43 protein-coding genes, 2 tRNA genes and 3 rRNA genes are annotated in these 57,671 nt (G+C 43.8%); 30 read left to right on the forward strand and 18 right to left on the reverse strand.

Annotation, left to right across the window (positions count from 1 at the left end; translation table 11 throughout):
* The 5 genes from dnaA to AC4MCC_RS00025 all read left to right on the forward strand — a co-directional run bounded on the left by dnaA (window position 1) and on the right by AC4MCC_RS00025 (window position 6,809).
* Window positions 1–1,383 carry a chromosomal replication initiator protein DnaA gene (gene dnaA, locus AC4MCC_RS00005; RefSeq protein ID WP_419365832.1) on the forward strand — a complete coding sequence of 461 codons (1,383 nt, stop codon included), beginning with the start codon at window positions 1–3 and terminating at the stop codon, window positions 1,381–1,383.
* Between the two features lie 109 nt (window positions 1,384–1,492).
* Window positions 1,493–2,641: a DNA polymerase III subunit beta gene (dnaN, locus tag AC4MCC_RS00010; protein WP_340834916.1), complete on the forward strand. Its 1,149-nt coding sequence runs from the start codon at window positions 1,493–1,495 to the stop codon at window positions 2,639–2,641.
* Window positions 2,642–2,666: 25 nt separating this feature from the next.
* On the forward strand, window positions 2,667–3,749 hold the full coding sequence (gene recF / locus AC4MCC_RS00015) for a DNA replication/repair protein RecF (protein ID WP_419375192.1): 1,083 nt from the start codon (window positions 2,667–2,669) through the stop codon (window positions 3,747–3,749).
* A 54-nt stretch (window positions 3,750–3,803) separates the two neighbouring features.
* Entirely contained in the window at window positions 3,804–6,269 is a 2,466-nt protein-coding gene (gene gyrB, locus AC4MCC_RS00020) for a DNA topoisomerase (ATP-hydrolyzing) subunit B (protein ID WP_419365830.1), read from the forward strand.
* Between the two features lie 192 nt (window positions 6,270–6,461).
* Window positions 6,462–6,809, forward strand: a complete 348-nt coding sequence (locus AC4MCC_RS00025; RefSeq protein ID WP_419365829.1) for a hypothetical protein — start codon at window positions 6,462–6,464, stop codon at window positions 6,807–6,809.
* A 693-nt stretch (window positions 6,810–7,502) separates the two neighbouring features.
* Here AC4MCC_RS00025 and AC4MCC_RS00030 read toward each other — a convergent pair.
* Complete coding sequence (locus AC4MCC_RS00030) at window positions 7,503–8,666, reverse strand: zinc-dependent alcohol dehydrogenase (RefSeq protein ID WP_491885481.1); 1,164 nt, start codon at window positions 8,664–8,666, stop codon at window positions 7,503–7,505.
* Window positions 8,667–8,970: 304 nt separating this feature from the next.
* Window positions 8,971–10,914 carry an ATP-binding cassette domain-containing protein gene (locus tag AC4MCC_RS00035; protein WP_491885482.1) on the reverse strand — a complete coding sequence of 648 codons (1,944 nt, stop codon included), beginning with the start codon at window positions 10,912–10,914 and terminating at the stop codon, window positions 8,971–8,973.
* Between the two features lie 211 nt (window positions 10,915–11,125).
* Here AC4MCC_RS00035 and AC4MCC_RS00040 point away from each other — a divergent pair, with 211 nt between their 5' ends.
* From AC4MCC_RS00040 to erpA, 4 genes are all read left to right on the forward strand, one after another.
* A complete protein-coding gene (locus AC4MCC_RS00040) occupies window positions 11,126–12,130 on the forward strand; it encodes a putative solute-binding protein (protein WP_180004174.1) in 1,005 nt (334 codons plus the stop codon).
* A gap of 254 nt (window positions 12,131–12,384) precedes the next feature.
* Window positions 12,385–13,395 (forward strand): putative solute-binding protein, encoded by a 1,011-nt coding sequence (locus tag AC4MCC_RS00045; RefSeq protein ID WP_004780360.1) that lies wholly within the window; start codon window positions 12,385–12,387, stop codon window positions 13,393–13,395.
* Between the two features lie 194 nt (window positions 13,396–13,589).
* Window positions 13,590–14,603 carry a putative solute-binding protein gene (locus AC4MCC_RS00050; RefSeq protein ID WP_419365843.1) on the forward strand — a complete coding sequence of 338 codons (1,014 nt, stop codon included), beginning with the start codon at window positions 13,590–13,592 and terminating at the stop codon, window positions 14,601–14,603.
* 116 nt (window positions 14,604–14,719) lie between these two features.
* Entirely contained in the window at window positions 14,720–15,055 is a 336-nt protein-coding gene (gene erpA, locus AC4MCC_RS00055; protein WP_004780362.1) for an iron-sulfur cluster insertion protein ErpA, read from the forward strand.
* 60 nt (window positions 15,056–15,115) lie between these two features.
* Here erpA and AC4MCC_RS00060 read toward each other — a convergent pair whose 3' ends face one another.
* The 6 genes from AC4MCC_RS00060 to AC4MCC_RS00085 form a co-directional block, all read right to left on the reverse strand.
* Window positions 15,116–15,493, reverse strand: coding sequence for a hypothetical protein (locus tag AC4MCC_RS00060; protein WP_162835342.1), 378 nt, complete (start codon window positions 15,491–15,493; stop codon window positions 15,116–15,118).
* A gap of 111 nt (window positions 15,494–15,604) precedes the next feature.
* Window positions 15,605–16,510 (reverse strand): matrixin family metalloprotease, encoded by a 906-nt coding sequence (locus AC4MCC_RS00065; RefSeq protein WP_491885483.1) that lies wholly within the window; start codon window positions 16,508–16,510, stop codon window positions 15,605–15,607.
* 119 nt (window positions 16,511–16,629) lie between these two features.
* The gene (locus AC4MCC_RS00070) at window positions 16,630–17,073 is read right to left on the reverse strand and encodes a hypothetical protein (RefSeq protein ID WP_004780368.1); all 444 of its coding nucleotides are present in this window, start codon (window positions 17,071–17,073) and stop codon (window positions 16,630–16,632) included.
* A 118-nt stretch (window positions 17,074–17,191) separates the two neighbouring features.
* On the reverse strand, window positions 17,192–19,132 hold the full coding sequence (gene dnaK, locus AC4MCC_RS00075; RefSeq protein ID WP_104426786.1) for a molecular chaperone DnaK: 1,941 nt from the start codon (window positions 19,130–19,132) through the stop codon (window positions 17,192–17,194).
* A 118-nt stretch (window positions 19,133–19,250) separates the two neighbouring features.
* Window positions 19,251–19,799, reverse strand: a complete 549-nt coding sequence (gene grpE, locus AC4MCC_RS00080; RefSeq protein WP_491885862.1) for a nucleotide exchange factor GrpE — start codon at window positions 19,797–19,799, stop codon at window positions 19,251–19,253.
* Window positions 19,800–20,526: 727 nt separating this feature from the next.
* The gene (locus tag AC4MCC_RS00085) at window positions 20,527–21,021 is read right to left on the reverse strand and encodes a hypothetical protein (RefSeq protein ID WP_180025579.1); all 495 of its coding nucleotides are present in this window, start codon (window positions 21,019–21,021) and stop codon (window positions 20,527–20,529) included.
* A gap of 213 nt (window positions 21,022–21,234) precedes the next feature.
* Here AC4MCC_RS00085 and AC4MCC_RS00090 point away from each other — a divergent pair, with 213 nt between their 5' ends.
* Window positions 21,235–22,305, forward strand: coding sequence for an alpha/beta hydrolase (locus tag AC4MCC_RS00090; protein ID WP_491885484.1), 1,071 nt, complete (start codon window positions 21,235–21,237; stop codon window positions 22,303–22,305).
* Between the two features lie 45 nt (window positions 22,306–22,350).
* Here the strand turns inward: AC4MCC_RS00090 and AC4MCC_RS00095 are convergent, their stop codons facing one another.
* Window positions 22,351–23,022, reverse strand: a complete 672-nt coding sequence (locus AC4MCC_RS00095) for an acetoacetate decarboxylase family protein (RefSeq protein ID WP_419365823.1) — start codon at window positions 23,020–23,022, stop codon at window positions 22,351–22,353.
* 103 nt (window positions 23,023–23,125) lie between these two features.
* Between AC4MCC_RS00095 and AC4MCC_RS00100 the strand changes: the two genes are divergently transcribed.
* The 10 genes from AC4MCC_RS00100 to AC4MCC_RS00145 all read left to right on the forward strand — a co-directional run bounded on the left by AC4MCC_RS00100 (window position 23,126) and on the right by AC4MCC_RS00145 (window position 34,407).
* A complete protein-coding gene (locus AC4MCC_RS00100) occupies window positions 23,126–23,698 on the forward strand; it encodes a peptidylprolyl isomerase (protein WP_302700185.1) in 573 nt (190 codons plus the stop codon).
* Between the two features lie 433 nt (window positions 23,699–24,131).
* Window positions 24,132–25,669: ribosomal RNA gene (locus AC4MCC_RS00105) — 16S ribosomal RNA — on the forward strand.
* Window positions 25,670–25,730: 61 nt separating this feature from the next.
* A tRNA-Ile gene (locus AC4MCC_RS00110) sits at window positions 25,731–25,807 on the forward strand.
* Window positions 25,808–25,864: 57 nt separating this feature from the next.
* Window positions 25,865–25,940: transfer RNA gene (locus AC4MCC_RS00115), tRNA-Ala, on the forward strand.
* A 398-nt stretch (window positions 25,941–26,338) separates the two neighbouring features.
* Window positions 26,339–29,230 (forward strand): 23S ribosomal RNA (locus tag AC4MCC_RS00120).
* A gap of 202 nt (window positions 29,231–29,432) precedes the next feature.
* A 5S ribosomal RNA gene (rrf, locus tag AC4MCC_RS00125) occupies window positions 29,433–29,547 on the forward strand.
* Together the 16S, 23S and 5S rRNA genes with 2 tRNA genes alongside form the textbook arrangement of a ribosomal RNA operon.
* A 329-nt stretch (window positions 29,548–29,876) precedes the next feature.
* Window positions 29,877–31,241: an MFS transporter gene (locus AC4MCC_RS00130; protein ID WP_034171560.1), complete on the forward strand. Its 1,365-nt coding sequence runs from the start codon at window positions 29,877–29,879 to the stop codon at window positions 31,239–31,241.
* A 366-nt stretch (window positions 31,242–31,607) separates the two neighbouring features.
* On the forward strand, window positions 31,608–32,957 hold the full coding sequence (locus tag AC4MCC_RS00135; RefSeq protein ID WP_312319670.1) for an aromatic acid/H+ symport family MFS transporter: 1,350 nt from the start codon (window positions 31,608–31,610) through the stop codon (window positions 32,955–32,957).
* A 196-nt stretch (window positions 32,958–33,153) separates the two neighbouring features.
* Window positions 33,154–33,996: a DUF2971 domain-containing protein gene (locus AC4MCC_RS00140; RefSeq protein ID WP_491885485.1), complete on the forward strand. Its 843-nt coding sequence runs from the start codon at window positions 33,154–33,156 to the stop codon at window positions 33,994–33,996.
* An 87-nt stretch (window positions 33,997–34,083) separates the two neighbouring features.
* Window positions 34,084–34,407, forward strand: a complete 324-nt coding sequence (locus AC4MCC_RS00145; protein WP_491885486.1) for an ankyrin repeat domain-containing protein — start codon at window positions 34,084–34,086, stop codon at window positions 34,405–34,407.
* 58 nt (window positions 34,408–34,465) lie between these two features.
* On the opposite strand, the gene AC4MCC_RS00150 is transcribed toward AC4MCC_RS00145, so the two are convergent.
* Window positions 34,466–35,017, reverse strand: a complete 552-nt coding sequence (locus AC4MCC_RS00150; protein ID WP_312317738.1) for a type 1 glutamine amidotransferase domain-containing protein — start codon at window positions 35,015–35,017, stop codon at window positions 34,466–34,468.
* A gap of 350 nt (window positions 35,018–35,367) precedes the next feature.
* Window positions 35,368–36,060 (reverse strand): TIGR04219 family outer membrane beta-barrel protein, encoded by a 693-nt coding sequence (locus AC4MCC_RS00155; protein ID WP_491885487.1) that lies wholly within the window; start codon window positions 36,058–36,060, stop codon window positions 35,368–35,370.
* 130 nt (window positions 36,061–36,190) lie between these two features.
* Here AC4MCC_RS00155 and AC4MCC_RS00160 point away from each other — a divergent pair, with 130 nt between their 5' ends.
* From AC4MCC_RS00160 to zupT, 4 genes are all read left to right on the forward strand, one after another.
* Window positions 36,191–37,639, forward strand: coding sequence for an aldehyde dehydrogenase family protein (locus AC4MCC_RS00160; RefSeq protein ID WP_491885488.1), 1,449 nt, complete (start codon window positions 36,191–36,193; stop codon window positions 37,637–37,639).
* Window positions 37,640–38,232: 593 nt separating this feature from the next.
* Window positions 38,233–39,708, forward strand: a complete 1,476-nt coding sequence (locus AC4MCC_RS00165) for a sodium-dependent transporter (RefSeq protein ID WP_491885489.1) — start codon at window positions 38,233–38,235, stop codon at window positions 39,706–39,708.
* A gap of 10 nt (window positions 39,709–39,718) precedes the next feature.
* Complete coding sequence (locus AC4MCC_RS00170) at window positions 39,719–39,829, forward strand: methionine/alanine import family NSS transporter small subunit (RefSeq protein WP_004780392.1); 111 nt, start codon at window positions 39,719–39,721, stop codon at window positions 39,827–39,829.
* An 83-nt stretch (window positions 39,830–39,912) separates the two neighbouring features.
* On the forward strand, window positions 39,913–40,728 hold the full coding sequence (gene zupT / locus AC4MCC_RS00175) for a zinc transporter ZupT (RefSeq protein ID WP_491885490.1): 816 nt from the start codon (window positions 39,913–39,915) through the stop codon (window positions 40,726–40,728).
* Window positions 40,729–40,787: 59 nt separating this feature from the next.
* On the opposite strand, the gene AC4MCC_RS00180 is transcribed toward zupT, so the two are convergent.
* The 3 genes from AC4MCC_RS00180 to fmt all read right to left on the reverse strand — a co-directional run bounded on the left by AC4MCC_RS00180 (window position 40,788) and on the right by fmt (window position 44,332).
* A complete protein-coding gene (locus AC4MCC_RS00180; protein ID WP_194088144.1) occupies window positions 40,788–41,939 on the reverse strand; it encodes an IS4-like element ISAbe18 family transposase in 1,152 nt (383 codons plus the stop codon).
* 129 nt (window positions 41,940–42,068) lie between these two features.
* On the reverse strand, window positions 42,069–43,373 hold the full coding sequence (rsmB, locus tag AC4MCC_RS00185) for a 16S rRNA (cytosine(967)-C(5))-methyltransferase RsmB (protein WP_312317749.1): 1,305 nt from the start codon (window positions 43,371–43,373) through the stop codon (window positions 42,069–42,071).
* Window positions 43,370–44,332, reverse strand: coding sequence for a methionyl-tRNA formyltransferase (fmt, locus tag AC4MCC_RS00190; protein WP_312317752.1), 963 nt, complete (start codon window positions 44,330–44,332; stop codon window positions 43,370–43,372). Before fmt ends, rsmB begins: the two co-directional genes overlap by 4 nt.
* A 407-nt stretch (window positions 44,333–44,739) precedes the next feature.
* On the opposite strand from fmt, the gene ilvD (AC4MCC_RS00195) reads away from it, so the two are divergent.
* The 6 genes from ilvD (AC4MCC_RS00195) (at window position 44,740) to AC4MCC_RS00220 (ending at window position 51,587) form a co-directional block, all read left to right on the forward strand.
* Window positions 44,740–46,569 carry a dihydroxy-acid dehydratase gene (gene ilvD, locus AC4MCC_RS00195; RefSeq protein WP_160232191.1) on the forward strand — a complete coding sequence of 610 codons (1,830 nt, stop codon included), beginning with the start codon at window positions 44,740–44,742 and terminating at the stop codon, window positions 46,567–46,569.
* A 199-nt stretch (window positions 46,570–46,768) separates the two neighbouring features.
* A complete protein-coding gene (locus tag AC4MCC_RS00200) occupies window positions 46,769–46,972 on the forward strand; it encodes a hypothetical protein (RefSeq protein WP_067731511.1) in 204 nt (67 codons plus the stop codon).
* Window positions 46,973–47,265: 293 nt separating this feature from the next.
* Complete coding sequence (gene ilvD / locus AC4MCC_RS00205) at window positions 47,266–48,951, forward strand: dihydroxy-acid dehydratase (protein WP_491885491.1); 1,686 nt, start codon at window positions 47,266–47,268, stop codon at window positions 48,949–48,951.
* Window positions 48,952–49,103: 152 nt separating this feature from the next.
* On the forward strand, window positions 49,104–50,384 hold the full coding sequence (locus tag AC4MCC_RS00210; RefSeq protein WP_179992899.1) for a hypothetical protein: 1,281 nt from the start codon (window positions 49,104–49,106) through the stop codon (window positions 50,382–50,384).
* Between the two features lie 21 nt (window positions 50,385–50,405).
* A complete protein-coding gene (locus tag AC4MCC_RS00215) occupies window positions 50,406–50,693 on the forward strand; it encodes a chorismate mutase (RefSeq protein WP_491876336.1) in 288 nt (95 codons plus the stop codon).
* A 156-nt stretch (window positions 50,694–50,849) separates the two neighbouring features.
* Window positions 50,850–51,587: a sulfite exporter TauE/SafE family protein gene (locus AC4MCC_RS00220; protein WP_180053063.1), complete on the forward strand. Its 738-nt coding sequence runs from the start codon at window positions 50,850–50,852 to the stop codon at window positions 51,585–51,587.
* Here AC4MCC_RS00220 and AC4MCC_RS00225 read toward each other — a convergent pair.
* The 4 genes from AC4MCC_RS00225 to AC4MCC_RS00240 form a co-directional block, all read right to left on the reverse strand.
* Window positions 51,584–52,489 carry a LysR family transcriptional regulator gene (locus tag AC4MCC_RS00225; protein WP_180131547.1) on the reverse strand — a complete coding sequence of 302 codons (906 nt, stop codon included), beginning with the start codon at window positions 52,487–52,489 and terminating at the stop codon, window positions 51,584–51,586. The genes AC4MCC_RS00220 and AC4MCC_RS00225 overlap by 4 nt on opposite strands.
* Window positions 52,490–52,586: 97 nt before the next feature.
* Window positions 52,587–53,882: a solute carrier family 23 protein gene (locus AC4MCC_RS00230; protein WP_005233183.1), complete on the reverse strand. Its 1,296-nt coding sequence runs from the start codon at window positions 53,880–53,882 to the stop codon at window positions 52,587–52,589.
* A 297-nt stretch (window positions 53,883–54,179) separates the two neighbouring features.
* Window positions 54,180–56,864, reverse strand: coding sequence for a phosphoenolpyruvate carboxylase (gene ppc / locus AC4MCC_RS00235; protein ID WP_491885492.1), 2,685 nt, complete (start codon window positions 56,862–56,864; stop codon window positions 54,180–54,182).
* 150 nt (window positions 56,865–57,014) lie between these two features.
* Window positions 57,015–57,638, reverse strand: coding sequence for a TetR/AcrR family transcriptional regulator (locus AC4MCC_RS00240; RefSeq protein WP_419375213.1), 624 nt, complete (start codon window positions 57,636–57,638; stop codon window positions 57,015–57,017).
* Window positions 57,639–57,671 lie beyond the last annotated feature (33 nt).

Below are 57,671 nucleotides of genomic sequence, written 5' to 3' on the forward strand. Positions count from 1 at the left end.
ATGCTTTGGACAGACTGCTTAAATCGCTTGCGACAAGAGCTCTCTGGAAATGTCTTTACAATGTGGATTCGCCCATTGGTTGCGGAAGAGCTGGACGATACTCTGCGTCTTTATGCACCTAATCCGTATTGGACGCGCTACATTCAAGAGCATCATCTGGAACTGATTTCGATTTTGGCCGAACAGCTGTCTGAAGGTCGCGTACGTAAAGTTGAAATTCTAGTGGATTCGCGTCCAGGTGCAATTTTATCTGCCAGTGAACAGCCAGCGACGACAACAGCGGCTTTGGAATCTGCACCTGTGGTTGCGCCTGCGCCGCGTCCTAAGAAAGAAAAAGAAGATTCAGGCAAAAATAGCCGTAAACGTCAGTTGAACCCTTTATTTACCTTCTCGTTATTTGTTGAAGGCCGTTCTAACCAAATGGCAGCTGAAACCTGTCGTAAGGTGTTAACCCAACTTGGGGCTTCACAGCATAACCCGCTATTTTTATATGGTCCGACTGGTCTGGGTAAAACCCACTTGATGCAGGCCGTCGGGAATGCATTATTACAGGCAAAACCCAATGCCCGCGTGATGTATATGACTGCGGAAAGCTTTGTGCAGGATTTTGTCAGTTCCCTACAACAGGGCAAGGTTGAAGAGTTTAAGAAAAACTGCCGTTCACTGGATCTTTTGCTAGTCGATGATATTCATTTGCTGGCAGGTAAAGAAGCCAGTCTGGTTGAGTTTTTCTATACCTTTAACGCGCTATTGGATGAATCGAAGCAAATTATCCTGACCTCGGATCGTTATCCTAAAGAATTGACCGAACTGGATCCACGTCTGGTTTCACGTTTTTCCTGGGGCCTTTCTGTGGGTGTGGAACCACCGGATATCGAAACCCGAATTGAAATCTTGCTGAAAAAAGCCGAAAACACCGGAGTAGATTTACCACGTAACTGTGCGCTATTTATCGCCCAACAAGTGGTAGCGAACGTCCGTGAACTTGAAGGTGCGCTAAACAAAGTGGTAGCGATCTCGCGTTTTAAAGGAACGCCGATTGATCTGGAGGTGGTGCGTGAGTCTTTGAAAGATGTCCTCGCAATTCGTGCCCGTACCATCAGCACTGAAAATATCCAGCGTGTCGTGAGTGAATATTTCCGCATTCCGCTTAAAGAGCTGGTGGGTCCAAAACGTACCCGTATTTATGCTCGTCCACGTCAGCTTGCAATGGGTCTGGCACGTGAACTGACTGGAGATAGTTTCCCGGAAATTGGTATGGCTTTTGGTGGTCGAGATCACAGTACGGTCATGCATGCCTGCGAAAAAGTGCAGAGCTTGCGTGAAGAAGATCCGATCTTCAATGAGGACTATAAAAACCTGCAACGCCTGTTGCAGAGTTGACCTAAAACGCTCAAATTCTGTTCTTGCTATGCGGCCTGTTTTGCCGCATAGTTAACTGCTAAAAATTCAACTTTTATCTTATTAATCTTCAGCTTTAGAGGAATGTACCGTGCGTTTAAAAATCGCGAAAGAAAGCTTACTGAATGTTCTCTCACATGTCGTAGGAGCGGTTGAACGTCGCCATACCTTAAATATTCTTTCAAACCTGAAAATCCAGGTGACTGCTGAAGCTTTGACCGTCACTGGTTCCGACTTGGAAGTAGAACTGGTTGCCAGCACACAGTTGGCTGAAGGTGCATGTCTGCAAGCCGGTGAAACCACAGTTCCAGCACGTAAGCTGATTGATATCTGTAAATCTTTGCCATCAGCAGCCCTGATCGACCTGCAAATTACTGATGACCAGCGTTGTATCTTGAAATCTGGAAATAGTCGTTTTGTGCTCGGTACTTTGCCTGCGGATGACTATCCATTACTGAATACTGAAAATACCCAAGGCACGCAAGTAACTGTGACTCAGCGCGAATTAAAGCGTCTGTTTGAAAAAACGGCTTTCGCAATGGCTGTGCAGGACGTGCGTTTCTATCTGACCGGTACTTTACTTGAAATTGACGCCAGTCAGCTTCGTGCGGTAACAACAGATGGTCACCGTCTGGCACTGTGTGAAACAGCAGCCCAATCGACAGCAACTCAACCGATTCAAGCCATTGTTCCACGTAAGGCGGTCGCTGAATTGCAACGTTTATTAAGCGTTGAAGATGAGCAGCTTTCTCTGCTGATTGGTCGTGAATTATTGAATGTAACCATTCGTATGGCCAGCCGTGATAAAGAACAGGCTGATATTACGGTTCGTTTCACCACGAAACTGATTGACGGTAAATTCCCTGACTACCGCCGTGTGATTCCACGTGGTGGCGACAAGAATGTGATTATTGCGCATGACGTGTTCAAGCAATCTTTACAACGCGTGGCTATTTTGAGTAATGAAAAACTGCGTGGCGTATTCCTGAACTTTAATGCCGGTTCATTACAACTTCGTGCCAATAACCCAGAACAGGATGAGGCGATTGAGGATCTAGCCATCCAATATGCAGATGCACCACTGGAAATGTCATTCAATGCGCAATACCTGATTGAAGTGCTAGGTGTACTAGATGGTGAAGATGTATCAATGACCATGACTGAAGCGAATCAGTCTGTACTGGTTCAGGATCCATCTCATACCGATCAGACCTATGTCGTGATGCCAATGCGTGTCTAAGCGACAGCTGAGCTAAGCCAACGCTATGCATATTACGCGTCTTTATATTGAACGTGTACGAAATTTAGAAACGGTTGCACTCAAGGGATTGCAACCGTTTAATGTTTTTTATGGCCAGAATGGTTCAGGCAAGACTTCAGTACTGGAAGCTATTCATTTACTGGCCGCAGGACGTTCCTTTCGTACCCATATCCCGAAAAATTACATTCAGCATGGCGCCTCGGATGCGATTGTGTTCGCCCAATCGGAAACTGAAAAAGTCGGCATGCAAAAAATGGCCAGCGGGGAACAGTTGATCAAGGTGAATGGTGATGCCATTGCGACTCAAGGCCAGCTTGCCAAAATGTTACCCTTACAACTGCTTGATCCACAAAGTACCGATATTATCGATCATGGTGCCAAACCACGTCGTCAGCTATTGGATTGGTTAATGTTCCACGTGGAACCAGAGTTTTATCATGCCTGGCAATATTATTCACGGGCCCTAAAACAGCGGAACAGTCTGCTTAAATCCAAACGTTTTCTAAGTTTGTCTGATCTGGAACCGTGGAACCAGATGCTGAGTGAATATGGCGAGATTTTGCACTCCCAGCGTGTCGGCATCGTGGAACAGTGGAAGCCCTTTTTTGAGGATGATCTCAAGCATCTATTACCGGATCTGGAGATTTCTCTGGAATACAGTCCCGGCTTTCACAGCGAAAACGGTCTGTTAAATGACCTAACCAATCACCATGACAAAGATGTAGAACGACGCTATACCGAATATGGTCCACATCGCGCAGATTTGCGTTTAAAGACCCCTTTAGGCGATGCTGATGTAATCCTGTCCCGCGGACAAAAAAAGCTTTTAATGATGGCACTTAAACTGTCGCAAATCGCAATGCTGCATTCTTGTAATAAGGAAACTGTGGTATTATTAGATGATGTGACAGCAGAATTAGATTTAACCGCACAACAACGTTTAATTGAGCGATTGAGCCAGCTTGGTAGTCAAGTTTTTATTACCACCTTAGACCATGAATCAGTACAAAAGCACCTACATGATCTGTCTATCTCATATCAGTTATTCAATGTTGAAAACGGTACAGTTCAAGTTGTTGTGCAATAGTTTTTAAATTTTTACCTATCTTTGGATAAACCTATATTTCACTAGGGAGAAACCATGAGTTCAGAAGATCAAGCTGCTTCTCAAACAGAACAAACCACTGAAAAAGCTTATGATTCCTCTAGCATCAAGGTATTACGTGGTTTAGACGCAGTACGTAAGCGTCCAGGCATGTACATTGGTGATACAGACGATGGTACCGGCTTACATCACATGGTCTTCGAGGTCGTAGATAACTCGATTGATGAGGCGCTGGCAGGTCACTGTGATGAAATTTTAGTGACTATTCATGAAGATGAATCAGTTTCAGTATCGGACAATGGCCGTGGTATTCCGACTGACATTCACCCTGAAGAAGGCGTGTCTGCTGCAGAAGTCATTTTAACCATCCTGCATGCTGGCGGTAAGTTTGATGATAACAGCTATAAAGTTTCTGGCGGTCTGCACGGTGTAGGTGTATCCGTAGTAAATGCGTTGTCAGAAAAACTGGAATTAACCATTCATCGCGCTGGTAAAATCCATGAACAGGAATACCGTCATGGTGATCCACAATTCCCGTTAAAAGTGGTGGGTGAGACCGATAAGACCGGTACTCGCGTGCGTTTCTGGCCAAGTGTTGAAACCTTTAGCCAGACCATTTTTAATGTCGATATTTTGGCACGTCGTTTACGTGAACTGTCCTTCCTGAATGCAGGTGTACGAATCGTATTACGTGATGAACGTATCAATGCCGAATACATTTTTGACTATGAAGGTGGTTTGGCTGAGTTTGTTAAGTACATTAATCAGGGTAAAACCCACCTGAATGACATTTTTCATTTCACCACTCAGGCGGAAAATGGCATTGGTGTGGAAGTTGCACTGCAATGGAATGATTCTTATCAGGAAAATGTACGCTGCTTTACCAATAACATCCCGCAAAAGGATGGCGGTACTCACTTAGCCGGTTTCCGTGCAGCACTGACCCGTGGTTTAAATAACTATATGGACAGTGAAAATATCCTGAAAAAAGAAAAAGTTGTGGTTTCAGGTGATGATGCGCGTGAAGGTTTGACTGCGATTGTGTCAGTAAAAGTGCCTGATCCGAAATTCTCTTCACAAACCAAAGAAAAACTGGTATCGAGTGAAGTGAAGTCTGCCGTTGAGCAGGCTATGAACAAGGCATTCTCTGAATATCTGTTAGAGAATCCACAGGCGGCTAAATCAATTGCAGGCAAGATCATTGATGCAGCGCGTGCCCGTGATGCGGCGCGTAAAGCACGCGAAATGACTCGTCGTAAGAGTGCGCTCGATATCGCCGGTCTTCCAGGTAAATTGGCCGATTGTCAGGAAAAAGATCCAGCTTTATCTGAACTGTACCTGGTCGAAGGTGACTCTGCGGGCGGTTCTGCAAAACAGGGTCGTAATCGTAAGATGCAGGCAATTCTGCCGCTAAAAGGTAAAATCCTCAACGTAGAACGCGCCCGTTTTGACCGTATGATTTCTTCTGCAGAAGTGGGTACGCTGATTACGGCACTCGGCTGTGGGATTGGTCGTGAAGAATATAACCCGGACAAGCTGCGTTATCACAAAATCATCATCATGACCGATGCTGACGTGGATGGTTCACACATCCGTACATTGCTGCTGACTTTCTTCTTCCGTCAAATGCCGGAACTGGTCGAGCGTGGTCATATCTATATCGCGCAGCCACCGTTGTACAAGCTGAAAAAAGGCAAACAGGAACAGTACATCAAGGACAATGATGCGCTGGAAACTTACCTGATTTCGAATGCGATTGATGAGCTGGAACTGCATATCAGTGCCGATGCCCCTGCAATTCGTGGTGAAGCTCTGGCCAATGTGATTACCGATTATCAAACTTCACAGAAGAGTCTGGCACGTTTAACTGTACGTTATCCTGCAAGCTTGCTGGATGCCTTGATTTCACTGGAAGCATTCAAGCTAGATCAGCTGGAAGATAAAGCGTATGTGGAAACCTGGGGTGAAGACCTGCGTGCAGCGATTGAAAAAATCCAGCCAAGTTTACGTCCTGAATTGAGCCTGGAACGTTTTGAAAAAGACGTTGATGGTCAGACAGTAGAAAGCTGGTTGCCACGGATTACGATTTATGTGCATAACCTGCCGCATCATTATCTGCTAGATGCTAGTCTGCTCAGCTCAAGTGAATATGCGCGTTTACTGAAAAACTCGAAAAGCTGGTTCACGCTGCTTGAAGAGGGTGCTTATTTACAAAAAGGTGAGCGCAAGATTCAGGTCAGCAGTTTCCATCAGGTTTGGCAGCACATTCTGCAAGACTCTCGCCGCGGCATGATGATCCAGCGTTATAAAGGTCTGGGTGAGATGAATGCGGACCAGCTGTGGGAAACCACGATGGATCCGGAAAACCGTAACATGCTACAAGTGACGGTACAGGATGCGATTGAAGCAGACCGCATGTTCTCTTGTCTGATGGGAGATGATGTGGAACCGCGTCGTGCCTTCATTGAAGAAAATGCCTTGAATGCTGATATTGATACCTGATCCATCGGAATAAATCGAAACGAAAAAGCGCCTTTTAAGGCGCTTTTTTTACGTAAATTTTCTATTAATGCCGGATGAACTGTTTAGAATAATTTTAATCTAAGTAGTTTTTAGACCAATGATCCGCTGATATTAGGTTTCAAAAAAGCCTGGTTCAGTAGAATCTAGTCTTATTTATAAAGAGGTTTATCCATGGATAGCCAGCTTGAAGAAATACGTGAGATCTGGGCCAATGCATTCTACAGTGGTGACTATGATGTGCTACGCCACTATGAACATCAGGACTTTCAGGTGGTTTTTGAACAGGAAGGCCGCGTAGAAGGAAGTTATCTGCGTTATGACCGGATTGCTCATGCGGTACAAAACGGCGTATGGAAACCGCTGAAGCCAGACATAGAATATGAAGAATACGAGTACAATGAAGATCAGACCGAATGCCGGATCTTGATTGGACTGGAACATAATAAACAGCGTTTTCAGGAAGTCTGGAAGCTAGAGGATGAATGGAAAATTCTAGAACTTAGATTTTTGAAATCCTAAACTTTCAATGATTTATTAAGTTAATTCGAAATTTTCTAAAAATATTTGAATAGTGTTGTTTAAATCTTGCTTAAACCCTGATCAATCATGTGGATAACTGAAAAGTTATCCATATTTTTTATGTGAATAAGATAGTATTTATCCACAAGTCATATTGTCTTTCTTATCTCTCATTTTTTAAATTCAAATTTAATTTCTGTATCTTGTGGATAAGTGCTTTTAAATTTAAAATAGGTTTTTGAATTTAAAAGCTTGATTAGAGCCATATCCTCTATGTTCTTTAACAGCAACCAGTCCAGATGAATTTTTATCTGTTTTTAATGAAAAATTATATAAATAACTTAAAAATTAATGCTTTATTTTGATATTGTAGATTTAATTAATAATCAGCGTGGAACATATTTTAATTATAAAAATCTTCACTGTAGTTAAACTACATAATTAATTTAATAATCAAGTGAACTTTCATTTTTTATCAATAAATCATAGGGTTATAGATTTTTTAACTTTTACTCCTATAGCTTAATTCTTTTTTAAGTTTAGTGATCACGTGACCTAGAGCCAGTTCATCTGATAAACAGGCAATAGATCTGAACTTTTAAAACTGAAAATATAAAAAAATACGATCTATAAAATGAGTGTAAAAATAAAAAAAGCGCCTAACGGCGCTTTCTATTTTTTTAAAGATTGTATTTATGGGGTCAGAATAATCTTGCGGCAGTCTTCTTCACGTTTATCAAAAATACGGTAGCCTTCAGCAGCTTCTTCCAGTTTCATGCGATGGGTAATAATCACTTCGGGAGACAGCTGGCCATTTTCTACATATTCAAGTAATTGTGGCAGGAATTTATGTACATGCGTTTGACCCATTTTAAAGGTCAGTCCTTTATCAAAGGCATCACCAAACAGGAAGCCATGGATTGGACCCGCATATACACCTGGCACACTCACCACACCACCACGGCGTACTGCCGCGATACATTGACGTAGGGCAAAGCCGCTCGAACCTTCAATTTTTAGATTCGTCATCACAGTTTCAAGCAAACTGCCTTTGGCCTCGAAACCAATCGCATCAATGACGGCATCAACACCACGATGACCGGCAGTATTCTGAATGATATATTCAGCTGCATCGACTTCATCAAAATTCACTGGAATTGCACCATAAGTCTGATGGGCAAAACGCAGGCGGTAAGGGTGGTGATCGACCATAAAGATCTGCTCTGCACCCAGCATACGTGCGCAGGCAGCTGATAGTAAACCAACTGGTCCAGCACCATAAATCGCAACACTGGAACCGCGAGTGACCTGGGCATTGGTTACAGCCTGCCATGCAGTAGGCAAGATATCGGTCAGGAACAGGACTTTTTCATCCGGTAATGATCCCGGTACTTTAAAGGGGCCCACATTACCTTTAGGTACACGGACATATTCCGCCTGTCCGCCTGGTATACCGCCATATAAATGGCTATAACCAAACAGAGCGGCACCTGGTGGAATATGTTTTTTATTGATAATTGCACCACGGCCGGTATTGGTATTTTCACAGGCAGCCATCAGTTCATGTTCACAGAAAAAACAGTGACCACATGCAATCACGAAAGGAATAATTACCCGGTCGCCTTTTTTGACTTCTGTGACTTCAGGGCCGACTTCTTCTACAATTCCCATAAATTCATGGCCGAAAATATCGCCATCTTCAGTGGCCGGAATTTTACCCCGGTATAGATGCAGATCTGAGCCACAGATGGCAGTCGCTGTCACCCTTAAAATGACGTCATCTGGTTCCTGAATCACTGGATCTGGAACGGATTCAACTCGTACATCCCGAGCACCATGATAGGTAAGAGCACGCATGCGGATTTCCTCTCTCTAGTTCAACATTAAACAGACTCGTATCAAGGCTGCCAAAAATAAAAAACACTTTTATTAGAGCCTTATGCGCCAAGAAATCGCTGTAAATTAATGTATGAAATAAGACATCCGAGTGTTTAAAAAATAAACCTATATAGGATTTGCGTAATTCACTACAAAATATGTCAAAAACGGTTTCGACGAAGAAATGAGGGAAAAGACGGAGAGAGCAATATATAAAAAGTATAAAAAAAGAGATTAGCTCCAGTTGCAGCTAATCTCTAAGATTTGAATCAAGGTTTAAAACTTAACCTTCCTGAAAAGATTGCTCCAAACTTTCCAGCTCCATCATCAGTTCTAACATTTGCTCTTCGGCAGTTTCCAGTTTCTGTTTCAGTTCAGTTTGCTCGTTCATGAGTTTCAGCAAGCCATCTTTACGTGCAGCTTCATATAAAGCGCTATCTGCCAGCAATTCTTCAATTTCTGCCAGACGCGGTTGTAACTTGTCGATTTGCGCTTCACATTTTTCAATATTCTTGCGAATCGGGCGAGTCTGCTCACGACGCTGAGCAGCCAGTTTACGCTGTGCTTCTTTATCTACTTTGGCGACAACCACAGGTTTAGCTTCTGTTTCTACTACCTGTGCTTTGGCCAAGGCATTCTGCGCATTGATCTGCTGTTGACGCGCTTCACGTAACCATTTGGCATAGTCCTGCAGATCGCCCTCAAATTCAGTACAATGTCCGGCATGTACTAACAACAATTCATCACATACTGTCGCAATCAATTGACGTTCATGCGAGACCAGTACCACCGCACCTTCAAAATCCTGCAAAGCCATAGTCAGGGCATGGCGCATATCCAGATCCAGATGGTTCGTCGGTTCATCGAGAATCAGTACATTTGGACGCTGCCAAACAATTAAAGCCAAAGCCAAACGGGCACGTTCACCCCCAGAGAAACTCTCACATGGGGTATCCATGCGCTCACCGCTAAAACCGAAACTGCCGAGAAAAGAACGTAAAGAAGCTTCACTGATTTTTGGATCGGCGATGCGTGCCAGTTGCAGCATTGGGCTAGCATTAGCATCCAAAGCATCCATCTGGTGCTGAGCAAAATAACCGATATTGAGTAATTCTGAGGCCTTACGTTGACCATTTAATAAGGGCAGATCTCCGACTAAGGTTTTGATCAGGGTTGATTTACCTGCACCATTCATTCCCAGTAAACCGATACGTGAATTTGGAGTAATTTGCAGGTTAATTTTGCTGGCAATCGATTTATCGCCATAACCAATTTCCGCCTGTTCCAAGGCCAGAAGTGGTGAACTCATTTTGGTCGGTTCACGGAAACTGAAGGTAAAAGGTGTATCGACATGAGCAGGGGCGAGATCCTGCATGCGCTCCAGCATTTTAATCCGACTTTGGGCCTGACGTGCTTTGGTCGCTTTGGCTTTAAAACGGTCAATAAATTTTTGTAGATGTGCCCGGGCTTCCTGCTGTTTCTCAAAGGCCTGTTGTTGTTGCGCCAGACGTTCACTACGAGTTACTTCAAAAGTTGAATAATTACCGGTATAGAGGGTGAGTTCCTGATTCTCAATATGCAGAATATGATCCGTCACGGCATCCAGAAAATCACGGTCATGCGAGATCAGCACCAAAGTGCCTTCATACGCCTTTAACCAGTCTTCGAGCCACAAAATTGCATCCAGATCCAAGTGGTTGGTTGGTTCATCCAGTAATAACAGATCTGAACGGCTCATCAGGGTACGGGCCAGATTCAGACGCATCCGCCAACCGCCTGAAAAGCTGGAAACATCCAGACGGATCTGATGATCCATAAAGCCTAAACCAGCCATCAACTGTGCTGCTTTAGATGGAGCAGAATAGCCATGAATCTCGTCAAAACGGCCATGTAGCTGTGCCAATTCTGCATCGGACAGCTGTTCCGGATGCGCTAATTTAGCCTGTATATCCCAATACTCTTCATCGCCTGACAGAACAAAATCAATGGCTGGCATATCCAAGGCTTTAATTTCCTGAGCCATATGCGCTACGATCCAAACGGATGGACGAGTCAGCGAACCTTCATCTGCACTCAGCTCACCTAAAAGAGCCGCAAACAGGGTAGATTTTCCTGCGCCATTCACGCCGGTTAAACCAATTTTCCAGCCGGGATGAAGCTGCATGGAGGCTTTTTGAAATAACACTCGCCCACCACGGCGTAACGAAACTTGGTCTAACTGAATCATTGAACTTACTAACAAGGGCAAAAGAGAATGCCGCTATTCTAATGGAAAGCCGGAAGAAAACAAAAAATCTTCGTTGCAGTTTATCCTGTTCAGGCTTTAAAAATTTATAGATTCATATATGATGAACTATGTTTTGAGTAAATGCTCTATTTTGTTTGAAAACCGAAAGATAGAGCCATCAAGGTTCATAATAATATTGAGTAGAATAAAAATGAAAAAAGGATTTTTAATTTTATCTGCACTGGGCCTATGGGCTTCGAGTGCACATGCTGCCCCAGTCAATGTCTGTGTATTTGATTTACTGGGGAAATCGGGTGAATCCTTCAAACTGCTGGAAGAATGGGCATTAGCCAGCAAGCAGTGGGGGGCTACGGTTCAATTGATTGCTTATCAGGACGAAGCCAAAGTCGATCAGGATGCCAAAGCCGGAAAATGCGATGGCTTCTATATGACATCCATGCGCGCGCGAGCTTATAACAAATTTGCCGGTTCGATTGATGCGATTGGCGGCGTTCCTAATAATGATATTGCCATGAAAGCGGTGAGTTATGTGCTGGATAAACGTAATACCAAACGGATGACCACCCAGATCGGCAAGGAAAAATTTGAAGTAGCCGGTATTGGCCAGATTGGTCCTGCTTATATCTTTGTCCGTGATCGTAATATGAATAAGTTGGAACATATTAAAGGCAAGAAGTTTGCGGTTCTACATTATGACTATGCCCAAACGATTATGGTGAACCGGGTAGAAGCCGTACCGGTGAATTCGGAAATTTCTAATTTCATCCGTAAATTTAATCAGGGTGAAGTGGATATTGTGGCAGCACCCGCTTATGCCTTTAAACCTCTTGAAGTGACCAAAGGACTGGGGCAGAAAGGAGCCATGATTAACTTTCCGGTGGTCAATGTCACAGCAGATCTGATTATTCGACCGGATAAATTTCCGGAACAGTTTGCAGCCAATTCCCGACAATGGTTTGTTAAGCAGTTACCCCGTAGCTTCGCGATGGTGAAACGTATGGAAGCAGAAATCCCGCGTAAATATATTCTGAACCTGAGCCGTGAGGAACAGGTCAGTTATCAAAAAATTCTGCGTGAAGGACGCATGGATTTAACCAAACAGGGCATCTATGACGCTGGCATGATGACAGTATTAAAACGGGCACGTTGTACTGTAGAAAGAACTAATTTCGAATGCTCAATCAGTGGTGAATAATTTTAAAATCATGTATATCTTTGTAACTACAGCGAATGAAATGTAATTCAAAGTAGCCAAGTTAAAACATTAAGATACTGATATATTTATAAAAAAATTAGATAAAGGAAATTGGATAAAGCTCATTTATCTTTATAGGCCAAAAAATGACTTTTATCTGGAGTAAATGCTCTATTTTTTTGAAATAAATTTGCTTAATATTTGACGCGTGTACGGACACTCAGCTAACAACAAGGTTTCAAAGGATAACTAAAATGAAAAAAACACTCTTATCATTGGCTGCATTTTCTGCATTTGGTTTTGCAGGTGTGGCACATGCAGAAAAGGTCGATATCTGTGTGTTTGACCTACTTGGTAAATCTGGCGAGTCTTTCCAGATGGCTCAGGAATGGGCACTGGCAGCAAAAGGCTGGGGCGCAGATATTAATCTGATCGCCCGTCAGGATGAGGCCGTCGCTGACAATGACTTTAAGGCTGGCAAATGTGATGGTGTATTCATGACCGCCATGCGTGCCCGTCAATACAACAAGTTTGCCGGTTCAATCGATGCCTTAGGTGGTGCTCCAAGTAATGCCATTGCACAGCGTGCGATTAGCTTCGCTTTGGATAAGCGTAATGCCGCTAAAATGGTTACGACCATGGGCGGTAAAAAATATGAGGTGGCTGGGATTGCGCCATTAGGTTCAGCTTTTATCTTTGTACGTGACAAAAACATTAACTCCATTGAAAAAGCGGCAGGCAAGAAGTTTGCTGTTCTTGGCTATGATGATGCGCAAAAAATCATGGTTCAACGTGTAGGTGCTCAGGCTGTAGTGTCTGATGTATCCAACTTCGTGGCCAAGTTTAATAATGGTCAGGTCGATATGGTGGGCGCACCGGCGTATGCGTATAAGCCACTCGAAATCTATAAAGGTTTGGGCAATAGCGGTGCCATGTTTAACTTCCCGGTACTGCATGTCACTTCTGACTTTGTGATTCGTCCGGAAAAATTCCCGGCTGGTTTTGGTCAGAAGTCTCGTGACTGGTTCATTAAAAATCTGCCTAAGAGCATGGCGATGATCAATCGTCTGGAAGCCGGTATTCCAGCGAAATATAAGCTGAATCTGAGCGCGGAAGACAAAACCAAGTACCAGAAGCTATTACGTGAAGGGCGTATGGATATGACCAAGCGTGGAATCTATGATGCCAGCATGATGTCAGTACTGAAACGTGCGCGTTGCTCTGTCGATAAAGCCAACTTTGAATGTTCACTTTCTGGCGAATAATTTGATTTTTAAGGAAAAAAGCTTAGATTTATCTAAGCTTTTTTTATATTAAACAAAGTCAGATCTGCCATTGCAGATCACGGCAAAGCAGTTAAGCTGATTAAAAATAATGCTTTCATGTTTAGTATAAAAAACAATAACATGTAGCACTTAAAGCAGATAACAAAAACAAGGCAATCAAGGAAAGCAAAATGATGCAGAGAGGATGGAAAGCTCTGGCTGTAGGTGCAGCACTCGTGGCAGTTTCAGGTCTGGCTCAGGCAAAACAGGTGGTATGTGTATTCGATCTGGTCGGCAAAAATGGCGACGTCTATGCCGTAATGAAAGACTATCAGCTGGCCGCAAAAAATTGGGGCGCTGATATCGAGCTCAGGGTAAATACCAATGAAGCCGTCGTCGCAGAAGATTTTAAAGCCGGTAAATGTGACGGGATCAGTGTCACTGGTATGCGCGGCCGTCAGTTCAATCGTTTTACCGGTTCGCTCGATGCGATTGGTGCAATTCCAGATCTGAACCTGGCAGTTAAAGTGATGCAAGGCCTCGCGAGTCCGACTTTTGCCAAGCTCATGGTTCAAGGCAAGTATGAAGTCGCAGGGGTGATTCCGGTAGGTGATGCCTTCCTGATGGTCAATGACCGGAGTATTAATACTGTGGCGAAAGCAGCAGGTAAAAAAATTGCTGTACTCGACTATGACGAAGCACAAAAAATCATGGTTCAGCAGGTGGGTGCACAGGCAGTCAGCGCCGATGTGACCAACTTTGGCTCTAAATTTAACAATGGCCAGGTCGACATTATTGGCGCGCCGGCTGCCGTATTTAAACCGCTAGAGCTGCATAAAGGTTTGGGTAGCAAGGGTGCTATTGTGAATTATCCGGTATTGCAGGTCACCGGTAATATTATTATTCGTCCAGATAAATTCCCGGCAGGATATGGACAAAAATCACGTGAATGGGTGAAGAGCCAGTTACCACGTGCTTTTGGAATTTTAGGTAAAATGAAGGCAGATATTCCATCTAAATACTGGATGGATATTCCTGAAGCAGATAAACCAGGTTATCAAAAGCTGATGCGTGATTCGCGGATTGATCTGACCAAACGGGGTATTTATGACAAACGCATGATGAAATTACTCTGGCAATTCCGCTGCAAGCAGAATCCGAAAAACTTCGAATGTGCATTACAGGATGAGAACTATAAACAATCCTGATAAAATTACTCTGATTTGACTTTTAATCTGTACAGACTGACCATATATTGAGTGTGTTATACTTGAAATATGGTCTTTTCTTTTTAAAGACATTCCATTCAACAGAGGAATCCGCCATGAATGCTCAAGCGCTTGTGCTCACCGACAATGCCGCAAATAAAGTACGCCAGTTGCGTGACAGTGAAGGTAACCAAGACTTAATGCTCCGTGTGTATGTCACCGGTGGCGGCTGTTCAGGTTTCTCTTATGGCTTTAACTTTGCGGAAAGCCAAAATGAAGATGATGCAGAATTCGTCAATGGCGATGTCAAAATGCTGGTCGATTCTCTGAGCTATCAATATCTGGTTGGTTCAGTGGTTGACTATGTTGAAGGCCTAGAAGGTTCACGTTTTGTGGTACAAAACCCAAATGCTACCACTACTTGCGGTTGTGGATCTTCATTCTCGATCTAATACATATCAAGTTGAATAAAAAAGTCCTCGTATGAGGACTTTTTTATATCTGAAGAAAGCTTAGCTTTCCAGTTTGACCGCTTCAAGCAAGTCAAAAATCACTGTAGTGACATCCTGACTCAGTTCACGGTTATTAAATATCTCGTAGGCTGTAATGGTAATGTCCGTATCGCTCGGCAACAGACGCTGTTCTTCCTCAATCAAGTCATTGATCGGCAATAAGGTCTGTTTCACTTGCAGATGCAAAATATCCTTAAATTCAAGATTTTCATCATCCAGCTCGATCAGCTGTTCATTGAAATAAGGCAGCAAAATTGAATGAAGATAAGGTTGAATATCCTCGATATCAAAGATCTCGATATCACGGGTTTCATCAATCGTACTAATGTGGTCATTTACTTCAATTAAAATATGGTAGTAACTCACATGAATCTCCAAGAAAGTTGGCCTAAGACGTCCTACTGTTCTTCACAATAACATGAAATGAAACCGGGTTGTATTTTTACTAGCCTAAACACATAAATAATATAGGGAATTAAAACCTGAATTTTATCGAGTATACAACAAGGTCTTGTCTGCCGGACGCAGTTTGAAATCTTGCAGATTCTGTTCACCCAATACCGGATACATCAAGGCTTCCGGATCATTATGATGATAGAGGCCCAAGGCATGGCCCAGCTCATGTGCCAAAGTTAAACGTAAATCATCTTTGGCATCAAACTGGTAAATCTGGATCTTATCTCCCATAAAAATACCCTTATGAAACTGGCGTGGGGGAAAGCGCTGCTGGGCCTGCTGGATATTTCGCTGATGGCTTTGCACACTGTTTTGATGAACAGAAACCTGCTGGTTAAACGAGGATAGCTGTTCTTGAAGATAAGCATATTCGCGCTTAAAACTTTCCAGTTTAGGCTTGAGCATTTCCATCTCATACTGAAGCTGTTCACGCTCGGCAGATGAGCTGGCCTGTTGACGGCGTTGCAATAAGGTTTGAAATTCAAACTCAAGCTGACTTTTTTGCTGGATCAGTCGTTGCTGCTGATCTTCCAGATTTTTCTGTGAAACTTGCAGATTGCTGACTTCACGCTGATATCTGGCTTCATCGGCAAGTAACTTTTTTTCGACCTTTTTAAAGGCTTCATAGTCCTGTTGGCGTTGATCATAAATCAGTTGAATGGCCAGCTGAGCATTCTCATCATAGACCATCAGATCATCGCGATTGGTTCCTTCATGCCAGATCTGAATCGCTTCCTGACTTAATTGAATGACCTCATCACGGGTCAAGCCAAAACCGGGATCGACTTGGTCAATCCGGAAACGTAAGCGGGTATCAAAAGGATGGGTCAAACGGTCAGCCAGGGAATTAAATTTTAATTGTGGATGGGTCTTAGTTTGTAGATGCAAAAACAGTGACACAATGAAAACGACAATCCCCAGAAAGCTTAAAAGACGCATAGTATTTTTTTAAATATTGTTTGGCTCAATGTAGCTAAAAAAACAGCAAAATCCTAGCGTCAGAGCGATAAAGAGTGGCAATAAAAACCGTGCTTATGCACGGTTCTGCTCAGGCCAGATTATGATTTTTTGCCTTTCCATTGTTCAACCTGTCTTGGCATATTGGAATGATAGATAAAGCCAAGGCCTATACCATTCAATAAGAAGATCATAAATTCAATTAAATATTTCAGGTTATAGGAATGTCTGGTTTGGTGATTAAAGGCATACAGTGTGATTTCAGATTTAAAGATCTGGAAAATAATATAGCTCAGCAATCCAATACCTAGAATGATAAAACCTTTTCCGGAAGGATAGCGCTGAGGTACAGCCAGGATCAGCAACACAATGATGGCAATCAGAAAGCCCAAGGAAAAAGAAGCTTCGATTCCGAAGGTTTGCAGGTAATTAAAAGGCGCGAGTACCACATTCGGCGGTAAGATCAGAAGCAGATTGCCCATCGGGTAGAGCAGCATGATCGCAAGCCCGGAAGCCAGAAGAAAAAGCTTAATAAAATTCTGCATACGTTTTTATTTTTAAGTTATTTATTTCATTATAGTTTAATTAAAAAAGATTCTATTGCCTATGCATTGAGCAAAAAAAAGACCGCATAAAATGCGGCCTTTTTCTCAAAATGACAAATTATTTTTTGTCATCTTTTACTTCAGTGAATTCAGCATCAACTACGCCGTCATCTGCTTTTTGAGCTTGGCCTTCGCCGCCTTGGAATGCATTAGGATCGAAACCTTGTGCACCGCCTTGGCCTTGAGCTGCTTCATAAGCACGTTGAGTGATCGGCATAATAATATTTTGCAATGCTTCAGTTTTCGCTTTGATTGCTTCAACATCATTTTCTTTCGTAGACGCTTCTAACTCAGAAACCGCAGTTTCGATTGCAGTTTTTTCGTCAGCAGTCACTTGTTCGCCAAGATCTTTTACTGCTTTTTGAGCAGAAGAAACTAACGCATCCGCTTCGTTACGTGCTTTAGCCAGTTCTTCGAACTTGCGGTCTTCTTCAGCATTCGCTTCAGCATCTTTGATCATTGCTTCGATTTCAGCATCAGACAAACCTGAGTTTGCTTTGATCTGAATCGATTGCTCTTTACCAGTGCTCTTATCTTTCGCAGATACTTTCAAGATACCATCCGCGTTGATGTCGAACGATACTTCAATTTGTGGCACACCACGTGGAGCAGGTGGGATGTCGCCTAACTGGAAGTTACCCAACAATTTGTTTTGTTGAGCCATTTTACGTTCACCTTGGTAAACTGAAATGTCTACAGCAGGCTGGTTGTCCGCAGCAGTTGAGAACACCTGAGATTTCTTCGCAGGAATCGTCGTGTTTTTCTCAATGATTGGAGTCAACACGCCACCCATGGTTTCAATACCAAGAGTTAGTGGAGTTACGTCAAGAAGAAGTACGTCAGTTTTGTCACCAGACAATACCGCACCTTGGATCGCAGCACCCATTGCGACTGCTTCGTCCGGGTTCACGTCTTTACGTGGTTCACGACCGAAGAATTCTTGTACTTTTTGTTGTACAAGTGGCATACGAGACTGACCACCTACCAGGATTACGTCAGAGATGTCAGAAGTTGAAAGACCAGCATCTTTCAGCGCAATCTTACAAGGCTCGATGGTACGAGCTACAAGATCAGCAACTAAACCTTCAAGTTTTGCACGAGTTACGTTGATCACTAAGTGTTTAGGACCAGTCGCATCTGCAGTGATGTATGGAAGGTTGATTTCAGTTGCGTTAGAAGAAGAAAGCTCGATTTTTGCTTTTTCAGCTGCTTCTTTCAGACGTTGTAACGCAAGTGGATCGTTCTTCAAGTTCACGTTTTGTTCTTTCTTGAACTCTTCAACCAGGTAGTCGATCAATGCATTATCGAAGTCTTCACCACCCAGGAAGGTATCACCGTTAGTTGATAACACTTCGATTTGCTGGTCGCCATCAAGATCCGCAATCTCAATGATTGAAACGTCGAAAGTACCACCACCCAAGTCGTATACCGCAACTTTACGGTCGCCTTCTTTCTTGTCCATACCGAACGCAAGTGCCGCAGCAGTTGGTTCGTTGATGATACGTTTAACTTCTAGGCCTGCAATTTTACCTGCATCCTTAGTTGCTTGACGTTGTGCATCGTTGAAGTAAGCAGGAACAGTAATCACCGCTTCAGTGACTGTTTCACCTAGGTAGTCTTCTGCAGTTTTCTTCATTTTTTTCAGAACTTCTGCAGAGATCTGTTGTGGAGCAAGTTTCTTGTCGTTTACTTCAACCCAAGCATCACCATTGTCAGCTTTCAGGATTTTGTAAGGAACCAGACCGATATCTTTTTGTACCGCTTGGTCTTCATAACGACGACCGATCAGACGTTTGATCGCGAATAATGTGTTTTTAGGGTTGGTTACCGCTTGGCGTTTAGCTGATTGACCAACAAGGATCTCGCCATCTTTGTACGCAATAATAGATGGAGTTGTACGTGCGCCTTCAGCGTTTTCGATAACTTTAACTTTGTCGCCTTCAAGTACTGCAACACATGAGTTTGTAGTACCTAAGTCAATACCAATGATTTTAGCCATTTGGATGTTTCCTCAAAAATTTTTTTGTGATTTACACTTGTTATCCGATATGAGAGCCGTTCAATTTTTTTCAAGTAAATTTTTAGAAAAAATTTCACAAACTCCCGATTTATTTCGCTTAAGCGCCAACCATGACCATTGCAGGACGTAATAAACGACCATTGAGGGCATAGCCTTTTTGCAAGACTGTACCGATTTCATTAGATTTAGCATTTGGATCAATACCGACTGCCTGATGCAGGTCTGCATTAAAACCATTTGCGGTATCAACTGCGACTACACCAAATTTCTCTAGTGTATTGAGCAACGCTTTCAGCGTCAGTTCTACGCCTTCACGTAACGGGCCCTGTTCTTCGCCTGCAGCAACAATCGCGCGCTCCAGGTTATCTACTGTATCTAGCAGCTCTTTAGAGAACTTTTCCAGAACAGTGTCTTTATGTTTTTCTGATTCACGCTGAATACGTTCTACACTTTTTTGTGCTTCGTAAACTGCATTGGCAGTGCGTGCTTTTTCTAACTTTAAGTCACCTTCAAGTTGTGCAATCTGCTCTTGTAAAGATTCAACGGTAACTTCTACTTGTTCAGGTTCAGCTTGAGTTTGCTCTACCTCTTGTGTCACTTGCTCTTGCTCAAGATCTTGAGCTTGTTCGTTCTGCTCAGTTGCCATTGATTTACTCCGTTTAAATGGGTTTTTAAACATGTACAGTCCTTGGGCGTCAGAGTTAACTGCGTTAATACTGAACTGCCATGATTGAAATTTTTAATTATTTAAAGAAATCGGGGCAGGGGTAAAAAATTCAAGCATCAAGTACAGATTAATTTTAGGATTTATTTAGATTTAATGACTTTCATAAAAGCAGCATCGTATTTTTAGATAGAAATAATAATTTTTATCTGTTTTAAATATTTTTAGAACAGGTGCATCATAGCATCATTAACAGCGGCCTTGTTCTGAGGAGAGAGCTGGACCAGGTTGCTGTTGCCTTATTTTTTAAGCTGTTTTTTCCAGTCGGATACCTCACACATGGTCCGGCTTTTTTTTGTCCAGATTATTTTTTAGACATAAAAGCGATTAATAACTAAGCAATAAAGTATTACACAAAAAATGAGCAACGCTATATTATTCATTTCAGATTCTATCGCTGTAGTTTCTTCTCTTTTTTAGAAATGTGTTTTCGTGGCTTATCTTTTCTCTAGATAAGCCTTTTTTTTTGCCTGAAATTTGTTACGGTTTTTCGACTTATAAGATGGGATCATCTTAATCAAGACTATGCTGAGTGAAAACATTTCTTCTATTAAAAGAAAATAACTGGAATGAGATCAAAACCATAAAACTCAGTCCATAAAAAAAGCCCTGATCTAAATCAGAGCCTCTCTTTATATTTATATTCTACCTAATCGCGGCGATTACGTGGTCGCTGCTGTTCCTGCTTACGTCGCTGATCATTCCAGCGTGGATTATTGGAGCGGTTTTGTTGAACCCGTTTACGCTGCTGTTCTGCCACTTTTTTACGTTGTTCCAGTTGCTGGCGACGTTTACGTTCGGCCTGCGCCTGTTTCTGACGCTGATTACTCAGATTTTTGCGTTGCTGTTCCAGACGTTGTCGTTCCAGTTGAGTTTTACGACGGTCCAGTTCTATTTGTCGACGACGTTCCTGTTCCCAGTTACGCTGCTGAATATTTTTGCGACGTTCCAGTTCCAGTCTCTTACGCTGCTGTTCGTATTCCCAGCGCTGCCGGTCATAGCGGCGGTCTTGATCATAACGATAGTCATAACCTCGATCGCGACGGTCATAACGTCCGTCATAATAACCATCATCAGGAAAAGCCACACAGCCTACGGCTAAAAATGCAGTGGCTAAGGATACCGTTATTATTCTTATCGCCATAAGCTATCTCCTTTTATACAGACTTCTACATCAAAGTCGCAAAAGTGCTGTAAAAATCTCACTTAAACTGTCAATGACATCTGATTAAATTCAGGTTAGCGTATTTGGCAGATAATCTATGTACATTGATATTAAGACTTATATAAGAATATGGTCACTAAAACCCTGATCATGTAGAAAAAATGAAGAATTATGGGAAAAGGATGAAAACTCATGGGTGCGAATAATCCGGTCACAAAATTTGTAATGGATAAGGGGCAGGGCACTGCAGCACGCTTGCTGGATTGCCTGCCGAGCTTTGCACAAGAACGTCTGATAAAAGCATTGGATTATCCTTATGGCTATCCTGATTTGGATCCTTATATAAAATGCTTGATGGCGATTCAGATCAAACAGGGACAGCATAGTTTTATTAGTGAAGATGCGGTGCAGTCACGTCAACTGTTTGATGAACGCATGAAAGCTATTCAGGCGAAACCGACGCCGGTCAAGGCAGTCGAGGATCTGCGTCTGCCATTGCAAAATGGCACTATCTTTGCCCGACATTATCATCCGGCACCACAGAAAAAATTGCCGATGGTCATTTTCTATCATGGTGGTGCATTTATAGTGGGTGGTCTGGATACGCATGATGAATTTTGCCGTTTATTGGCGGTGCATGCCAAGGTGCAGGTACTCAGCGTGGCTTATCCGCTAACGCCGGAATACAGTCCTTTGCAGATGGTACAGGTCTGTGAAGATGCTCTGGCTTGGGTGCATCAAAACATCAAGCAGCTGAAAATCTATAAAAACCAGATTGTAGTGGCAGGGGATAGTGCAGGTGGAAATCTGGCGGCAGTGGTTGCGCAGCGGAGTGCCGATAAAATCTATGCACCTCGCGCACAGTTATTGCTTTATCCGGCAGTCGATTTTAAAAGCCGCCATCCTTCTTTTTATGCCTATAACCAGGGCTTGGTACTTTCAGCTCAGGATATTGATCTGGTGACCAAGCTATATGCTGAAACGCATCAGGTCGAACTGGACGATCCGCTGATTTCACCTACTTATGGTGAATTGAAGAATCTGCCACCTGCCTATGTGATTACTGCCCGTCATGATGTGTTGCATGATGAGGGTTCAATCTATGCATTGAAGTTACGTGAGAATGGGGTGCGAGTGTATTATCAGGAATATACGGATCAGGCACACGGTTTTATTAATCTAACCCCAATTCATAAACGTTCGAAAAAACAGGTCATCGAACTCAGCAAGAATTTCCGTAAATTCCTGGATAAAAAGATCTGATTCAAAAATAGATGTAGAAAAGGTGTTTCACGTGAAACACCTTTTTTATTTTTTATGGATCTTGGCTTCTGGAAAGACTAAATTAAATTTAGGCACATAAAAGCTTTGTAAATATTTAGCTTTAGAAAAATCCGGGAAAATATCTTGAGTATCTTGCCACTCTGCCTGAGTAAGCTTGGATAAATAACCCCGAAATTGAGGGCTAAACTGATAATGTTGGGATTTCCAGGTTTGCCTGATTTTTAGCATGGAGCTTGGAAGATGATGACTATTTAAATAGAAAGAACGAGGAGATTTAGGTTTTTTAAGACGAAGCGTCATGCTTTGCCCACGATGAGTAATGCGACAAATCGTTTCCTGTCCCTGTTCTTGCCAGTCAAACTCTGCATATTCTTTAGGAATGCCCCACAAGTGCTGACCATGCACAATAGATTCATGAGTAGAGACATAAATTTTCGGAATAGTCGAAAGACGCCGTCTGCTAATTAAAGGATGATCCATAATCAGCAATTCATCATAAGGACCCACAGGAGAATGATGATAGCGCACTAATAGAATCTGAACGACACGGCCGAGTGGAGATGGCGCAATCCGAAAACTCTGAAATTCACGAATAAAATGAGGGGTAATCCAGTAATTCAGAATAAAACCCTCCCCTTGCAAATGCCAGGGTGGAAATTGATGGACGCTTTTCTCCTGTAGTAATGCATGGCTCATTATTATTCTCTTGTCTTTAGTCGGCAGGTCACTGCATTATTAGTCATGAAAGATTAATATGTTGTGAATCTCAACCTTTCTTTATCAGTAGATGAGTTAAAAAATGTTAAAAAAATCATTATCTGCTATCGCGTTGATCGCATTTAGCTTGCCAAGTTTTGCTGCCAATACCCTGATTGAGATGAAAACCTCATCCGGTAATATCGAAATTGAACTCTTTAATGACAAAGCACCGATTACGGTGAAAAACTTTGAAGAATATGTCAAAAGCAACTTCTATACAGGAACCATCTTCCATCGGGTCATTCCAGGCTTCATGATTCAAGGGGGAGGCTTTGATCTCAACATGCAGGAAAAAGCCAATAATAAAGCTTCAATCAAGAATGAATCAGATAATGGTTTGCAAAACAAACGTGGCACTTTGGCCATGGCACGTACCAATGATCCTAATTCGGCGAAAGCGCAATTCTTTATTAACCTGGTAGATAACAGTTTTCTAGACCGTTCACCAAGAAATGCTGGATATGCGGTATTTGGGCGGGTTACTAAAGGTATGGAGGTAGTCGATAAGATCGCTCAAGTACCTACTCAGAACTATGGCATGCATCAGGACGTTCCGAAAACAGCCGTAAAAATCAACAGTGTGACCATTAAAACACCAAGCGTGAAAAAGTAAGTGAAAAATAAAACATAAATGTTTTGTTTGTATTTTCTTTGGAATATTATGAACTTATGTAACAATTGGTAGAAAAATGAACCAATTTGGTGCATAAAAATGAAACAGTCATGATTGGTGTGCGTTAAAAGCACTTGCTTGTGTAGGAAATTGCCCTATAATGAGCTCATACCGACGAGATAGACGGAAACGAACGAAGCAGATTGCTGAGTTGTTAAGTTTATTGAAGTCCAGCTTCTGGCATTGACGAGATGTTAGAAAGATCATTAAGAGATTATGAAGAACAACTTGTGTGGATTTTTACTGGTTGATTGATCGAAATTATTTTCATTGATTGAATGGTAGAAATTACTCGAAGTTTATTTGAGAAATATTTGTCAGAAAATTGATGAGCCAAGTTTAAGAGTTTTACTTATAAAACTCGAAATGATTTTAACTGAAGAGTTTGATCATGGCTCAGATTGAACGCTGGCGGCAGGCTTAACACATGCAAGTCGAGCGGGGATAGGGTGCTTGCACCTGATTCCTAGCGGCGGACGGGTGAGTAATGCTTAGGAATCTGCCTATTAGTGGGGGACAACGTTCCGAAAGGGACGCTAATACCGCATACGTCCTACGGGAGAAAGCAGGGGATCTTCGGACCTTGCGCTAATAGATGAGCCTAAGTCGGATTAGCTAGTTGGTGGGGTAAAGGCCTACCAAGGCGACGATCTGTAGCGGGTCTGAGAGGATGATCCGCCACACTGGGACTGAGACACGGCCCAGACTCCTACGGGAGGCAGCAGTGGGGAATATTGGACAATGGAGGCAACTCTGATCCAGCCATGCCGCGTGTGTGAAGAAGGCCTTTTGGTTGTAAAGCACTTTAAGCGAGGAGGAGGCTTACCTGGTTAATACCTGGGATAAGTGGACGTTACTCGCAGAATAAGCACCGGCTAACTCTGTGCCAGCAGCCGCGGTAATACAGAGGGTGCAAGCGTTAATCGGATTTACTGGGCGTAAAGCGCGCGTAGGTGGCTAATTAAGTCAAATGTGAAATCCCCGAGCTTAACTTGGGAATTGCATTCGATACTGGTTAGCTAGAGTATGGGAGAGGATGGTAGAATTCCAGGTGTAGCGGTGAAATGCGTAGAGATCTGGAGGAATACCGATGGCGAAGGCAGCCATCTGGCCTAATACTGACACTGAGGTGCGAAAGCATGGGGAGCAAACAGGATTAGATACCCTGGTAGTCCATGCCGTAAACGATGTCTACTAGCCGTTGGGGCCCTTGAGGCTTTAGTGGCGCAGCTAACGCGATAAGTAGACCGCCTGGGGAGTACGGTCGCAAGACTAAAACTCAAATGAATTGACGGGGGCCCGCACAAGCGGTGGAGCATGTGGTTTAATTCGATGCAACGCGAAGAACCTTACCTGGCCTTGACATACAGAGAACTTTCCAGAGATGGATTGGTGCCTTCGGGAACTCTGATACAGGTGCTGCATGGCTGTCGTCAGCTCGTGTCGTGAGATGTTGGGTTAAGTCCCGCAACGAGCGCAACCCTTTTCCTTATTTGCCAGCACTTCGGGTGGGAACTTTAAGGATACTGCCAGTGACAAACTGGAGGAAGGCGGGGACGACGTCAAGTCATCATGGCCCTTACGGCCAGGGCTACACACGTGCTACAATGGTCGGTACAAAGGGTTGCTACTGCGCGAGCAGATGCTAATCTCAAAAAGCCGATCGTAGTCCGGATCGCAGTCTGCAACTCGACTGCGTGAAGTCGGAATCGCTAGTAATCGCGGATCAGAATGCCGCGGTGAATACGTTCCCGGGCCTTGTACACACCGCCCGTCACACCATGGGAGTTTGTTGCACCAGAAGTAGGTAGTCTAACCTTAGGGAGGACGCTTACCACGGTGTGGCCGATGACTGGGGTGAAGTCGTAACAAGGTAGCCGTAGGGGAACCTGCGGCTGGATCACCTCCTTAACGAAAGATTGACGATTGGTAAGAATCCACAACAAGTTGTTCTTCATGACGATGTATCTGAGGGTCTGTAGCTCAGTTGGTTAGAGCACACGCTTGATAAGCGTGGGGTCACAAGTTCAAGTCTTGTCAGACCCACCACTACTGACGAAGCGTTAATTGCAGACGAAGTAAGATACATTGACTTATTGATAAGCTGGGGACTTAGCTTAGTTGGTAGAGCGCCTGCTTTGCACGCAGGAGGTCAGGAGTTCGACTCTCCTAGTCTCCACCACGTATTCGTTCGAATACGTAATAAGCAAACGGTTTGATAGCTTATAGAGCTTAGTAAGAAAGCGGCGTATAATGCGCGGCATTGTTATTAACCTCTGTGATTTATCACAGTAATGCAGTCCGACGAGGATGCATTAAATCATTAACAGAATATATTTGAGTTGAAATAATTTGTTCATACTCATACAAGAGCGGAAACGACACGACTTCGGTTGTGAAGTTGAAGTGATTGAATGAGAACTAGCGAAATTAACTGAATCAAGCGTTTTGGTATATGAATCTAATTGAAGCTGTACAGTGATTAAGTTCACGAGACTCTAACTGTGTAATTAACTGAGTGATCGGTTGATTATGTTGTTTATCCTACTTGTAGGGATGAACGACTGTTTGGGGTTGTATAGTCAAGTAATTAAGTGCATGTGGTGGATGCCTTGGCAGTCAGAGGCGAAGAAAGACGTGATAGCCTGCGAAAAGCTCCGGGGAGGCGGCAAATATCCTGTGATCCGGAGATGTCTGAATGGGGAAACCCACCGGCTATAAGGTCGGTATCATAAACTGAATACATAGGTTTATGAGGCGAACGCGGAGAAGTGAAACATCTCAGTATCCGTAGGAAAAGAAATCAATTGAGATTCCCTCAGTAGCGGCGAGCGAAAGGGGAACAGCCCATTAAGTCATATCAGTTTTAGTGGAATGCTCTGGGAAGTGCAACCATAGTGGGTGATAGTCCTGTACACGAAAGGGCTGATATGATGATGTCGAGTAGGGCGAGGCACGTGAAACCTTGTCTGAATATAGGGGGACCATCCTCTAAGGCTAAATACTCCTGACTGACCGATAGTGAACCAGTACCGTGAGGGAAAGGCGAAAAGAACCCCTGTGAGGGGAGTGAAATAGATCCTGAAACCGCATGCATACAAGCAGTGGGAGCCACTTTGTGTGGTGACTGCGTACCTTTTGTATAATGGGTCAGCGACTTATATTCAGTAGCGAGGTTAACCGAATAGGGGAGCCGTAGAGAAATCGAGTCTTAATAGGGCGTTTAGTTGCTGGGTATAGACCCGAAACCGGGTGATCTATCCATGAGCAGGTTGAAGGTTGGGTAACACTAACTGGAGGACCGAACCCACTGTCGTTGAAAAGCCAGGGGATGACTTGTGGATAGGGGTGAAAGGCTAATCAAACTCGGTGATAGCTGGTTCTCCCCGAAAGCTATTTAGGTAGCGCCTCGGACGAATACCATTGGGGGTAGAGCACTGTTTCGGCTAGGGGGTCATCCCGACTTACCAAACCGATGCAAACTCCGAATACCAATGAGTACTATCCGGGAGACAGACTGCGGGTGCTAACGTCCGTAGTCAAGAGGAAAACAATCCAGACCGCCAGCTAAGGTCCCTAAATCATAGTTAAGTGGGAAACGATGTGGGAAGGCATAGACAGCTAGGAGGTTGGCTTAGAAGCAGCCACCCTTTAAAGAAAGCGTAATAGCTCACTAGTCGAGTCGGCCTGCGCGGAAGATGTAACGGGGCTAAAACTATGTACCGAAGCTGCGGATTTGCAATTTATTGCAAGTGGTAGGGGAGCGTTCTGTAAGCCGATGAAGGTGTGTTGAGAAGCATGCTGGAGGTATCAGAAGTGCGAATGCTGACGTGAGTAACGACAAAACGGGTGAAAAACCCGTTCGCTGAAAGACCAAGGGTTCCAGTCCAACGTTAATCGGGGCTGGGTGAGTCGACCCCTAAGGCGAGGCCGAGAGGCGTAGTCGATGGGAAATTGGTTAATATTCCAATACTTCAGTGTAATGCGATGAGAGGACGGAGAAGGTTAAGTCAGCCTGGCGTTGGTTGTCCAGGTGGAAGACAGTAGGCATGCATCTTAGGCAAATCCGGGGTGCTCTATGCTGAGAGTTGATAGCAAGCCAGTTTACTGGTGAAGTGGCTGATACCATACTTCCAGGAAAAGTCTCTAAGCTTCAGTTACACTGGAATCGTACCCGAAACCGACACAGGTGGTCAGGTCGAGTAGACCAAAGCGCTTGAGAGAACTCTGCTGAAGGAACTAGGCAAAATGGTACCGTAACTTCGGGAGAAGGTACGCTGCCGGCGGTGATAGGACTTGCTCCTTGAGCTGTTGGCAGCCTCAGAAACCAGGCCGCTGCAACTGTTTATTAAAAACATAGCACTCTGCAAACACGAAAGTGGACGTATAGGGTGTGATGCCTGCCCGGTGCTGGAAGGTTAATTGATGTGGTTAGCGCAAGCGAAGCTATTGATCGAAGCCCCAGTAAACGGCGGCCGTAACTATAACGGTCCTAAGGTAGCGAAATTCCTTGTCGGGTAAGTTCCGACCTGCACGAATGGCATAATGATGGCGGCGCTGTCTCCAGCAGAGGCTCAGTGAAATCGAATTCGCCGTGAAGATGCGGTGTACCCGCGGCTAGACGGAAAGACCCCGTGAACCTTTACTGCAGCTTGACATTGAACTTTGATCTTACTTGTGTAGGATAGGTGGGAGGCTTTGAAGTGGCGACGCTAGTTGCCATGGAGCCGTCCTTGAAATACCACCCTGGTAATATTGAGGTTCTAACTCTGCTCCCTGATCGGGAGCGAGGACCATGTCTGGTGGGTAGTTTGACTGGGGCGGTCTCCTCCTAAAGAGTAACGGAGGAGTACGAAGGTGCGCTCAGCGTGGTCGGAAATCACGCGTAGAGTATAAAGGCAAAAGCGCGCTTAACTGCGAGACCCACAAGTCGAGCAGGTACGAAAGTAGGTCTTAGTGATCCGGTGGTTCTGTATGGAAGGGCCATCGCTCAACGGATAAAAGGTACTCTGGGGATAACAGGCTGATACCGCCCAAGAGTTCATATCGACGGCGGTGTTTGGCACCTCGATGTCGGCTCATCTCATCCTGGGGCTGAAGCAGGTCCCAAGGGTATGGCTGTTCGCCATTTAAAGAGGTACGCGAGCTGGGTTTAGAACGTCGTGAGACAGTTCGGTCCCTATCTACCGTGGGCGCTGGAAATTTGAGAGGATCTGCTCCTAGTACGAGAGGACCAGAGTGGACGAACCTCTGGTGTACCGGTTGTGACGCCAGTCGCATCGCCGGGTAGCTATGTTCGGAAGGGATAACCGCTGAAAGCATCTAAGCGGGAAGCCTACCTCAAGATAAGATTTCCCCGAGACTTTATGTCTCCTAAAGAGCCGTTGAAGACTACGACGTTGATAGGTTGGATGTGGAAGTGCAGTGATGCATGAAGCTGACCAATACTAATTGCTCGTGAGGCTTGACTATACAACACCCAAGCAGTTGTATATAAAGCATCAATTGATTTCATATTGATCTAACGATCAGACGAAGCCTTGATTTGGTTAAGCTAATCGAACAAACTACTGCAACTCAGATACATCTGTTAATGAACTCTATTTGAAGAAAGCTAGGCAAACGAAGCGTAAGCAACGTAGATAAGACCATAGCGAGTAAGCATACCAGTTGTGCTGGCGACCATAGCAAGAGTGAACCACCTGATCCCTTCCCGAACTCAGAAGTGAAACCTCTTAGCGCTGATGGTAGTGTGGGGTATCCCATGTGAGAGTAAGTCATCGCCAGCTCATTATTCCAAAAGCCCTCTGCTCATGCAGGGGGCTTTTTTTATGCGTGGGATTTCTAGGAAAAGAAGTAAATATACTCCTAATTGTGCCTAGATAATAAAAATATAAATAACGTGAAAAGTATAATTAATCAACTTCGTCTTATTTTCTTATTGGTCTGTCTAAAAAATATTCGATCTACGACTTTAGCCTAAATTTTATTAAAAAAATCTAACTTGGTAAGTTTTGCAGTAGACAAGGTTTAAAGAATCATCCATTTTATATACAAAAGTGAATGAACATTCATTTTTTCATAGAATAAAAAAGCTCACAATTGGAGGTGAGGAAAAATGACAGCAACAACAGTGAATGTGAATGCTGTAGTGGATGAAGCAAAGTTTAAACCTTTTCATTTAAAGATCGTACTTTGGTGCGTATTTGTCGTTATTTTTGACGGTTATGATCTGGCAATCAACGGTGTTGCTTTACCCCTACTGATGCAAGAATGGAATATGACGGCAGTTCAGGCCGGAATGCTTGCAAGTACCGCTCTGGCGGGCATGATGTTTGGTGCCATGCTCTTCGGTATGCTGGCAGATAAAATTGGACGAAAAAATGTCATCTTGATTTGTGTGACCTTATTCAGTGGATTTACGTTCTGGGGCGGGTTTGCCTCTGGTCCAACTGAATTTGGCATCCTGCGTTTTATTGCGGGCTTAGGTATTGGCGGTGTATTGCCGAATCTGGTCGCACTCACTTCTGAATATGCACCACAAAAAATGCGCAGTACCTTAGTCACTACCATGTTTAGTGGTTATGCAGTTGGCGGGATTATGGCGGCGTTATTAGGTGCCTGGTTTACCCCAAGTTTTGGTTGGGAAATCATGTTCTATATCGCAGGTATTCCATTATTGATGCTGCCTATACTGTATTTGTATTTACCAGAATCTTTAACTTTCCTGGTAAAAAAACAGCAAAATGAAAAGGCTAGTAAAATTGTTCAACAGATCAGTCCTGAGCAAAATGTCACTGCAAGTACCCAGTTTGTACTGAATGAAGTGCATGCGCCCGATGCTTCCATTGCGGCTTTATTTAAGCAGGGTCGTAGCATGAGTACTTTATTATTCTGGTGCTGCTTCTTTATGTGCCTGCTTATGGTCTACGCATTGGGTAGCTGGTTACCAAAACTGATGATGGCAGCGGGCTATTCTCTGGGTAACAGCTTAATGTTCCTGATGGCCATGAATATTGGTGCAGTGGTTGGAACTATTGGCGGTGGTATTCTGGCGGATCGTTTCCATCTGAAACCTGTCATTATTGGCATGTTCCTGCTAGGTGCTGTATCCCTAGTTGGATTAGGCTTTAATTCTCCACAGGCTGTGATCTATCTGTTAGTCGCTGCTGCAGGTGCTTCGGCAATTGGTAGTAGTATTCTGCTCTATAGTTTCGTGGCTCAGTACTATCCATTGGCAATCCGCTCTACCGGTATTGGTTGTGCGTCCGCAGTCGGTCGGGTAGGGGCAATCGTTGGTCCAATTATTATTGGATTCCTGTTGGGTATGGAGCTGCCACATAAAATGAACTTCCTGGCAGTTGCGATTCCAGCCATTATTGGTGCGATTTCAGTGGCGATGATTGTACGTAAAGATCTGAATGCAGAACGAAATGCTGAGACCTTACTGGCGAAACAGAAGCTGAATTCTATTAAAACCTAGTCACTTTTTGCCAATCCACTTGCTATAAATCTGAATTGAATCAAAAGATCCCTTTCATAAGAAAGGGATTTTTTGTTTAAAGTATAAAAATCATTCATAAAAAATCGAATAAATCAAAAAATCATTGGTCTATAGACTATTTATATAGGCATTTTAATGAGAATAATAAATGTCTAAATATTCAATTATTTAGCTTTATAAAAATGTGATAAATCACACAAATAGCCGCTATTTTATAGCTGAAATAGCTCCATCATTTGGTCTTATTGTACGCTAAATCTCACTTGCGTATATTGCTAAAACTTGAATATTCCCCCGGATATTCATAAGGATTTTATGGACAAGTACTCATGGGAGATGAGAACGATGACAACGGAAACAGTAGATATAAATTCTGTAGTCGATAATGCGAAATTTACGCCTTTTCACTTCAATGTAGTTGCTTGGTGTTTACTCATTATCTTGTTTGACGGCTACGATTTAGCAATCAATGGTGTTGTTTTACCTTTATTAATGCAGGACTGGGGCCTAAGTGCTGTTCAAGCGGGAATGCTTGCCAGTACTGCACTTGCCGGCATGATGTTTGGCGCGATGATCTTTGGTTCTCTAGCAGATAAAATTGGCCGTAAAAAAGTGATCATGATCTGTATCGTATTATTCAGTGGTCTGACCTTTGCCGGCGGTTTTGCTTCAAACCCGACTGAGTTCGGTATTTTACGCTTCCTTGCCGGTCTGGGCATTGGTGGTGTAATGCCCAACCTGGTCGCACTCACCTCTGAATATGCACCACAAAAAATGCGTAGTACCTTGGTGACGACCATGTTCAGTGGTTATGCAGTGGGTGGTGTGATGGCTGCCTTATTAGGTTCATGGTTTACCCCAAGTTTTGGTTGGCAAATCATGTTCTTTATCGCAGGTATTCCATTATTTTTATTACCTGTGATCTGGAAATTCCTGCCGGAATCTTTAGCTTTTATCGTCAAAGACAACAAACAGGAAAAAGCACGTCAAATTGTACGACGTTTGGCTCCAAATCTAAGTGTTACAGACAATACAACCTTTAAACTGCCACAGGAAAATGTACCTGAAGCAGCAAATGTGGTGAGCCTGTTCCGTCGTGGCCGTGCAGTAAATACGTTATTGTTCTGGGTTGCTTTCTTTACTTGCCTACTAACTATGTATGCGCTGAGCAGCTGGTTACCGAAGCTAATGATGGCAGCGGGTTACTCAATGGATAACAGCCTGATGTTCATGATGGCGATGAACGTGGGTGCAGTGGTTGGTATTGTGGGCGGCGGTATTTTGGCTGACCGTTTCCACCTGAAACCGGTATTGATGTTCCTCGGTATGATGGGTGCGATTGTGATGAGCTCAATGGGCTTTGCATCTAACCAGTTCCTGCTTTACATCCTGGTGTTCCTGGCTGGTGCAGCATCAATCGGTTCGCAAATGTTGCTATACAGCTATGTTGCGCAGTTCTACCCATTGGCAGTACGTTCAACAGGTATTGGCTGGTCATCTGCGATTGGTCGTATGGGGGCGATTGTTGGCCCGATCCTGATTGGTGGCTTACTCGGTATGAACCTGCCTGCACACTTTAACTTTATGGCGGTGGGTTTACCGGTACTGATTACAGCGATTGCAGTTGCTCTGATCATGCATGATGATGAATCTGAAAAGATTGGTTCAGCAGATACAATTCCTGCAAAAGCTTAAAACCAAGTTTGAAATAAGAAGCCTCCGAAAGGGGGCTTTTTTATATGCTATTAATTTATAATATAATTTAAGAGAAAAAATTTAACTTTTAATCAACGAATGTTTTAGCTATGTCACTATTCAAATTTTTTCCAAAAGATAATGATTTAATTGAGAAGATTTTATTAGAGATGGTTTTTGTGCTGTAAAGTGCACTTTGCCTCAAGATTACAATGATCCATACGAATTATTTTTAGGATTAGATACTTCTGTAGAGACTCAAGATCTAGCTTTTTATTATGATGTAATACAAAAAATTCCACAGATTCCAACTACTTGTTTCTCAAGATCATTACTCTCATTACCAATGTGGGCACATTATGCAAGTAATCATGCGGGCTATGTTATCGAATTTGATCTTGAGGTATTACAACAACATTTTGCAGAGGCTTCTATCAAGGATGTAAAGTACATTTCAGAGCCTGATAAAAATATTGCAGAAATTTTAAAAATGGCTTCTAGAATTGGGAAACCTAGATACTTAGGATTTTTGTATGAAACAGTAAGATACAATGCATATTTTTCCAAATATAAAGAATGGAGTTATGAACAAGAATGTCGATTTGTAGCTACAGGGGATTACATTGAAAAAATAGGTATAAATGATCTTCTCTTTATTCCTATTGAGGCTATTAAATCTATTGTTTTAGGAAAAAATATATCGGATTCAAATAAAACGAAATTATTGGAAATCTCAGAGAAGTATAATATTAAGGTTTACTATCTTAATATTAGTAAGACTTCTTCTTCTCCATTTTTTACAGATTTAGATAATAGATCTTATATTTTTGATAAAAAAGAAATTATTTTAGCTCATAAAGTTTGTAAAGAATGTCCACAGCCTTTATCAAATACTGAATCTGAGACATGTGAAATTTGCAGTATTACGGAAGCTCATAGACAAGATGCCGCGAATCGAAATGCTTTTAGAATGCTTGCCCACTATAATTTACTTGATGATTATATTGAGGGTTTTAGGGAAATATCTAAAAATAGGTAGAATTAATTTAATTTTTATTTACTTAAAGCAATTGTTTTCCACAGTATAATTTTATAGCGGTTACCTTATATTAAAAGGTTTGAAAATATGAAACTCAACTCATTCTCCCCAATCCCTGAAGATGACGACGAACTGCATCTTCCTGAACTGGTGTACTGGGCATCCTTAGGTGATATTGAACAGGTCGAGCAAGCCTTGCAGGAAGGTCTAGATGTGAATTCAGCCGATGAAGAAGGTTATAGTGCCTTGCATGCAGCTGCTGAAAATGACCATCTTGAAGTTGTGAAGCTGCTGGTGAGCAAAGGTGCAGATGTCGATCATCGCAGTACCTATACCGCGTTGGAACTGGCAGAAATGGCCGGTAATAAAGATGTAGTGGCTTATCTAAAAAACCTGAAAGGCGGCATTTAAATAAAATAGATCAAGAAAATAAAAAAGCCTCCAGATGGAGGCTTTTTATGGTTTGAACTTAGGCAGCATTGTCTTCCAGTTCTTTTAAGATGGCGTCATTGAAAGCAGGAATATCATCCGGATTACGTGAAGTAATTAGCACCCAGTCACCGGTATTGCAGCGATGAACCTGTTCATCGACCCATTTACCACCGGCATTTTCCAGATCCAGTTTGATGCTCTTATACGAGGTCAGGTTTTTATCCTTAATTCGCTGTGCATCAATCAGAACCCATGGCCCATGACAGATTGCGGCAATTGGTTTTTGCTGATCAGCAAAATGCTGCACGATTTTCTGGGCAGATTCATTGATTCTTAGCGTATCTGCATTCACAGTGCCACCAGGAACAACCAAGAGATCATAATCATCCAGTGTGACATGATCAAAACTGGTATCAGGCGTATATGAGGTAGCAGCTTTAGTATCGCCTTTTACAGTCGCCACCTCTTCATTTTTTTCTGCCGCATGAATCACTTCAAATCCTTTGGATTTTAGAAAATTTAAAGGCTCGACCAGTTCATCATGTTCAACGCCTTGGTTTGAAGTAATAAAGAGGACCTTTTTTACCATGATTGCTGTTCCCAAAAAATGTGAGGATTTTCAGATTAACAACAAGGCGATTCTTACAATGTTGGATTTTTAGCTCGGAACTGTTAAACAATGCTAAGAATTTATAGATAAAAAAAGCCCCAACATCCTGTTGGGGCTTTTTTCGTATCTCGTGCTTAGGTATAACTCCTGTCGTACCTCACGTCCTGGTGCACTGCTTTATTCTTCTTGTTTTTAGGTATTTGAGCTTCCTGCTCTGTATGTTTGTAGAATAGTCTGAACCTGAAAGCTGGCATAGACGTCGATGACATCTATCTTTGTACGTCTGCGCTTACAGGGTAAGGACTGATTTTCATAACTCATTATATTATTTAGAAGTGTATATCTAAGCCAACATAAGGACCTTTAAATTCCAGTTCCAATTCTGGTGCATTATTTTGTTCGGCATCAATATTCATGATGCGATAACCGACCTTAGCGCCTACATCAACCAGCAGGTTATCAATAAAGTCATATTGCAGTTCAGCCTGAACATCAGTCTTTTTAATATCGCTACCATGACTGTAAACCGCTTCAGCTTTAGCACTCATGCCAGTAAATGGCAGTTTTACCCCAGCGGTAGCATAGATTAATGGACTGTATTCATCTAGATCGTATTGAGTCAGGGCACCTGCATTCAGGTTTCTGACTGTACCATCCAGATTAGTCAGACCTGCACCGATATCAGCATGGACAATGGTATCCAGCAGTTCGTAATACAGAATATAGTCGATATTATTGAGTTCGATATCGGCAGCATTCAGCGGGGTAATTTGTTCGCTATTATTGTCCAGATTCACATATTTGATTTTGGCATTTGGCAGTAGTGGTACTGGATGTTCAAATGCGACAGACAGTTGAGCCGTGCCTTGGCGATCCAGATCCTGTTTGCTGGCATTGGCAGACTGGCTATAACCGTCAAAATTCCAGTAGCTGGCATCTGCTTTAAGACCAATCACATCCGCATGGCCTATGCTGCTCAGTCCTAATCCTAGTAATAATGCAGTGAATAATTGTGTACGCATTTCTAATTTTCCTTACGCTTTCTTTAAATTGAGCGATTTTGTTACCTAAATACATCTTCTTAAACGTAATCAGTAAGTGCATGATATAGGTAATTTCTAAAATGTATATGCTAATGTGAAGGGCAGAATAATGGGATCGACAGCAGCACAACATCATCAAGACTATCCATTATATGTGGCAGGACAGCCGGTACAAACGGGTGAATGGCTGGAGGTCAAACATAAATATAGTCAGGAGCTTTATGCACGTGTCGCGTTGGCAGATGCTGAAACTTTAGAAAAGGCAATTCAGTCTGCGACTCAGGCAGAAGCAGAAATGGCAGCGTTGGAACCTTTCCAGAAACAGAAAATTCTGCTGCATTGTGTGAAGCGGTTTAATGAAATCCGTGAAGAACTGACTGAAATCCTGATTGCCGAAGGTGGCAAACCACGTAAAGCAGCTGGCGCAGAAGTAGAACGTCTGATCAATACCTTCCAGATTGCGGCAGATGCGATCACCCAGATGGATCAGGGCCGTATTTTGCCTCTGGCAGTCACCGCCGCAGCTTCCGGTTATCAGGGCATGGTGAAACAGGTACCGATTGGTGCTGTATCCCTGATTAGTCCGTTTAATTTTCCATTAAATCTGACTGCACACAAAATTGCACCGGCAATTGCTGCAGGTTGTCCATTTGTATTAAAACCGGCGAGTCTGACTCCAGTTTCAGCCTTAAAAATTGCCGAGATTCTGGCAGAAACCGATTTACCGAAGAATGCCTTCTCAGTTCTGCCGTGTCCACGCGATCTGGCGGATGTACTGGTCACAGATGACCGTTTTAAATTGTTGAGCTTTACCGGTTCCGATGTTGTGGGCTGGGATATGAAAGCCCGTGCCGGCCGCAAAAAAGTTACTCTGGAACTCGGTGGAAATGCCGCAGTGATGATTGAGCCAGATACTGAACTCAGTGAACAGCTGATTGACCGTCTGATCGGTGGTGCTTATGGTCATGCAGGGCAGGTGTGTATCAGTGTGCAACGTATACTGGTGCATCAGGATATTTTTGAAGAACTGAAAGACAAGCTGGTTCAGAAACTGCAACATCTGAAAGCCGGTGATCCGGATCTGGAAACGACTTTGCTAGGACCAATGATCAAGGAAGCTGAAGCTAAACGTTTGCATCGCTGGATGGAAGATGCCGTAGCGCAAGGTGCCCATGTACTGACCGGTGGTGAAGTGAAAGGTGCGATGTTTGAACCGATCCTATTGGAAAAGGTAGATCATCAACTGGAAATTTACCGTAATGAAGTGTTTGGTCCGGTTGCCATTATTGAAGCTTATAGCGATTTTGAATCAGGGATTGCCTGTATTAATAGCAGTCGCTTTGGTCTGCAAGCCGGCATCTATACCCAGAATCTGCAGAAGATGATGTATGCCTGGGATCATCTGCATGTCGGTGGTGTGATTATCAATGATATTCCGTCATTCCGTGTTGATAATATGCCTTATGGCGGTGTGAAGGATTCCGGTCTGGGCCGTGAAGGCATTCAGTCTGCGATTCGTGACATGCAGGAAGAACGTATGCTTGTCATCAAATGTTAAGCTGACCGAATCAATCAGTACTGTTCCACAATCGGCATAAGAAAGGCCGGTTGTGGAATTTTGCTTTTTATTGCTTAAAAAGGTAGCAGAGTAGGCAGAAAATATAGACTGAATAAATTAAGACACAGCTCTGTTTTTATTCAGAAGAAAATGAACAAAGAAGATTCAAAAATACTTTTTCAATTTCTATTTAACACTTGATGAATTAAGAGCGAAAAATTGCTTGAAAACTGTAGTAAAACTTAAAAAAAATATATTCCAAAAAGTTTGTTTATATATAACTAAGAAAATCAAGAGCTCAGCGTAGAATTATTGAGCATTTGATAAGAATAGATTATAAAAAAAGAATGTTTTAAGCAGAAATTACAGAAAAAATTTGAAAAAGTCAGTATTGTTGAACCATCTACAAGGTCTGCTTTCTGCTCAGACTTTAAGCAAGCTGTCCGGCTAGCTGACCTGTTTGTATATTAGAATTCGATGCCCAAAAGGTATAACTCTAATTCAAACACCCGAAATAATTGAAATGCTTCTTCAGTGCTCGCGACATAACCATAACAAGCAGTATTGAATGAAGTTTAAAGTTTAGGTGTTCTATGACAGATACTCGAGAGAATTGGTCGGCACGATCAGGATTTATTATTGCAGCCATTGGCTCTGCCGTTGGTTTGGGGAATATTTGGCGCTTTCCATACGTTGCCTATGAAAATGGCGGCGGGGCATTCCTGATTCCTTATCTGATTGCGATTTTTGCAGCAGGTTTACCTCTATTATTTTTAGATTATGCAGTCGGACATAAGTTCCGCAAAGCACCACCAATGGCCTATAAAAAACTCATGAATGCAGAATCTCTGGGTTGGTGGCAGGTCATGGTGACCCTGATCATCGGGATTTATTATGCCAGCGTCCTGTCTTGGGCCGGCAGCTATATGATTTATTCTTTTGGACAGCAGTGGGGCACAGATACTCAAGGCTTCTTCTTCAATAGCTACCTGCAAAATGGTGAGGGCTTAACTTTCGGTTTTGTACCGGTACTGTTCTTTGGTCTGGTGATCGTTTGGGCAGCCGTGATGCTGATTCTCTATGGTGGGGTACGCCGTGGGGTGGAACTGGCGAATAAAATCTTCATGCCTTTGCTGGTAATTTTATTCACGATTCTGGTGATTCAGGCGGTACGTTTACCGGGTGCAGTCGATGGCTTAAATGCTTTCTTTACCCCAAACTGGGAAGCCATGACCAATTATAAAGTCTGGCTGGCTGCGTTTGGTCACATCTTCTTCTCACTCTCAGTGGGCTTCGGGATTATGTTGACCTATGCCTCTTACCTGAAACGTAAAACTAACCTGACCGGTTCAGGTGTCGTGGTGGCATTAGCTAACTCGTCGTTTGAAATCTTGGCAGGTATTGGGGTTTTTGCAGCGCTTGGTTTTATGGCGTTCAGTTCAGGTGCGAAAGTTGAAGATGTGGTCTCTGGTGGTATCGGTCTGGCCTTTATTGCCTTCCCGAAAATCATTTCCAGCTTAGGTGCAGGTGGTGACCTGTTCGGCTTCCTGTTCTTTGGTTCATTGACGGTGGCAGGTATTACCTCCATGGTGAGTATTCTGCAGGTACCAATTGCGGCATTCCAGGACAAGCTGGGTTGGTCGAAGAACAAGTCAGTGACGATTATTGCGGGTGGTTCAGCAGTTGTATCCACCTTGATGTTCTCAACGCATAGTGCCATTACATTTGTCGATATCATTGACTACTTTGCCAATAACATTGGTATCGTGGGTGGTGGTCTGTTATCGATTATTTTACTGTCCTGGTTCCGCCGTCCATTGATGAAAGAGCTGGAAACACATGTGAACGAGTTTGCCAGCCTGAAACTGGGGGGCAGCTGGAAGTTCATGCTGACCCTGATCACGCCCTTATCTTTATTATCGGCATTGGGTTTAACCTTGAAATCAATCATGGCAGAAGGTTATGGTGATTATCCTGCAAGTACGTTATGGATGATTGGTGGGGGCACGATTGCATTCTTTATTCTGGGTGCCATTTTGTTCAGTCTAGTTAAAGATCGTCATAGTTAGGAGAACGAATATGAATACATCTGCATTGATTATGATGATTTTCTCCATGGTTTTATTATGGGGTGGTCTGGCACTGGCTGTCATGCATCTGGCAAAAAATCCAGAAGAACCAGAAGACTAAAAATCTTCACATAAACACATTGTTGCTGTAAATGAAAGTCATTATCATCTTTGGTGATAATGACTTTTTTAATGGGCAGACTTATGGGAATTGCTCCCGTTACCGATGTGCAAGTCTATACTGCTTTTGCAGTGACATTTTTGGCAGGTCTGGCTACCCTCGTAGGTGGGGGATTAGTGCTGTTCTTAAAAAAACCGAATTACCGGGTTTTAGCCTTCGGACTGGCCTTTGCTGCCGGAGCAATGATCTATGTCTCGCTCACAGAAATTCTAAACAAATCGATCAGTTCATTTAGCCTGGCCTTTGATGAAAAATCCGGTTTTGCTTATGGTACTTTTGCCTTTTTATTGGGGGTGGTACTGGTCTTATTGCTGGATCGATTCGTTCCTAATCCGCATGAAACCATTGAGGCACAATCGAAACAGGATCTGAGTCAGCCGCAACTGCTAAGAACCGGTCTGCTGACATTATTTGCGATTAGTGCACATAACCTGCCAGAAGGATTGGCGACTTTTTTTGCAACTTTGGAAAGTCCTGCACTGGGTGCACCATTGGCGGTTGCCATTGCGATTCATAATGTGCCTGAAGGTGTTGTGATTGCATTACCGGTCTATGGTGCAACAGGCCGTAAAGACTATGCACTTGCGGCCAGTCTGGTTTCAGGCCTTGCTGAACCTCTGGGCGCTGCGCTGGGTTATTTCATTCTGGCGCCGTATATGAGTCATACCATTTATGGCATGGTATTTGGGATTATCGGTGGGGTGATGGTTTATCTGGCACTAGATGAACTCTTACCGACTGCAAAACGTTTTTCCAAAGGTCATGAAACCGTGTATGGTCTGGTCAGTGGGATGGCGGCATTGGCGACCAGTCTAGTGATTTTTAAATTTGTACAATAAGAATTTCAAATCAAAACAATAAAAAAGGCAGCCAAAGCTCATTGCTGTCCCACAATTTTTCACAAGAGGAAGCTCAAATGAGCTTCCTCTTGTTTTATGGGTATTTTATCGGGTGAAAATAAAGCTTTTAAAGTTCTTCTTTCAAACAAATTCACTTGAATTATTCTGAGTAAACGTTGAACTGTCCAACCTGTTTTTCCTAAATGTTGAGCGAAACTCACCAATAAATAGGCGATCATCGCAATCCAGATTTGTGTCTGAATTGCGTTCCTGCTGCGGCCTAGAAACGCTTTTAATTTGAGATTCTGCTTAATCGCCTTAAAGAACAGCTCAACTTTCCAACGATCTTTATAAATCGCCGCAATGGTGGAGGCGGCTAAATGAAAGTTATTGCTGAGAAAGCTAAAGTGCTTGCCACTTTGCTGATCTCTATATTCAATTCTTCTTAACACTGGGGCTTTTCTTTTTAGGGCATGTGCGCTATTCAGCTGAATGGTTTCATCTTTTAGAATACCTTTGGATTCAAGCACTGGATGTTGCTGGATCACCTGATACACAGATTTAGGCCTAAAACGTGTGACAAATCCAATGTTTTGAGCAGTCAGATTTGCATACCATTGGTAATCGACATAGCCTTTATCAAAAACTACAATGCTGCCAGCAGGAAACTGGAATTTGCGGCCTTGTACCATGTCATTTTCTTTGCCATTTTCAACTGCAACAAACTCAGGAATATCATTGCTGTGATTCAATCCTATACTGAGTTTCATGCTGGCTTTTGAGTCGTGAACTTTGGCCCATTCACATAAGGAAAGCGACAGGTCAATATGACTGGCATCCAAGGAATACAAGGGATTCTTAAAGCGAAATTTATGAGCGACTTTTGAGTGGTCATAGTATTTAAGCAACTTGTAAAATAGCTGTTGATACAAGGCAGCAGGCTGCTGCTCATTGATTCGTGCCAGCGTGCTTCGGGGAATAGACTTTGCTCCGAGATGACTTAGCTTTTCCTGTTGGCACTCCAAATTGGATTGAATATCTCTCAGACTTTGCCTACAAGAGAATTGAGACATCAATATGGCAATAAACTGATCCCACCGGGAAGCTGCTCTAAATTTCTGTCCAACATGGTGTACTTTAGCAAGTTGTTCAAAATCCTGTCGCACAACAGGTTTAATTAGCTCATGAAATACGGTATTCTGATGTGACAAAACCTGAATCCTGGTCGTTAAAGTGTTTGTTTGCACTCATATTTTAACTGTTAGGACTCAGGTTTTTTTATTTAAAGCAAACTATGGGACAGCAGTGGCCAAAGCTACCTTTTCTTTTAGCAATATCATTTAAGCAGTTTTTTCAATCCGGCAATAGAAGAAGCCATCGCCTTGACCGGTTTTAGGTAGCAGCTGACGGCCATGGATCTGTTCAATGCCCCAATTAGCTTCAATTTTAATTTCTTTAGCCTCGGGGTGTTTGCTAAAGAATTCGACCATCTGCTGTTCATTTTCCGCTTTGAGAATTGAGCAGGTGATATAGAGCAGGGTGCCGCCAACTTTGAGTTGCTGCCACATATTTTCCAGAATCTGCTTTTGCAACTCTACTGTCTGGGTAATATCGGTTGAATGACGTAACAGACGAATATCTGGATGGCGACGCATTACACCGATGGCTGAACACGGCGCATCCAGCACGATACAGTCCGGCTGTTCCGGTGCCTGCCAGGTGATGGCATCTGCGGCTTTAATTTCAACATGATCGCCTTCAAGTAACAGACGTTCAAGATTCTCAGTGACACGCGTTAAGCGCTTGGCATCCTGATCCAGAGCAATCAGTTTACGCGGCTGATATTTTTCTAGAATATGCGCCGTTTTACCACCCGGTGCTGCACAGGCATCAATCACAAACTTGTCATCCAGATTTGGCAACAAGGTAGCACAAAGCTGGGCATGTTCATCCTGTACCGAAAAACCACCGACATCAAAACCAGGTAAGTCAGGTACTTGTACATTGGCATCAAGGACAATTCCGACCTTGGAAACAGCACAGGCATGGGCAGGAATTTTGTGCTCGTCCAGAATTTCCAGATAGTCTTCGCGGCTAACCTGACGTTCATTTACGCGCAAAGTCAGTGGAGCAATCTGCTTTAACTCATGACTCAGTTCAGTGAGCTGTTCTGGCCAGTCTTTTTTCAGACGTTTAAAGAGCCAGCTTGGCAGGCCATGAGCCTGATCCAGTGCTGCCTGAAATTCCGATGTTTCACGTGAAACACGGCGCAGGATGGCATTCACTACGCCACTTAAAGCCTGATAGCCGAGTTGCTTTACAGCAGTCACGGTTTCAGAAATGGCAGCGTGTGGCGCGATTCGGGTTTCCAGTAACTGGTATAGGCCGACATAGAGACAAGTTTCGACCGTGTCATTATTTAAAGGCTTCACCAGCAGAGGCAAGGTAATACTTTTAAGCGCATACCATTGACGCAAAGTACCCAACACCAGTTCATGGAATAGGGCACGGTCACGGTCTGCCACTTTCTTTAAATGCAGCGGCAAGATACTGGCCAGAGATTGTCCTTGCTGTACAGCAAGTAAGGTACGAATCACTTGGGCACGCAAGTTAAGGTGAGATGTGCCTGATTCAGAATGACTCATGCCAATAATTGTCCTACATGTAATTTTTGGGTCTGGTTAATTTGTACCGGATTGAGCGGTTTGCCGCCCGGCCATTGCAGTGAAGTTAAACATACTGCTTTTTCATCACCACAGGCTACATGCACACCCTGTTTATCAATCGCCAGAATTGTACCAGCGGTATGACAGTGTGCATTTTTTTCTGAAAGTACCGAACCCCAAACCCGCAGGTTGTTATTTTCATCCAGAGGAATAAAAGCGACTGGCCAAGGATTAAAGGCACGGATATTACGGTCAATATTAGAGGCAGTACAGCTCCAGTCAATTCGGGCTTCTGCCTTAGACAGCTTATGAGCATAGACGGTAAGTTCTTCGTCCTGCACTTCCCGGGCAGCTAAATACTGTTGTAATTTTTCTTCAGATTCCAGTACCGCTACAATTGCTTCAGCACCTTGAGCAGCCAGTTTATCATGCAGGCTGGCTGAGGTATCTTCTGCAGTAATTGGACATAAGGTTTTATACATCATGTCACCAGTATCCAGCCCGGCAGCCATTTTCATGATGGTCACGCCAGTTTCGTGATCACCTGTTGCAATTGCACGTTGGATCGGCGCAGCACCACGCCAGCGTGGCAGCAGTGAACCATGAATATTCAGGCAACCATATTTAGGCGTATCCAGAACCACTTGCGGCAAAATCAGACCATAGGCAGCTACAACCATCACATCGGCATTCAACGCTTTCAGTTCAGCCTGAGCTGCCAGACCTTCTTCAGTTGAAGACTTAAAATGAAGTGGCTGATATACCGGAATGTCATGTTCAAGCGCCAGCTGTTTCACAGCAGAAGCGGTAAGTTTCTGACCACGGCCGGCTTTACGATCCGGCTGAGTATAGACCGCCACAATTTCATGATCGGTTTTGAGAAGCGCAGCCAATGCAGTTGCTGCAAATTCTGGTGTGCCTGCAAATATGATTTTCACACATGAAATTCCAAATAAACTTGGCAGCTATTATAAGCTAAAAGCCAAATGGCCGCCTAATCTACAATGCACTTAACTGTTACAGCGATTATAGATTCCTACTTTTAATTAAATTTTATATAAAAAAAACTCATGCAAATTCTAAAAATTATTCATGAAAGTTTTGTATTGTCCGATCCATGATGGCGGTATAGTAGCTTTATTAAGAGATTTTTATTGTCAGCTCACCGAGACCTCTCTATAGACATTTTTGTCTGCATCTACAACGAATAGGTCATCTTGTAAAACAATGGCTTGTAGTATGATAGGTCTAACATTCGACTGATTTAAGCTCATTGTCAGTATGATCTAGCCAGAGTGAACTTTTTTCGGTTCATTTCAAGCTCAAACTTTGTTGGAAATATAAAATGCCTGACTATCGTTCAAAAACATCGACACACGGAAGAAACATGGCGGGTGCGCGTGGCTTATGGCGCGCAACTGGGATGAAGGATGAAGACTTCGGTAAACCGATTATTGCAGTGGTGAACTCATTCACCCAGTTTGTACCGGGTCATGTTCACCTTAAAGATCTAGGTCAGCTCGTGGCACGTCAGATTGAACAGGCAGGCGGTGTAGCAAAAGAATTCAATACCATTGCTGTAGATGACGGCATCGCGATGGGTCATGACGGTATGCTGTATTCACTGCCTTCACGTGACCTAATTGCTGACTCGGTAGAATATATGGTCAGCGCACACTGTGCCGATGCGATGGTGTGTATCTCGAACTGTGACAAGATCACTCCGGGGATGTTAATGGCAGCAATGCGCCTGAACATTCCAGTGGTATTCGTGTCTGGCGGTCCGATGGAAGCCGGTAAAGTGAAAATCCGTGGTAATGATAAAGCCATCGACTTGATCGATGCCATGATCGTCGCTGCAGATGATAACTATACTGATGAAGAAGTGGCTGAATACGAACGTTCTGCATGTCCAACCTGTGGTTCATGTTCAGGCATGTTCACTGCGAACTCAATGAACTGCTTGACTGAAGCATTGGGTCTATCGCTTCCAGGTAACGGTTCAACTTTGGCAACTCATGCGAACCGTAAAAAACTGTTCGAACGTGCAGGTTCTCTCATTGTTGAACTGGCAAAACGCCATTATGAACAAGACGATTACAGCGTATTACCACGTTCAATGGTGACTAAAGCTTCGTATGAAAATGCCATGACTTTGGACATCGCAATGGGTGGTTCAACCAATACCGTTCTACACTTATTAGCTGCTGCAAACGAAGCGGGTGTGGACTTCACCATGGATGACATCGATCGTCTATCTCGTAAAGTACCAGTGCTTTGTAAGGTCGCTCCTGCGAAGAATGATGTACATATGGAAGACGTGCACCGTGCCGGCGGGATCATGTCGATCCTCGGTGAACTAGATCGTGCAGGCCTGTTAGATACCTCTGTCGGTACGGTTCACGAAGCAACATTAAAAGATGCTTTAGATAAATGGGACATCATCCGTACTGAAGATGAAGACGTATATCAATTCTTTAAATCAGCACCAGGTGGCGTACCAACCCAGACTGCATTCTCACAAGACCGTTACTACTCACGTTTGGATGGCGACCGTGAAAATGGTGTGATCCGTAATGCAGAACATGCATTCTCTAAAGACGGTGGTCTGGCTGTACTTTATGGCAACATCGCGCTAGATGGTTGTATCGTAAAAACGGCCGGTGTAGATGAATCAATCCTGAAATTCAATGGGACTGCACGTGTATTTGAAAGCCAGGATTCTGCGGTAGACGCGATTCTGGGTGGCAAAATCACAGCAGGTGATGTGGTTGTGATTCGTTACGAAGGCCCACGTGGTGGCCCTGGTATGCAGGAAATGCTGTACCCAACCAGCTACCTGAAATCGAAAGGTTTAGGTAAGGAATGTGCACTGTTAACTGACGGCCGCTTCTCTGGCGGTTCATCAGGTCTATCCATTGGTCACGTTTCTCCAGAAGCGGCTGAAGGCGGTGCGATTGGTCTGGTTGAAGATGGCGATCGTATCGAAATCGATATTCCAAACCGTACCATTCACCTGGCAGTAGATGATGCGACCATGGCCGCTCGTCGTACAGCACAGGATGAAAAAGGCTGGCACCCAGTGGAAGAACGTCCACGTAAGATTTCTAAAGCATTGAAAGCTTATGCGATGCACACTACAAGTGCTGCAAAAGGTGCGGTACGTGAAATCTAAGCTGTAAATTTTTATAGCGCGAAAAAGCACTCCAGATGGGAGTGCTTTTTTATTCCTTAGCGATTTAAACTTAAGTAAAACACCTAAACTTTCAATAAAATCAATGGAGAGAGGGCTTTAGATACTTAAAACCGATAAAGTCTTGAAAAAAGTATGTGTATACTAAAGCGACAGTATCAATGCAAAAGTGATTACACGCATGTCCATGAAATTTATTAGCCGCTTTGTGGCAATTTTAGCGCTCATTATGATTTTAGCTGCACTGAGCATTCAATTTTTCTTTGATCCACATTATACCGTCGTCTTTTGGATCTTAGCTGTTCCTGTGATTTTGGCGGCTCCGATTCTGGCATCTGTGGTGTTGGCTTCCAATGAAGAACTTGGTCTGCATCAGGTGAATTAAGTACGCCTACACTAAAAATTTATAAGTAATTGATTTTAAATAGTGTAAAGATGAATCTAATCAGAAATCATCCCATGACTGATTTACAGTCTCAGTAAAAGGCCCGGCTTGAAAAGACCGGGTCTTTTATTATGTATGGCAACTTCGTACTTCAAATACTCATCTAAGAAAATAAAAAATAACTGAGTCAGATACACAGAGTCTTACTTTTATGTCGAGATTGCTTTCTATACAATCGGATAAAACCTAGCCAATATTTAGGCTTCTCAAAAATTACACTCAGGACGAATAAAATGAGTAAAGACAATATCCGAGAACATTCCGCGCCTGTTTATGAAGGCATTGAAAATGCACCGGCCCGATCCATGATGCGTGCCACCGGTTTTCAGGATGAAGACTTTACTCGTCCTTTTATTGGGATCGCTTCGACCTGGGCCAATGTCACTCCCTGCAACATGCATATTGATGGTCTGGCGCGTACAGTCGAGCAGGGCGTTAATGCTGCCGGTGGTAAGGGGATTATCTTCAATACCATCACTATTTCCGACGGGATCTCCAACGGGACTGAAGGGATGAAATACTCCTTGCTATCGCGGGAAATTATTGCCGATTCGATTGAAGCGGTGGTCGGCTGTCAGGCCTATGATGGCGTGATTGCGATAGGGGGCTGTGACAAAAACATGCCGGGCTGCATCATGGGCTTGGCACGATTAAACCGTCCGGGTCTGTTTATTTATGGCGGTACCATCAAACCGGGTGAAGGCCATACCGACATGATTTCGGTATTTGAAGCGGTCGGTCAGCATGCCAAAGGCGAAATTAATGCAATTCAGGTGAAACACATTGAAGAAGTGTCTTTGCCGGGTCCAGGTTCTTGTGGTGGGATGTATACCGCGAATTCTATGGCCTCTGCGATTGAAGCTCTGGGAATGAGCCTGCCGGGTTCCTCTGCACAGGAAGCGGTGTCTGAAGACAAGCAGATTGACTGTGCCCGTGCTGGTGAAGCAGTGATGAATCTGCTCCGTCTGGATATCAAGCCACGTGACATCATGACCAAAGCGGCTTTTGAAAATTCAATTAAAGTATTAATTGCATTAGGTGGATCAACCAATGGTGTACTGCATCTGTTAGCCATGGCGCATACGGCGGGTGTGGAGCTGAGTCTGGATGACTTTGTACGAATTGGAAAAGAGATTCCTGTTGTGGCCGATGTCCGCCCATCCGGTAAATATCTAATGTCAGAACTGATTGCTATTGGTGGGATCCAGCCATTGATGAAACGCATGCTGGATGCCGGTATGCTAGATGGTTCCTGCCTGACTGTGACTGGAAAAACACTGGCAGAAAACCTGGCCAATGTAGAAGATTATCCAGAAGGTCAGCAGATTATTTTGCCATTCGACAAGCCAGTGAAAAAAGACTCACATCTGATCATTATGAAAGGCAACCTGTCACCGAATGGGGCAGTCGCCAAAATTACCGGTAAGGAAGGCCTATATTTCAAAGGACCGGCACGGGTGTTTGAAGGTGAGCAGGGCGCGATGCGCGGGATTCTGGATGGCGAAGTTCAAGCAGGTGAAGTGGTCGTGATTCGCGGTGTAGGTCCTAAAGGAGGACCGGGCATGCCGGAAATGCTGAAACCGACTTCTGCTATTATTGGTAAAGGTCTGGGGGATTCAGTCGCACTGATTACTGATGGCCGTTTCTCAGGCGGAAGTCATGGTTTTGTGATTGGTCATGTCACACCGGAAGCCTATGAGGGTGGCCCGATTGGTCTGGTACAAAATGGCGATGAAATTTCCATTAATGCGGAAACCCGTGAAATGACCTGGCATATTTCGGATGAAGAGCTCGCTGCACGTCAGGCGACCTGGGTAAAACCAAAACCAAATTATACCCACGGGGCACTGGCGAAATTCGCCAAACTGACTTCTGGGGCGGAGACCGGGGCCGTGACTGACCTAAATCTTGAAATCTAAAGTCTTAGAAAACATTGAACATTTGTTGCTGACTTGATATAAGTTTTGCACAAGACTTATATCAGGTCATAAACATCCTCATAATAGGATGTTGAATAAAACGATCCTGCTGGCAAGGGCTGGCATGACAAAATCTTTTCGAGGCACTTCTCATGTCCCTGCTACGCCGTTGGTTTGATCCAATCCGATCGAGTTGGTTTTACCAGAAACCAGTTCGTCAAACGGTGTTATCTATTGAAGATGGCTTGAGCATCCATTTAAGACTGGATGATGTTTATAGTTATCTGGCGGTACAACAGTTACCGCAACTGGAAGAAATTCTCAGTCCGGAACTGAAGCCACTCAAAGTCATCATTTCAGATCAGCGGGCTGAGCCACCTAATCAGATGTCTTTTGATGAATGGCAGCACTATTGCCTGAATGATGCCAAAATTTTATCTAAACAGCATCGTTTCAGCTTTCATGAGACCCCAGAATTACCAACAGCTGAAGCCTTAAAGCAGGCAGAAACCATCCTGAGAAATACACCGTTACGCGGACAGGATTTTCTGTATTTGCTGGAAGATGTCTTTCATATGCTCTGGCAAAAACAGAACGGAAAATTACGCACCTTATATGCGATGGCCAGCCGTCATCATGCGCCGCAGAATTTTCCTGAACGGATTTTTGAGCATAGTCCGATTCTGGCCAGTTATTTCCAGTTTGGCGGACGCCAGTATCAGGCGGTAGATGACTTGTTACGTCTGACCCGTCGCCTGAAACAGCAGAGATTACTGACCGGCAACCCGATTTTCCTGATCAATCATATTGAATGGCGCGAGCATCTGATCAGTGATGCCGAAGAGCTGAATGAAATCCAGTCCATGGATCCTGAATTGGATTTGTATATCGCTCTGGAAGATCCGATTTCCTGGTTGTTACTGGCTTATATCAAGGAAGAGCTGGCTGATTTTTATAATATCCAGTTGAATGTCTATCCGTTGTCTTATCAGGGACGGGACTGGTTTGACTGGAGTCTGGCGACGCGCTTATCCAAGCGGACTGAAGTTAAATTTACCCCATTCTGCCGGCCAACCGAGCAGGCCGTGATGCCGATGGCGCAATTGTTTTATAGCTGTCCGGAAGAGCAGCGGATTGAAGCCATGTACCAGATTCTGGAAGCGGTCTGGACTCGTGGTTATGATCTGTCTTATGCAGCGCATTTCAAGCGTATGCAGCAGGAACTGAATATTACTGAACTGACCCAGGAAGATGTTCTGGCCAAGTTGCAGGAAAATGACACCTTATGTGAAATGAAGTCCCAGCCGAATCTACCGGTCCTAGAACTGCGTATTGATGGGCAAAGTTATACATTTAATAGCTTATATCGTGTCTGGATGATTGAAAGTATTTTCAGTAATGTGTTAGAAGAAAAGTATAAGAGTGATAACTAAACTGAAAGTGACTGAATAAACATGGAAAAAATCAAAGCTGGATCATTACAACATGCACGTCAACAGATCGATGCCATTGATACAGCTTTAGTCGAGCTGATCGCTGCGCGTCAATTTTATGTTGATCAAACCACCCGTTTTAAAAAAACTGAAACTGATCTGCAATCACCGGAGCGTGTGGAGCAGATTGTGGAAAATGTCAAAGCCTTGGCACAACAGCAGGGTGTGGATCAGGCGTTTATTGAACATTTGTACCGGGAAATGTTCCAGTATTTCATTCAGCGTGAACTGAAAGAATTCCGTCCTTAAACAATTTTCATATCCGATTTTTGCTGATGAATCTGATGAGTTTCGGCACATCCATCTGAAGCCTCAATATTTACTTGAGGCTTCCTTCTTAAAACCCTGATTTTACTCTATTCGTGATTTCTATAGCATGGGCTTAAGTTAATTTAGGGTCATCAGATGACTGCTTTTGTTATTGCTATTTTTGCTCTGGCTGGCCTGATTAAAGGCACCATTGGATTAGGTCTGCCTGCGGTGTCCATGGGTTTGTTGACCATATTTATGAGTCCATTTCAGGCAGCAACTTTACTGATTGTACCTTCGATGCTGACCAATTTCTGGCAACTCTTTGCCGAAGGTCATGTGCTGAAACTGATTCGCCGTTTCTGGCTATTGCTGGCAGGCATTATCGTGGGTTCAGTCTGGAGTATTTTCCCGACCTTGGGTCATTCTGAATTTCATAGTGAAGCCTTACTGGGCGGGATGCTTGCCCTGTATGGCCTATATGGTTTATTGGCGAAACGGATGCCAGATTTAAGCCAGCATGAAAAGTGGCTTTCTCCGATTATGGGATATCTCGGGGGTGCTTTGACCGTGGCAACTGGGGTAGTGGTAATTCCGGTCGTGCCTTATTTGCAAACCTTGCATTTAAAACGTGATGATCTGGTTCAGGCCTTAGGATTGGTATTTACTACCTCGACGGTGTGTTTGGCAATTTTCCTGCACCAAAACCCGGTGGAAGATATGCCGATTGATTATGCCATGTCGGCGATTGCACTGATTCCAGCCTTGATCGGAATGTGGTTCGGCAAAAAAATCCGTTCCCGTATCCCTGAACAGAAATTCCGGACAGTATTTTTTATCGGCCTGATTGCCTTAGGCAGCTATATGATGCTGCATCAATTCGGCTGGATTTAATTCAGGATTTTTTGTACATCCGCAGAAATGAGGAACTGACTAAAGTGCTGATAGGCCGTGCTCAGTTCATCAAAGTTCTTTGCAGCTAACAATAACTTGCGGTTGGCCCAATCTCCAGTCAATTGGATTTGCTGAAATGCATAGAGCTTCGACAAACGTTGTGCAGCACGTTTTGGCATGATCGCGATACCTACACCATTGGCCACAACCTGGGCAATGGCGGCAAAATTTGGTAAGCGTAAGCGGTATTGAATTTCACAGTTCAGCAAGCGAGCCTGAGTTTCGATGGATTGCTGCAAAGAGTGATATTGCATCAGACCAACAAAGGGATAATTCAGACAGTCTGCTAATGTTAATGCCTGATTAGCTGCCAGATCATGCTGTTCAGGGCAGATCAGCACCAGAGGATCATCTGAAAATTCCAAAGTCTGTAATTGTGGTGCAGGAAAAAAGCTGGAAATAAGTCCTAGCTTGGCAGTACCACTCGCCAAAGCCGCAATGATGTCATTGCTCTCTGCTTCTTTGAGGTCGATCTGGATATTTGGGTTATTCACCAGATACTGTGGCAATAATAGGGGAAGGTACTCACTTTGTGCTGAAGAGTTACACCATAAGCTGATATTGGAATTGAGTCCTTCACTAAAGCCGGCCATGGCTTGAGACAACTGTTGTCCCTGTTGCAACAGGGCTTGGGCATGTTCAGCAAAGACCTGTCCCGCAAAAGTCATTTTTACCCCAGCAGAATGGCGGCTGAACAGACTGACCTGATATTGCTGTTCCAGCTTTTTAATCCGCTCACTGGCTGCCTGTAAGGAAATGGCAGAGCGTTCAGCACCTTTGGTCAGACTACCTGTGTCGACTATATTGAGAAAAAGACGTAAATCAAAAAAATCCAGACGCATCGGCAGGATGCTCATATAAAAGATCAGGCCTATTTAAACAATTCTTGCAATATAAAAAAAGCAGCCTGGCGGCTGCTTGAAAATTTAAGTCTTCGAATTATTTTTTATCGACCAGGCTAAAGAACCAGTTCAGGAATAACGCAGCAAAGGTCGCTGTACCAATTCCACCTAGGTTAAAGTTACCGAAGGTCAGGGCAAAGTCACCCGTACCCAGAATAATGGTCACTGCTGCTACCATCAGGTTTTTGTTCTGTGAAAAATCGACTTTATTTTCGATCCAGATTTTCGCACCGGCAATAGTAATCAGACCAAAGACCACAATTGAGGCGCCGGTTAAAATCGCTGTTGGAATGGTATGAATAATCGCACCAAATTTCGGTGATAAACCGAGGAATACCGCAAACACACCTGCAACTGCAAAGATAATCGTTGAGTAAACCCGGGTAACTGCCATCACACCGATGTTCTCACCATAGGTAGTCATACCCGGTGCGCCCACACCACCTGCCAAGGTAGTTGCAATACCGTCCGCCACAAAGGCTTTACCAATATGCGGATCCAGATTTTCACCGGTCATGGCGCCCACGGCTTTAATATGTCCCAGGTTTTCTGCAATCAGAATCAGGGCAATCGGCGCAATGATCAGCATGGCATTGGTATCAAATACAGGCGCATGGAAGCTCGGAACACCAAACCAGCCCGCTTGCTGAATTGGTGCAAAATCAATCGCAGTGCCATAGCCCATTACATTACTTAAAATGTAGTAAATGAAGTAAGCCAGCAATAAACCGATCAAGAGCAATAAACGCTGTACCAGACCTTTGGTAAACACCGCAATGGAACCCATACACAGTACGGTCACCAGTGACATCCACATATTAAAGGTATTGCCCATGACGTTTTTCACGGTCACAGGGGCCAGGTTCAGACCAATAATCATTACCACCGCACCGGTCACGACAGGCGGCATCAATTTTTCAATCCAGCGGGTTCCCGTTGCCATCACCAGAACACCCATCAAGGCATAAAGCACACCACAGGCAATAATCCCGCCGGCGGCGACACCAATATTTGGATTCAGTCCGCCAGCACCTGCATAACCGGTTGCCGCAATCACCACCCCAATGAACGCAAAGCTTGAACCCAGATAACTTGGTACACGACCACCCGTGATCAGGAAGAACAGGATGGTACAGATCCCCGACATTAAAATGGCCAGATTGGGATCAAAACCCATTAGAAATGGCGCCAGTACCGTCGCACCGAACATGGCAAAGGCATGTTGTACCCCCAAGATCAGGGTCTGGGCAGGCGGTAAATACTCTGCGGTACCTACTGGTCGTGCATCGATACTACCCTCATAAGGGCGCCACTTGGGAAACCAATTGGACATAAAATGAGCACTCAAAAGATAAATTGTGCACATCATACTCTTGTTTTTTAGAAGATTTAATCACTGAAACAAAATTTTTGTTCAAATTAATTCTATGACTTTATTTGAGATTTTACCGTGCGGTAAAAGTTTTTTAAATCAAAACTAAAGTTAAATCAGTGGATTAATTCCCGGACAATTTAGATTTAACTTCTATAAGTAATTTTAATTTGATATATAAATAAAGCTTTTTTTGGCTATTGACTGATCAATAAAAAAGCACATCGTGTAGATGTGCTTTAAATGGAAGGGAACAAATCAACCGGTATTTCGTAAACCGGCGGCAATGCCGGCAATACTCACCATCAGGGCATGATCGACTGGAGTGTGTTCAGCCTGCTGCTGTTCCAGATATAACCGACGACGTTTCATCAGTTCGGCTTGTAGTAAATGGAGCGGTAACAGATAAGGTTTACGCACCGTCATGGACTGATCCAAGACGCCATTACTGCTCAGCAGTTTTGACTCACCTTTTAAAGTGAGTAGGGTCTGGATGGCATCCTGTAAACGTTGACGCAATTCCGTACCAAGCTCTTTCAGGTCTTCATCCTGAGTCAGATGCGATTCGTAATAGAGCGCGACATTGCTGTCTGCTTTGGACAGCACCATTTCCAGCATATCAATCAGGGTCTGGAAATAAGGCCATTCGGTTAGCATCTCATCCAGAATCGTACGTTGCCCTTGATCCAGTACCTCATTTAATGCGGCACCGGTACCCAGCCAAGCCGGTAACATCAGACGGATTTGGGTCCAGGCAAAGACCCATGGAATGGCACGCAAGGATTCAATCCCGCCGCTAACCTTACGTTTGGCAGGACGTGAACCCAGTGGCAACATTTGTAATTCCAGTTCTGGGGTCACGGTACGCAGGTATTTCACGAAATGCGGATTTTCACGTACTGTCTGACGATAGACCTGTACCGATAGATCCGTCATCTTATGCATCAGATCACGCCATTCCGGTTTCGGTTCGGGTGGCGGTAATAAAGTCGCTTCCAGAGTCGCTGCAGTATAAATTTCCAGATTTTGTAGCGCGATTTCTTCCAGACCAAATTTAAAGCGAATCATTTCACCTTGTTCAGTCACCCGAATGGCGCCTGAAATAGAACCTGGCGGTTGCGAGAACAAGGCTTGTTGGGTGGGTGCACCGCCGCGGCTGATCGAGCCGCCACGACCATGGAACAGGGTCAGCTGTATACCATGCTGTTTAGCAACTGCGGTCAGTTCTTCCTGCGCACGGTACTGTGCCCAGTTGGCTGACATAAAGCCGGCATCTTTGGCTGAATCCGAATAACCAATCATGACTTCATGCTTGCCCTGAATATGCTGTTTGTACCAATGCATATTAAAGAGTGTCGACATGGTGTCAGCAGCACCGTCGAGATCTTTTAAGGTTTCAAATAAAGGTACTACCCGTAAAGGCTGTTTAATCCCGGCTTCTTTTTGCAGCAGCAAGACGGCCAGCACATCACTTGGGTATTCGGCCATGGAAATAATATAGGCACCCAGAGACTCACTTGGCTGTTCGGCCAATGTGCGCATGGTGATAAACACTTCCTGTACATCCGGATGTTCAATCAGGCTACCCGCTGGTTCATTCAGGTGCTTAGGTAGTAAAGGACGTTTGCTTTGCAGTTCCTGCAACAGGAAGTTTTGACGGGCCTGTTCAGTCCAGGTTTCAAAATTACCCAGACCCAGATATTCAGTAATGGCTGAAATGGCCTGACGATGACGACCCGATTCCTGACGAATATCCAGTTTGAGAAGTTCAATGCCGAAACAGTTCACCCGGTAAATCAGGTCCAGCAGACTGCTATTGGCAAGTTCTGCCAAATTGCACGCCATCAGTGAGCGATAACAGGTCAGTAAAGGTTTTAATAACTCATCTTTACTTTTAATGACCCGACTATCATCCGCATCTTTACCATGCAGTTTTTCAGCCAGCCAAGCACGGGTAATTTTTAGACGTTCACGGATATCGCGTAAATATTCACGGTAGGGTTCAGGATGTTGATGGCCTAATGCCTGTGTAATTTCATCGCTGCATTGCTGAATAGAAAGTTCCCAGCGCAGGTTTTCAATATCACGCAAATACAGGTCGGCTGCTTTCCAACGCGACAACCACAATACTTCCTGAGTCACATTATGCGTCACATTCGGGTTGCCATCCCTGTCGCCACCCATCCAGGAAGCGAAACGTACCGGAGCAACATCTAGCGGCAAAGTCTGGCCACATTGTTCCTCAACCATGCCGTTCAGTTCACGAATGAATTTGGGTACCGCATTCCAGAGGGTCTGTTCGATTGTCGTAAAGCCCCATTTGGCTTCATCCACCGGGGTTGGGCGATGTTGACGGATTTCGTCCGTTTGCCAGGCAGAACTGATCAGCTGTTTTAAGTCAGCCAAGACCGCCTGACGTTCACGCGGGGTCAGTTTCTGCTGGTCAAATTTGGACAGGGCATTATTGATACCATCATATTTCTGGATCAGGGTGCGTCGGCTGACTTCTGTTGGATGTGCGGTCAGCACCAGTTCAATCTTTAATTCACAAATTTGCTGATATAAGGTTTCTGCAGAAATTTCTTGCTGTTTGAATTTTTCAAATAAAGGAACCAGAGGGTTTGGAGATTCTGTAGTTTCCTCAAATTCGCTTTGACGGCGACGACGTACCACATGGTACTGTTCGGCAATATTGGCAAAGTTTAAGAAATGGGTGAAGGCACGGGTCAATGGCAGGATTTCATGATCTTCTAAAGTCAGGAATAATTGTTCCAGCTGTTTTTCTGCTTCAACCTGTCCATCGCGAGCACCTTTCGATAAGGCCCGAATTTGCTCGACCTGATTAAACAAATCTTGCCCCGCATGTAACTTCAGGGTTTTTCCCAGTAGATTACCCAGTAAACGTACGTCTTCGCGTAGAGGTGCATCAATCTGTTGAACCATTTTTTATATTCCTCCGATTCTTCCTTTGACTATACCCCGACTGCATGACAATCCAAGTCTTTTGCAGACAAAAGTTGAATATCATTTGTTGATAATTGAATGAATTTTAGTCTTTACGCTGTTGCAAGGATCCGGCCAGATAGAAGAAATTTAACGGGAAATCGCATATTTCAGCATAAAGATCTCGATGGCCTGCTGGATGATCTGATGGCGTTGCTGCATGTCGGGTAGCGGACTTAAGCCCAGTAAGACTTTGTGATGCCGCATACCTAACAGTAAGGCCACCATCAGTTCGGTCTGATGCTGCGGATCATCAGTCTGGATAAATTGATGTTGCTGCGCCTGCTCAAAGAAATCATGCCAGGCCTGATTCAGCTTGATATGTGAGGCAGTATAAAAACGTTCCGCCAACGGATTTTTTTCATAAGCCAGTTGCATGATGAGCAGGTCCAGTTTGAGAGCTTCCGGCAGATTGGCAATATTGAATGAGCGCAGACAGATCTGATATAGCTCCTGCTGAAAATCACTATCAGGCTGCAGAACTTTAGGAGATTCCTGCAGAATTGCCTCACAGGTTTCTTCAACCGCACAGCTAAACAGCGTGGCCTTATCCTGAAAATGATTATAGACAGTGAGTTTGGTCACACCGGCTTCCAGCGCAATCTGGTTCATGCTGGAGCCATGATAACCATGCTGTAAAAACAGCTGTTTCGCTGCGTTCAGAATACGCTGGCGTTTTTCCAGATCCTTGGGCCGTCCAACCGGTATTTGCACAATTTCATCCAAAAAAATTCAATATGGTCATTG

Source organism: Acinetobacter sp. CAU_H_56, from assembly GCF_058599425.1.

Coding starts and splice junctions, on each gene's coding strand:
- dnaA (WP_419365832.1), top strand. CDS start 1: ATGCTTTGGACAGACTGCTTAAATCGCTTGCGACAAGAGCTCTCTGGA.
- recF (WP_419375192.1), top strand. CDS start 2,667: ATGCATATTACGCGTCTTTATATTGAACGTGTACGAAATTTAGAAACG.
- gyrB (WP_419365830.1), top strand. CDS start 3,804: ATGAGTTCAGAAGATCAAGCTGCTTCTCAAACAGAACAAACCACTGAA.
- AC4MCC_RS00025 (WP_419365829.1), top strand. CDS start 6,462: ATGGATAGCCAGCTTGAAGAAATACGTGAGATCTGGGCCAATGCATTC.
- AC4MCC_RS00030 (WP_491885481.1), bottom strand. CDS start 8,666: ATGCGTGCTCTTACCTATCATGGTGCTCGGGATGTACGAGTTGAATCC.
- AC4MCC_RS00035 (WP_491885482.1), bottom strand. CDS start 10,914: ATGATTCAGTTAGACCAAGTTTCGTTACGCCGTGGTGGGCGAGTGTTA.
- AC4MCC_RS00040 (WP_180004174.1), top strand. CDS start 11,126: ATGAAAAAAGGATTTTTAATTTTATCTGCACTGGGCCTATGGGCTTCG.
- AC4MCC_RS00045 (WP_004780360.1), top strand. CDS start 12,385: ATGAAAAAAACACTCTTATCATTGGCTGCATTTTCTGCATTTGGTTTT.
- AC4MCC_RS00050 (WP_419365843.1), top strand. CDS start 13,590: ATGCAGAGAGGATGGAAAGCTCTGGCTGTAGGTGCAGCACTCGTGGCA.
- erpA (WP_004780362.1), top strand. CDS start 14,720: ATGAATGCTCAAGCGCTTGTGCTCACCGACAATGCCGCAAATAAAGTA.
- AC4MCC_RS00065 (WP_491885483.1), bottom strand. CDS start 16,510: ATGCGTCTTTTAAGCTTTCTGGGGATTGTCGTTTTCATTGTGTCACTG.
- AC4MCC_RS00070 (WP_004780368.1), bottom strand. CDS start 17,073: ATGCAGAATTTTATTAAGCTTTTTCTTCTGGCTTCCGGGCTTGCGATC.
- dnaK (WP_104426786.1), bottom strand. CDS start 19,132: ATGGCTAAAATCATTGGTATTGACTTAGGTACTACAAACTCATGTGTT.
- grpE (WP_491885862.1), bottom strand. CDS start 19,799: ATGGCAACTGAGCAGAACGAACAAGCTCAAGATCTTGAGCAAGAGCAA.
- AC4MCC_RS00085 (WP_180025579.1), bottom strand. CDS start 21,021: ATGGCGATAAGAATAATAACGGTATCCTTAGCCACTGCATTTTTAGCC.
- AC4MCC_RS00090 (WP_491885484.1), top strand. CDS start 21,235: ATGGGTGCGAATAATCCGGTCACAAAATTTGTAATGGATAAGGGGCAG.
- AC4MCC_RS00095 (WP_419365823.1), bottom strand. CDS start 23,022: ATGAGCCATGCATTACTACAGGAGAAAAGCGTCCATCAATTTCCACCC.
- AC4MCC_RS00100 (WP_302700185.1), top strand. CDS start 23,126: ATGTTAAAAAAATCATTATCTGCTATCGCGTTGATCGCATTTAGCTTG.
- AC4MCC_RS00130 (WP_034171560.1), top strand. CDS start 29,877: ATGACAGCAACAACAGTGAATGTGAATGCTGTAGTGGATGAAGCAAAG.
- AC4MCC_RS00135 (WP_312319670.1), top strand. CDS start 31,608: ATGACAACGGAAACAGTAGATATAAATTCTGTAGTCGATAATGCGAAA.
- AC4MCC_RS00145 (WP_491885486.1), top strand. CDS start 34,084: ATGAAACTCAACTCATTCTCCCCAATCCCTGAAGATGACGACGAACTG.
- AC4MCC_RS00150 (WP_312317738.1), bottom strand. CDS start 35,017: ATGGTAAAAAAGGTCCTCTTTATTACTTCAAACCAAGGCGTTGAACAT.
- AC4MCC_RS00155 (WP_491885487.1), bottom strand. CDS start 36,060: ATGCGTACACAATTATTCACTGCATTATTACTAGGATTAGGACTGAGC.
- AC4MCC_RS00160 (WP_491885488.1), top strand. CDS start 36,191: ATGGGATCGACAGCAGCACAACATCATCAAGACTATCCATTATATGTG.
- AC4MCC_RS00165 (WP_491885489.1), top strand. CDS start 38,233: ATGACAGATACTCGAGAGAATTGGTCGGCACGATCAGGATTTATTATT.
- AC4MCC_RS00170 (WP_004780392.1), top strand. CDS start 39,719: ATGAATACATCTGCATTGATTATGATGATTTTCTCCATGGTTTTATTA.
- zupT (WP_491885490.1), top strand. CDS start 39,913: ATGGGAATTGCTCCCGTTACCGATGTGCAAGTCTATACTGCTTTTGCA.
- rsmB (WP_312317749.1), bottom strand. CDS start 43,373: ATGAGTCATTCTGAATCAGGCACATCTCACCTTAACTTGCGTGCCCAA.
- ilvD (WP_160232191.1), top strand. CDS start 44,740: ATGCCTGACTATCGTTCAAAAACATCGACACACGGAAGAAACATGGCG.
- AC4MCC_RS00200 (WP_067731511.1), top strand. CDS start 46,769: ATGTCCATGAAATTTATTAGCCGCTTTGTGGCAATTTTAGCGCTCATT.
- ilvD (WP_491885491.1), top strand. CDS start 47,266: ATGAGTAAAGACAATATCCGAGAACATTCCGCGCCTGTTTATGAAGGC.
- AC4MCC_RS00210 (WP_179992899.1), top strand. CDS start 49,104: ATGTCCCTGCTACGCCGTTGGTTTGATCCAATCCGATCGAGTTGGTTT.
- AC4MCC_RS00215 (WP_491876336.1), top strand. CDS start 50,406: ATGGAAAAAATCAAAGCTGGATCATTACAACATGCACGTCAACAGATC.
- AC4MCC_RS00220 (WP_180053063.1), top strand. CDS start 50,850: ATGACTGCTTTTGTTATTGCTATTTTTGCTCTGGCTGGCCTGATTAAA.
- AC4MCC_RS00225 (WP_180131547.1), bottom strand. CDS start 52,489: ATGCGTCTGGATTTTTTTGATTTACGTCTTTTTCTCAATATAGTCGAC.
- AC4MCC_RS00230 (WP_005233183.1), bottom strand. CDS start 53,882: ATGTCCAATTGGTTTCCCAAGTGGCGCCCTTATGAGGGTAGTATCGAT.
- ppc (WP_491885492.1), bottom strand. CDS start 56,864: ATGGTTCAACAGATTGATGCACCTCTACGCGAAGACGTACGTTTACTG.